The organism is Mycobacterium sp. NGS58 (assembly GCF_059812385.1).
Genome location: NZ_JCALCO010000016.1, coordinates 57172 through 113785, shown reverse-complemented (window position 1 = coordinate 113785; position 56614 = coordinate 57172). Strand labels below are relative to the sequence as shown.

The following is a 56614-nucleotide window of genomic DNA, read 5'->3' as shown; positions in this document are numbered from 1 at the left end:
ACGACCTGCGCTCGGGGTAGTCCGCACCCACCAGTGCCGTCGCGGCGGTCTGCGAGCCGGTGAAGAATTCGTCCGGCTCGTCGGGGACCGCGCTGTACGCGAGTCCCTCGGCGCCGACCTCGCCCGGGGTTTCGAAGTAGCCCGGCGCAATGGCGAGCGGGTTGATCGCACCGGTGCCGGGATCCTGCGCGTAGGCCAGCGCCGCGGTCGACGACGAGAAAAGCGGAGCATGGGCCGACGCGAGGGCCGCGCCGCGTGCCAGCGCGGTGTCGGGCTCCTCGGGCGCGGTCAGCGGCAAAGTGGTCGCCGCCTCGAGCGCGGGCTTGATCAGCGGGATGTCGATCCCGGAGCCGACGACGAACACCGCATCCGGGCGCGTCTCCAGGTTCTCCGCGTTGGACACCATCGCGGCCAGCTGGGCGACCGCCGCCTCGTCGTCCTCGGGCAACACCTGCCGCGACACGTTGGCGATGGATCCGTCGGCGCTATTGACGACGGCCAGCGTCGCGGTGTCGGGCTCGATGTAAAGCAGCGCCGTCTGCGCGTAGTTGGTCTGATGGCCCACCGCCTGGGCCAGCGCCGCCGCGGCCAGGAAGGCCGAGACGAGCATCACATTTTCGACCTTGTGAGCGGCCAGCTTGTCGCGCAGTGCGGCGGCCTCGACTGGATCGGTGAACGTGACCCCGGTCGACGCCAGCTGATAACCGCCTTCTGCTGCGCCCTGGCGCGTTCCCAGGATGGCCGAGACTACCTGGTCCGAGGCGGCTACCGTTGCTGCATCATCGGCCACGGCGACGTCGAAATTGTCTTCATCGACGGTCGCACCGTCGCCGTTTTCCCCCTCGACCAGCACCATCCGGACCGCGGTCGGCGCCATCGACACACCAAGTACGGTGTCCAAAGCTCCTCCAATAGTCGGTTGCTAGCCATTCACGGCGGGGGCGAGTTCGTCGCGCAATGCTGTGGCACGAGACCTCACCGAGATCCCACCGGTATTCCCCTAAAAACTCAATTTTACGCGCGTTCGGCACCCAGGCGGTGGCCCGGGGGCCGGGCTACGGGGACGGAATTTGTGTGCCGAGGTGGCGGTGCAGCCAGTCCTCCCAATGTTGATGGTCACCGGAATGCGGCGAGGGCTGCGGTGACGGCGGGGGCGCTTGGGGCGGTGCCGCGGGAGCATCCGACGGCGGGGGCGGCCCCTGTGGACCGGCGTCGGGGTTCTGCGGGGCGACAACGTTCGTGCCGACGTCGGGTCGCTGGTCTGCGTGCGGCCGGATACCGAAGGCGAGCGCCACTGCCAGCGCCACGATGCCGGCGATGAAGACCATCGTCACGGCGGCGATCGTCAACGCCGACTTGCGGCCGCGCCGCTGGCGCGGCGCAGCGGCGGCAAGCCGGTGGGCGTCGGACTCCGGGTCGTCTTCGGCGCTATAGGCAAGTTCGACCGCAGCGGCCGGGGAGGTCTGCGCGGCAGGCATCGAGACCGTTCGCGGCGCTCCCAATTTCGCGTTCGCCGCGGCCAACGAGGCTCCCCGCGCCAGGGCCATCTCGGGCTCCTCGGGTGTGGTCACCACCAGTGCGGTCGCCGCCTCGAGCGTCGGCTTGATCGACGGGATGTCAACGTCCGAGCCGACCAGGAACACCCCGTCGGGCCGCGCCCGCATCGACTCGGCGCCCGAGACCATCGCGGTCAGCTTCGCCAGCGCCGCGTCGTCACTGTCGGGCAGCGGGTGCCGGTGCAAGTCGGTGACCGTTCCGTCGGAAGTGTCGACGACCGCCAGGGTCGCGCTGGCAGGCTCGACGAGCAGCAGCGCGGTGCGGGCCCAATTGGTTGCGCTGCCCATGGCTTGCGCCAGCGCCGCGGCGGCCATGACCGCCGAGACCAGCATCACGTTCTCAACCTTGCGTGCCGCCAACGCGTCTCGCAGCGCAGCCGCCTTGATGGGGTCGGTCCAGCTCACTCCGCTGGATTTGAGTTGATACCCGCCCTGAGCAGCGCTGTCCCGGGTGCCGAGAATGGCTGCAACGACGTGATTTGCTGCGGCAATGGGCGTTTCGTCGCCGGCGACCGTGAAACCTTCCTGATCGATCGTCACCCCGCCGGCAGCTTCACCTTCGATGAGCACCATGCGGACTGTCTCAGGTGCCATCGACACGCCAAGTACGACGTCCACCGCTCCTCCAAATCATCCAAATTGGTTGCTGCGCCATGCCAGTACAGCTGCGTTGCCACCGCCTTGGGGCCTCGCGATTCGCGAGTCAGCCGGACTTGCTGAAAGCTCCGGCCGCGGCCACACCCTAGTCCGCCACCCTAGCCCGACCGGTCAGACACGCGAGCCAACCGCCGACCGCGCTAGCGACGGCCGAAGCCGTGACCACCACCGAAGCCGTGGCCGCCGAAACCGTGACCCCCGCCGAAACCATGACCGCCGCCGAACGGACCGTGAAAACCGAACGGACCGCGACCGCCGAACGGACCGTGAAAGCCGAACGGTCCATGACCACCCAACGGCCCGCGGCCCCCACCGCCACCTCCCAACCCGGGCACCGGCAGCCGCGGTGCCGGGACAAAAACGGGTGGCGGCAGGACGGGGACGGGCGGGGCCGCGGCCGGCGGCGGCGCGACTGGGTGCGGCGCGGCCAAAGGCCGCGGCGGTGCGATCTTCGGTTGAGCCTGCACGGGTGGCCCCGGATTGGGCGGGGCTGGCGTCGGGGCTGGGGCGACGATGTTCTGATTGGGGCTGGGCCGCAGCGCGACGGTCGGACGGATGCTGATGGCCAGCGCGATTTCCAGCGCCACCACCGCGGCGATGAAAATCACCGCCAGCGAGCTGCTGACGAGTAACAAAGACTTGCGCCGGCGCGCGCGTTCATCGAGGGCGATCAGCGTTTTCGCGTCGGCGTCATCGTCGGGCACGGCGCTGTAGGCGACGTTGGTCTTGCCCTTGTCGGCGTCAGCGGCCAGGGTCGCGATGTGGCTGCGGTATTCGGGCTGATAGCCGGGCAGCAGGCCGGGATGCTGTCCGGCGAGCGCGAGCGGGTCGACCTCGCCGGTGCCCGGATCAAGTGCGTACGCCAGCGCGGCTGTCGATGACGCGAACAGCGGTGCATTCGCCGAAGCCAGCGCGGCGCCTCGCGCCAGAGCCATCTCCGGCTCGTCGGGCACGGACAACTCGAGCGAGGTCGCGGCCTCCAAAACCGGCTTGATCAAAGGGATGTCGACCCCGGAACCGACGAGAACCAGCCCCTCCGGGTGGGTTTCGAGCGTCTCGGCGCTGGAGACCATGTCGACGAGTTCGGCTACCGCTTGGTCCTCGTCGTCCGCGAGTGTCCTGCGCCGCACCTCCGAGACCGAGCCGTCAGCGGTGTCGACCACGGCCAGGGTTGCGCTGTAGGGCTCCACGAAGAGCAGCGCGGTGCGCTCGTAGTTGGTGGCGTCACCGACCGCCTGCGTCAGCGCGGCCGCGGCCATGAAGGCCGAGACCAGCATGACGTTTTCGACCTTGTGCGAAATTAGCGCGTCGCGCAGCATCGCCGCTTCGACGTGATCGGTCCACGTCACACCCGTCGAGAGCAGTTGATAGCCGCCGTCGGCGGCACCCTCCCGGGTGCCGAGGATGGCCGAGATGACTTCGTTGGGCGCGGTGCCGGGCAGGGCGGTGCGCTGGGTGTCGACGTCGAAGTCGTCCTCGTCGACGGTGACCCCGTCGGCGCTCTCGCCTTCGACGAGCACCATGCGCACCTTCGTCGGCGTCATCGAGACGCCAAGGACGATGCCCACCACCGCTTACGCTCCTCCTGCCCGATTTGCTGTGTGCTCCATCGGCAACACCACTATTCATCGATCACCAGAAATCTCGTGCCGATAGCAGAGCCGGGCCGCAAGCCCGTATATGTTGCTGGGCTGATGAAATTCTGGCGGGTGAGGCGGCATCTTTTGGCCAGCCTCAATACCCCGACCCTACTCGCGTGACCTCGGCCGGGAGCGCCGATTGCTGTGGGTTGGTTGGCAATCCGGACTAGTGGTGGCCGCCGCCACCGCCGCCGAAGCCGCCACCGCCACCGCTGTGGCCACCGCCGAAGCCACCGCCACCACCGAAGCCGCCACCGCTGTGGCCACCGCCAAAGCCGCCACCGCCACCGCCGAATCCGCCAAGACCACCGCCGCCGCCAGGAGCGGGCGCGTGACCGCCACCCAACCCGGGGAAGCCGCCAAAGCCACCCCCGCCGGGAGCCGGCGCGTGACCACCACCGAACCCGGGGAAGCCGCCGCCGGGGGCCGGCGCGTGATCACCGCCGAGGCCGGGAAATCCACCGCCGCCTGGGCCACCTGCGGGCGGCGTGGGAACGTGCCCGCCACCGAGGCCGCCTGGGCCACCTGCGGGCGGCGTGGGAACGTGGCCGCCACCGAGGCCGCCAGGGCCGCTACCGGGTGCCGGAACATGCCCGCCGCCCAAACCGCCCGGGCCACCGGATCCCGGCGTAGGAACGTGCCCGCCACCCAAACCGCCCGGACCGTTCTCACCCGGCGTCGGATTGTGGCCGCCTCCGTAGTTACCGGGGCCGTTGGGTTTGGGCGGGGTGCCTTCGCCCGGGGGCGTCTGATGCGGCGGTGACTGCGGAATGGTCACCTGTGGGGGTTGGGGAACGTGCACCGGCGGCTGGGGCTGCACCGGCTGCGGGATGGACAGGCGCGGAGCCTCCAGCATCGGCGGGCTCTCGACGGGATTGGGAAGCGGGATGCGGACGGGCACCGGAACCGGCACCGGGGGAACCACGACGGGAACCGGGGCAGCCGGGGCCGCGGGCAGCGGAGGCGCCGCCGGTGGTGGAACCGCGGGCAGCGGCGCGGCGGCCGGCGGACTCAACGGCTGGGGCGCGGCCGCCGGGGCGGGCGGGTTGATCTTCGCCAGGGGTTCGGACGCCTGCACCGGCGCAGGGGCCGGTGCCTGCTCGGGGACGATCAGGTGCTGACCCGGTGTGGGCTGCAAGGCAACGGTTCCTGTCGTGCGGATGCCGATCGCCAGCGCGATCTCGAGCGCCAGCACCGCACTGATCCCCACCACCGCCAGACCGCTGCCGACCAGCAGGGCCGGCCGTCGCTTCGGCTGGCTCGCTTCGGGAGCGAAAAGCTTCTCGATGACGACCGTCGGTGATTCGGCGTCGTCGTCCCCCACCGCGCTGTAGGCGAGCTCCTCGTCGCCGGGTTCCTGGCCGAACGGGACATAGAAATATTCGGGGAGGGAGTATTGGTCGACGGCCCCCGTGCCGGGGTCTTGCGCGTAGGCCAGCGCGGCGGTCGAGGAGGCGAACAGCGGCGCGTTCGCCGACGCCAACGCAGCCCCGCGGGCCAGCGCGGTTTCCGGATCTTCGGCCACACTCACGTCGAGGAACGTCGTCGCCTGCAACACCGGCCTCAGTGGAGTGACGTCGACGCCCGCGCCGACCAGGAACAGGCCGCCCGGCAGGAGTTCCAGCTTCTCCATCCCGGCGACCATCGCGCCGAGCTGCTCGCCGGCATCGCCGTAGGATTCGGCGTTGATCTGTTGTTTGTAGACATCCGGGATGGAGCCGTCGGAGGTCTCGACGACCGCCAGGGTCGCGGTGTCGGGCTCCACCAGTAGTACTGCGGTGCGCTCGTAACCCATTGCGGAGCCGACGTTTTGCGCCAGCGCCGCGGCGGCCAAAAAGGCCGAAACCAGCATCACGTTGTCGATCCGGTGCGCGGTCAGCGCGTCGCGCAGCGCCGCCGCTTCGAGTTGATCCGTCCATGTCACGCCGATGGACGACAGCTCCAGGCCGGCATCGACCGCACCCTCGCGGGTGCCCAGGATGGCGGAGATCACTTGATCGGGCCCGGTCGTCGCGGCCGCATCCTCGACGTCGGTGACGTCGAACGTGTCCTCTTCAACCGTGACGCCGTCGGCGTATTCGCCTTCCAGGACGACCATTTGGATCGATGACGGTGCCATCGACACCCCGAGAACGATATCCAATACAAACCCCTCCAAAGGTATTGCACGATGAACCATGGCCAGGCGGAGGAAAAAACCACGGCTAACTAAGTATCGCGCACATGCGGAGCGTGAGAGCCCCGTAGAACCTATGTAGTCCTTATGAAGTTCTGATAGGAGCGCGACGGGGTAGGCCCTCGCTGGCCCTGATACTTCGAACCTACTTGCGTACTGCCGTAAGGATGTTCGGCCGGACTGGTCAACCGCAGAATGCACAGCTGACCGATCTTCATGCCCGGCCACAGGGTGATCGGCAGGTTGGCGACGTTGGACAGCTCCAACGTGATGTGGCCACTAAAGCCGGGGTCGATGAACCCCGCGGTCGAGTGCGTCAGCAGACCGAGACGACCCAGCGACGACTTACCCTCCAGCCGACCGGCAAGGTCGTCGGGCAAGGTGATGAGTTCCAGCGTCGAGCCGAGCACGAACTCGCCGGGATGCAGCACGAAGGGCTCCCCGGCGGCGGGTTCGACCAAGGTGGTCAGCTCATCCTGCTGCTTGGCCGGGTCGATGTGGGTGTAGCGGGTGTTGTTGAACACCCGAAACATGGTGTCCAGCCGCACGTCGATGCTGGACGGCTGCACCAGGCTGCCTTCGAACGGGTCGATGCCCAACCGCCCGGCGGTGATTTCGGCCCTGAGATCGCGATCGGAGAGCAGCACGCGACGAGCCTAGCTTCTCCCCGATTGCGTTCAGCGGAGATAGACCTCGCTGCCGTTGGGATATCCGCCGCCGGTCGTCGTGACGTGCACGTGGTCGTAGTGGCCCAGCCGGCTCGCCTGGGCTCCGTTGGGCGTGTAGTAGACGCCCCGCCAGATCGCGTCCTGGATGCCGAACCGGTTGGCGTTCTGCAGCACGTAGGCGACGATCGCATTGCCCAGCGCGATGCCCTCGTCGGACCCCGGGTTGGGAATCATCACGTCGACCGCCAGGCCGAGCGGGTGCCAGGGCAACGGATCCGGGCGCACTCCCCCCATTTCGTGGATCTGCGGGAAGTCCGCGGTGATGCTGCGCGCGACCAGGATCGTCCGCACTTGCATGCCCCGTTCCGGGGCGACGTCGGCCGTCAGGAAACGGGCCCGGGTGTGATACCGCGACGCCGCGGTGGGCTCGCCGTCCGCGACTCCTTTAATGAGCCGATGCGACGCCGCGGTCACGATTTGAACGCAGCACGGAGCGGTGTCGCTGATAACGGGTTTGGCCTCGGTGCGGGGCGCCGAAGGGTGGACGTCCGCGGACACCGCGAAGAAGGCCGCCACGGGGGCGAGCACCGCTGCCAGGGCCACCGACGGGTTGCGCCGCTTCCTGGCTAATTCGTGTCGACCCATCCCGTGCACATTACGGTGCAATAACGAAATAATAAATATGAGTAAGTGAATTTGTGAAAGGAATAACTTTTGTGCTGCGCGACGGCGGACGGCGGCCGCGGCGCCCCGGTCGATGAGCCGTCCTGACCTCTACGGTCGCCGCCGGGTGCTAGCCTTCCTTGGCGACAGTGCCGATGTAGTTCAATGGCAGAACATCAGCTTCCCAAGCTGAATACGCGGGTTCGATTCCCGTCATCGGCTCCACGTCTAGCTGGGCAGATCACTATGCGGCGTATGCGCCGCCACCGCTCGGTCCGGTAACGGTCCCCTTAGCTCGGGAATGACATACCGCGGGCATCGGCGCCTTGCCTCATGCAGCCGGGAATAGCAGAGATCTGCGCCACCGGGCGATAACGTAAGCCAAAAGAATCGGCGTGCGTGGCGCGTCGAACAGCATGGCTGAGGGTGCGCAAACATGACCAGTGAAGAGGCCACACAGCGGGTGGCAACCGATGCGCTGACGCGACCGCCTGGCCAAACGGAGGCACGGTGGCAGATTCTCAGGACATCGTGTTGGGTCTTGCTCGTCCTCACGCTGCTCGCCGCGGTGGTCATGGCGGTTCGTCCGTCGCTGGCTGCGCAAGCCGGGGCCGCCCAAATGGGCTTCCTCATTCTGTTTGTCGTCGTCCATGCCTGGCTGGGCTACTCCGCACGAGGCATGGCCGCATTCGTCGCCATCGCCGGCGTTGTTGCGTTCGCGTTGGAGGCAATCGGTGTCGCGACCGGATTCCCATTCGGCTCCTACACCCATCACCTGCCCGGTCCGAAACCCCTGGGCGTTCCCCCGGTCGCCGTCGTCAGCTGGATCATGTTCGGCTGGCTGGCCTGGGCGCTGGCCCGAGTGATCATGCGACCCGCTCCCGATGCGGCTGTTGGTGGCGCCGAACGCTTTACGACGCCCATCGTGGCGACATTCATCCTTGGGGGTTATGACCTGGTAAACGACCCCATCGGGGCGACGGCGCACGACTGGTACTCCTATCACCACCCGACCGGCGCGCTGGGAGTCCCGCTGACCAACTTTCTCGGCTGGCTGCTGACGGGCTGGCTGATCTTTCAGCTCGTCGCGCTCGTCGAGGTGCGATTCCCCGGAGGCCCCGCCACCCGAACCCGCACGTACTGGCTGCTGCCGTGCCTGTTCTGGCTTTCCACCGCCACCCAGGTCTTCACCAGCCTGATCCATCCGGCCGACGGCGTCGCGGTCCGCGGCGGCAAAACCATCCAGATTGCCGACGTGTACGAATCAGGGGCATCGGCAGCGTTATTCACCATTCTTCTCACTGGGATCATGGCGCTGGTCCGCCTCTACAGTCGTCAGCCGTCGAAGATCCTTCGTTTTTCCACAGACGAGGCTTGATCGGCGCGCCGTGGGGCCGCAAACCGGCCTGACCCACAAGCGGCACAACATTTCCGGTGTAGGTCGGGTTCGGCGCGGCTAGTGCGCCCAACGCGCCATCCTGCCGGCGTGGTCGTCGGTGTTGATTGGGCGTAGACGGTAAGCGTCGTCTTCACGTCCCGGTGGCCCATAAGCTGCGCGAGGTCGATGGCCCGGATGCCACCAGTGCCGTGGAGCTGCCGGTGCCCCGCGCACATGGCTACGGACCAGCTAGGTCGATGAGCGGCACTCCCTAATCGGTCGCCGGGGCGGGTTGGGTCGCGGTTATCGCTCTTCGAGTCGCCGAACGGCTCGGTTTGACGGGCGGCGCCGATCGAGGTGGACCCGTCCCGTGCGTCATACCCCTTAACGCTGGCAATCCAGGGGCCGAAAGCGGCCGTGCTCGGTGACGACAGCGGTGATGAGCTCGGCCGGCGTCACGTCGAAGGCCGGGTTGAAAACATCGGCGTCCGCCGGGGTGATTGTGGTGCCGCCGAACGTCCTGAGTTCGTCGGGCGCACGTTCCTCGATTGCGATCTCGGCGCCGGTGGCGAGCGACGTGTCGACCGTGGACGACGGCGCGACCACGACGAGCGGCACATTGTGATGATGCGCGGCGATGGCCAGGCCGTAGGTGCCGATCTTGTTGGCGACGTCGCCATTGGCCGCGATCCGATCGGCGCCGACGAGCACGCAGTCGACGAGACCGCGTGCCATCGCCGCCGCGGCGGCGCCGTCCGGCTGCACCCGGTAGGGCACGCCGGCCTGCGCCAACTCCCACGCGGTGAGCCGGGCCCCCTGCAACAGTGGACGTGTCTCGTCCACCAGCACCGACTCGACCAGTCCGCGCTCGTGCAGGTGCCAGACGACGCCGAGCGCGCTGCCCCACGCCACGGTCGCAAGGTGACCGGCGTTGCAGTGGCTGAGCAGCCGCAGCGGTCGGCGAACGCATGATGCGAGAACGATGTCGGCGGCATGGCCCGATGCGGCGCGATTGAGGCGTTCGTCCTCGTCGAGGATTTCCAGCGCTTCGGCGAGCACAACGTCGGGGCCACCGTCCAGCTTTTCGAGCGCGCGTGCCACCCCCCAGCTGAGATTGACGGCGGTCGGTCGAGCCCTGGCGATTCGTTCGGCCGAGGCGTGGACGTCGCCGCCTTCGCGGGCCGCCAGCACAACCCCAAGCGCGCCCGCCGCACCGAGCGCCGGGGCGCCGCGCACGGCGAGGCGGCGGATCGCGTCGATGAGCTCGTCGACGCTGTGCAGGCTGAGCACGCGGTATTCGCCCGGCAGCGCGGTCTGGTCGATGATGGTGATCGCGCCGCCGTCCCAGTCGATGGTCCTGCGCACGAGCCGACCCTAGCTCTGGTGGTGCACCTGCGGTAAGCCGTATACCGGCGTAGGGATTCCTTCGCAGCGGGCCTTCAGCTGCAGGGCAAGGAATAGCGAGTAATGCCGCGATTGGTGCAGGTTGCCGCCGTGGAACCACAGATTCTGCTGCTGGGTCGGCTTCCACATATTGCGCAGCTCGCCTTCCCAGGGCCCCGGGTCTTGCGTGGTGCCCGAGCCGAGACCCCACACCTTGCCGACTGTGTCGGCCACGTCTTGGCCGATGAGGTCCGCCACAAAACTGTTCATCGATCGAAAGCCGGTGGCGTACACAACCAGATCGGCGGGCAGTTCCGTACCGTCGTCCAGAATCACCGACTCTCCGGTCAGCCGCTCGACTGCGCCGTGACATAGCTTGATGCTGCCGTCGCAGATCAGATCGGAGGCACCCACATCAATGTAGAAGCCGCCGCCGCGTCGTAGGTACTTCATGAACTGGCCGGAATCGTCGTCACCGAAGTCCAGCCTGAAGCCCGCACTTTCCAATCGTTCGTATAAGTCCTTGTCCCGCAATCGCATTGCGTCCGAGATCGGTTTCTGGAAGTCCGCAATGATTCGGTACGGCAGCGATGCGACCGTAAGGTCGGCCTTCTCGGTGCTGATACCGGCGGCCGCCGCCTGCTCGGAGTACAGGGCACCGAGCGCGATTTCCAACACCGCCGCCGACGTGACGACGAGGGTGGACGCCCGCTGCACCATCGTGACGTCAACCCCGTTCTCGTACAGTGCCTTACAGATGTCATGGGCGGACGTACCGGAGCCGATCACGACGGCGCGTTTACCGACATAGCGGTCCGGCCCGGGGTGCTGGCTCGAATGATGCTGCTCTCCGCGAAAATCGTTCTGGCCGGGCAATTCCGGCACGTTGGGCTTGCCCGCCATTCCTGTCGCGAGCACCAGGTGGGTAGGCCGTAGGGTGAGCCGTTCGCCGTCGCGGTCGACCTCGACCATCCACTGCTTCCCTTGGGCATCGAACGACGCCGACAGGCACGTTGTCGAGGTCCAGTACGAGATCTCCATCACCCGGGCGTAGAACTCCAGCCAGTCGGCGATCTTGTCCTTCGGCGAGAACACCGGCCAGTTCGCCGGGAACGGCAAGTACGGAAAGTGGTCGTACCACACCGGATCATGAAGGCACAGCGTCTTGTACCGCTCGCGCCAATTGTCGCCGGGGCGGGCGTGCTTGTCGATCACGATGGCCGGCACCCCCAGCTGGCGCAGCCGGGCACCCAACGCGATTCCGCCTTGGCCGCCGCCAACGACCAGGACGTAGGGTTGCCGCGAATAGCCCAGCGATGCCTCCTGTTCCGCCCGTTTCTCCGCCCAGGACCGGGTGTCCGGATCGCGGCCATGCACGGCGCCGAGTATGCGGCGAGAACCAGCCGGCTCCTCGTACCCCTTCAGCTCATCCAGTGCGGTCAGCAGTGTCCAACCGAGATCGCCCTTGAGCCGCAGATGGCCGACAGCACGGCCGACCGACGTTTCGAATTCGATGAACGCCGACGCCACGCCATCTCCATCGTCGGCCGGCGTCTCCCGGATGCGAAATCCCGACGGGTCGGTGTCGACGAGTCGTGCCCGCAACATGTCGGCAATGCCATCGCGGCCCTCGACCGTCTTGATGTTCCACGTGAACGCCACCAGATCACGCCAGATACTGTCCGGGACGAACTTGGCCACCACGCGGTCGATTTCCCGCGCCGCCAGGGCCGACTCGAAGTCGCTCAGCCACGACTGAACGCGGGCTTCTGGTGACTGCGTGATCGCCGCATCCGACCGTTGAGTCATGTTGGGCACGCTACACACTCCAGGCGTCTACCAGGCGTTTCTTCTCACCGGTTCCGCCTGCGAAAGCCCGTCACCGGCTACAAGCGGGTACGCGCCCGGGTGAAGTTCGCGGTGGCTCCGCATGAACACGGGGTTGAAAACCGGTACCGCGGGTAATGCATAGCCCGGGGCGCGTCGGCTCGCGCCCGTTTGCCGTACGCCGAGGGGGTAGCCGCAAGAATGGATGGTCAGTCCACCACACCGGTCAAAGCCGCACGCCCGCCTCACGACGAGTTGCGTCGCGGCGAACGTCCGATTTCACCCGACGACGACCCCTTCTACCGGGCGCCACTGGGATACGAACACACAGACCCCGGGACGGTGTTGCGCTCGCGCGACGTGGAGATCGGGTTTCTGGGTCTGATCAGCCAACGTGTGAAAGCCACCCAGTTGCTGTACCGCACCACGAATCTGCACGAACAACCGGAAGTCGCCGTGACGACCGTGTTCGTCCCGGCGCAGCGCGAGTCAGACGTTGCCTATCCGGTGCTCTCTTACCAATGCGCGATCGACGCCGTGGCGTCGCGCTGTTTTCCCTCATTTGCCATGCGCCGCGGGGCGGGACCGATCGGGGCGTTCGTCCAAGCCGAGTACTTGTTGGTGACCGCCGCGCTGGCCGAAGGCTGGGCTGTGTGCGTACCGGATCACGAAGGTTGCCATGGCATGTGGGGTTCTCCGGTTGAGCCCGGCTACCGGATTCTGGACGGGCTGCGGGCGGCGATGCGGTGCGAGCGCTTGGAATTGTCGCCGGCTGCACCGGTCGGTCTGTGGGGATATTCAGGCGGAGGGCTGGCGTCGGCATGGGCGGCCGAACTGTGTGAGCAATATGCACCGGAGCTCAAAGTCGTTGGTGCCGTTCTCGGTTCGCCCGTTGGCGACCCGGGCAGTGTGGCGCGCCGCCTCAACGGCAGCTTCTTCGCCGGCCTCGCCGCGCTGATGGTCTCCGCACTGACGCAAGTCTTTCCCGGCGCGCAGAAAGTCGTCGACGAGCACGCGACCGACGAGGGCAAGGCGTTGCTCGACGAGTTGCAGACAATGACGACGGCCGAGGCTGTATGGCGCTTCCGCAAGGTCGACATCGGGTCCTACATCGACATGACCGCCGACGAGTTGTGGGACCTACCCGAAGTGCGCCACATCTTCGACGAGACCAAGCTCGGCAAGTCCACGCCCAAGCCTTCCGTGCTGGTCATACAGGCGGTGCACGACGGAATCATCAGCGTGGACGACATCGACGCACTGGTGGACGAGTACGAACGCATCGGTGCGTCGGTCACCTATCACCGCGACCGATTCTGTGGTCATCTGCTGTTGCATCCACTGTCGGCGCCCATGACGCTGAGGTGGCTGCGCGATCGATTCACCGACCGGCCCGTCGACGAACACAAGACTCGCACGGTGTGGCCGACGTTGTTCAACCCGTCGACGTACTTGGGCATGGCCAAGTTGGGCGTCATCACGGCGAAGGTGGTCCTCGGGCGCTCCGTCGAACGCCAACCGCTGTCGGCGACGGATGCCCGGTAGCCCTCAGCTCGGGCAACAAGTAGTTCCGGGGGTACCGGTACCGAAACCTAGCCTGAGGCAACCGATTTCACCGCGACACCCAGTTGCCGGTAAACGCCTTATCGGCTGGTAGCTTTACCCCCATGGGTGCCTTGGATGGACGCGTGGCTTTTATCACCGGCGGAGCTCGAGGGCAGGGCCGCGCGCATGCGTTGGCGCTGGCGGGTGAGGGAGCCGACATCGTGGTCGCCGACGTTCCCGCCGCGATGACGGACCTGACCTATCCGCTGGGCACCGAGGACGACCTACGGGAAACGACCAAGCTGGTCGAAGAGCTGGGCCGGCGGTGCCTGCCGCTCACCCTGGACGTGCGCGATTCGGCCGCCGTCGGTGCTGCGATCAAGCAGACGGTTGCCGACATGGGCAGCCTCGACATCGTCGTGGCCAACGCCGGAATCGTCAGCACCGGGCTGCTGGAAGACGTCAGCGACGTGGTGTGGCAGCAGCTGATCGACACGAACCTGACCGGCGCGTTTCATGTCCTGCGGGCAGCCATCCCGGTGATGCGGGAGCAGCGGTTCGGCAGGATCGTGGTCACCTCCTCCATGGGCGGCCGCATGGGCATCCCGGAGCTGGCCGCGTACAACGCCACCAAGTGGGGCGTCATCGGCCTGGCGAAGTCTGCCGCCCTCGAGGTTGCCAAGGAGGGCATCACGATCAACGTCGTCTGCCCGACCACAACCCAGACACCGATGGTGCAGCCCACCGGAAGTGATGACGTCCCCGACGACTTGGTGCGCCGGATGACCAAAGCCAACCCGATACCGCAGCCCTGGCTGCAGCCCGAGGACGTCAGTCGCGGGGTGGTGTACCTGGTCACCGACCCCGGGGTCATCACCGGAAGCGTGCTCGAGATCGGCCTCGGCGGCAGCGCGCGCATCCACTGACCAACGCCTGAAAACGAGCCCCCGCGGTTCGGCGGGCGCCACCTCACGCCTTCCGATGATCGTCGCCTGAACCGCACGGACGACGGGCGGATGTTCGCTACGCTTGACCCGATTCGTACATCCCTGGGAAGTTGAGGCCAGGTAATGGCTGAAAGACCCAAGACTCGCGCCCCGGCGTCGGGACGGCGCGAGGTCGTGGCGGAGTTAGCCGCTGCCGGATTCGACAACGCGCGCCAGATCGCCCGAGGCGCCGCCGGAGTGGTGTATTGCTGTCGCGAGACCGCGCTGGGGCGAAACGTTGCGATCAAGGTGCTACCGCCGTTCAGCGACGACGCGGGTCGCGAACGTTTTCTCCGCGAGGGCTACGCGATGGGCGGACTGTCCGGGCATCCGAACATCGTCAACATCCTGCGGGTGGGCGTCACCCCGGAGGGCCGTCCCTACATCGTCATGTCGTACTGCCCCGCGGGTTCGCTGGGTCTGCGGGTGCAGCGCGAGGGGCCGATCGCCTGGCCGGAAGCCGTGCGGATCGGCGTGAAGTTGTGCGGGGCGCTGGAAACCGCACACTTGAGCGGCACCTTGCACCGCGATATCAAGCCGGCGAACGTACTCGTCAACGACTACGGCGAACCGCAATTGACCGATTTCGGGACCGCCCACGTCCCCGGCGGCTACGAGACGGCGGCCGGATTGTTCTCCGGCACAATCGATTACCTGGCGCCCGAGATAATGACGGGCGAGCCCGCGACGGTCGGCAGCGACGTCTACTCACTCGGCGCCACGATTTATGCGCTCATCGCCGGCAACCCCGCATATGAGCGCCGCGGCAACGAAGACCTGCTCGCCCACTACACGCGGATCAACAACACGCGGATCCCGGACTTGCGTCACAACGGAATCCCGGACACGGTGTGCTCGGCGATCGAGATGGCGATGTCGCCCGACTTGGATGAACGTCCCGCGTCAGCGGCGGATTTCGGCCGCGGGTTGCAGGAGAGTCAGCGCCGCAACGGCCTCAAACCCGATGCGATGGCCATCACCGCCGCCGCCGGCTCGGGACGCACCGTGGGAACCTCGGCGGGTCTGTCGGAGACGCGGACCGTGTCGCCGACCGGACGAGGCGGTAAACCCGGCGCGTCGACCCAACGGCCGCCCCGGATCGCCAAACCCGGCCCACGCAGTGCCGACTCGGAAAGCGCCACCTCGCTGATCAATCCGCCGAAGACTCGCGGCAATACGGCGACGCCGTCACGGCCCGCCGGCCCACCACGCTCCGGTCCTCGCAGTCCGTTCGCAGACGCGCGCGGACCGACTCCGGCCACACCAAACACATCTGAGCCGACCCAGGCGATTGCCGAATCCACGAGCATGACCGAGGCGATCCCCCCGTCGACCTCTCCGGACCCGCGCGCGGTCGCGCGTCGCGGGCTGGCCGCCGGAGCCGTGGCGTGGATGGGCTCGTCGAAAAAGAAGCGCAACCGCGTGACGGCGCCACTGATCGCCGTGGGAATCGTGGTGGCCGTGCTGGTGCTGGGCATCGGTGTGTACGTACTGCTTTCGCAGGGCAGCAAGCATCACAGCGCCGCCGCGAACCAACCGAGCGGCCAACCGGTGAAATGGCAGCCGATCACGAATGCCCGCATCGCGCGCCAAGCGGCGGCGACCACGCAAGCCGACGGCACCATCTGGATCTTCGGCGGAATGGGAAGCAACCGCGCACTCGTCCCAAACCACGAGGGCTATGACCCGGTCATCGACAGCTGGAAAAGCGGTGACGATCTACCCGTTCCGGTTCAACACGCGATGGCGGTGACGTGGCAGGGCAACCCGATCGTGCTCGGGGGCTGGCGCGCCGCCGGTGCGCAAAAGGTTGCGAGCGACCAGGTTTGGCGCGTGGTCAACAGTCACTGGGTCGAACTCCCCCACCTGTTGCAGCCCCGGGCGGCAGCTGCGGCGGCGGTGGTGGGCGACCGCATCGTCGTCACCGGCGGCGTCGACTCGAACGGCGCGCTGCTGAACACCGTCGAGATCTTCGACGGCAATTCCTGGACGCTGGGCACCCCCATACCGACGCCCCGGCAGCTGCTGGCCGCGGCGTCGGACGGGAAGGTGGTGTACGCGGTGGGCGGCACCACCGGAACCACCGAGCTGGCAACGGTCGAGGCGTATGACCCTGCCGCCAAAACCTGGTCGCGCTTGCCCGACCTTCCCCAGCCGCGTGGCGATCTGGGCGTGGCGATCGCCGACCGGCGCCTGGTCGCGGTCGGGGGGCAGTCGGCGGGGCAAGTCCTCAAGAGCGTGTCGGCGCTCGATCTGACGACGAACACGTGGGCCGGCCTGCCGGACATGGCGACGGCGCGGCACGGCATGGCTGTCGCCGCGGTGGGGCAGGCCGTGTACTCGATCGGCGGGTCGAGCGAGGTCGGCGACGGCCAGGCGACCTCGTCGGCGGAGGCGTTGCAACTACCGGCGCGCCGAATGCAACCGGCCGCGCAGTGGCGTTCCCTGCCCGACGCACCAACGGCGAGATTGATGACGGCGTGGACCGTGCTCGACGACAAGATCTGGATCGTGGGCGGCTTGCGCGATGGAGTCGCGCTGCAGACGGTCGAGAGCTACGACCCGCGCACCGGAGCCTGGCAACCGCAACCCGCATTGCCCGTCCCGCTGCATCACGCCGCGGCGGCAACGTATCGCGGTGAGGTGGTGGTGCTCGGGGGCACCAGCGGCGACCTGACCCAGGCATCCGCCAAGGTGTTTGCGCTGCGCGGCGGCAAGTGGGTCGAACTGCCCAGCCTCACCCACGCTCGCGCGGCGCTGGCAGCGACGGCGGTCGGCGACAAACTCGTAGTCGTCGGCGGCCAGAACGCCAAGCAGTTGGTTCCACAAACGGAGGTCTTCGACGGCGGCGCGTGGCACGACGCAGCCAACATGCCGACCCCGCGCGAACATCTGGCTGCCGTGTCTGACGGCACTTACGCGTACGCGGTCGGCGGGCGATTCCTGTCGGCCGACAAGAACTCCGCGGCGTTCGAACGATTCGACCCGCAAACGGGGACGTGGACCAAGCTGGTCGACATGCCGACCCCTCGTGGCAGCTACGGCGCCACATTCATCGACGGCCGGATCCTGGCGGTCGGCGGCGAGCAACCGACACAGGTGGTGGGGGTGGCCGAGATGTACGACATCGCTAACGGAACGTGGTCGACCCTGCCGCCCATGCCGACTCCGCGCCACGCCGAGGTGGTCGCAACGGTGGGCAACACCGTCTACTGCATCGGCGGCGCGAACCGGCCCACCCACGAAGGCCCGGTCGCCACCGTTGAGGCGTTGGACTTCATCTAGCCGCGAGACGGGCGTGGGTCAGGGCCGCCTGAGCCGGCTGCGCCAACCCACGAAACTTGCGTACACGACCGTCAACAGCGCCAGCATGCCCACGTCGAACAGCCAAGTTTGCGCCGTGTGCTTGAAGTGGCTGTCTTTCGGCGCGAGCGGTCCAGGCTCGATCGCCCACAAGTCGACGGTCGAGGCCTGCGCCGCGAACCCCCAGCGCGAGGGCACCACCCAAGACAATTGGTCGAGACCGATCCGGTCGGTGACGGGCACCATCCCACCGCAGAGCACCAACTGCAGCATCAGAGAAACCACCAGCAGCGGCATGATCTGCTCGTTGGAGCGGGCGAGGGAGGACAGGACCATGCCGATCATCGCCGCGGTGACGCACATCGCGGCGGTGGCGACGTACAGCTCGAGGGTGGCGCTGCCGAGAAGCAGGGCCGGCCGCGTCGGCGCTCCCTTGCCCAGAATCGTGATGGTCGTCGCGATCGCCGACTGAACCACGGCGAACACGGAGAACACCGCCATCTTCGCGAGCAGATACGCCTTGGTGGACAGGCCGACCGCCTGTTCTCGACGAAAGATGGGGCGCTCGCCGATCAGGTCGCGAATCGTCAGCGCCGTACCCATGAAGACGGCGGCCATGGTGAGCAACATCAACACCGAGCCGGGTTCATCGGACCCATCACCATTCGGATCGGCGACGCGGAAACCCGTCGAACCCGGGACGGTCAGCGCCAGTGCACCCATCACGAACGGCAACAGCGCCAGAAATATGAAGTAGGCACGGTCGGCAAAGATCAACCGAATCTGGCGGCGCGCGATCGTGGCGAACTGGCGACGCGTGCTGGAGCGGGCCGGCGCGCCCAGATCCGCCGGCTTCTCCGCCTCGGCTCCGGCCGGGGGTGGTTTGAGTTGGGCCAGGAAACGACGGTTGGCGGCGTCGGGATCCGCGCCCACCATGCCAAAGATCTTGGCCCAGTTGGCGGTTCCCATGGTCGCTTCGATTTCGGCGGGCGGACCGCAATACGCCGTCTTGCCGCCGGGCGCCATCAGCAGCACCTGGTCGCAGAGATCGAGGTAGCTCAGCGAGTGCGTCACCACGAGCACCACGCGACCGGCGTCGGCCAGCTGCCGCAACATGGTCATGACCTGTAGGTCCAACGCCGGATCCAGGCCGGAAGTCGGCTCGTCGAGGATCAGCAGCGACGGTCCGGTGAGCAGCTCCAGTGCCACCGAGGCCCGCTTGCGCTGTCCGCCGGAGAGCTTGTCCACCCGGGTGTCGGCGTGCTTGGTCAACCCGAGTTCCTCGATGACCTGCGCGACGACCTGCGCGCGATCTTGTTTGCTGGTGTCGGGCGGCAGCCGCAACTCAGCGGCGTAATTCAGCGCCTGGGTCACCGTCAGCTGGCGGTGCACGACATCGTCTTGAGGCACCATCCCGATCCGGCTGCGCAATGACGCGAAACTGGCGTGAATGTCATGACCCTCGAAGGTGATTGAGCCAGCGGTGGGACATGTGGCCCCGGCGATGAGCCGGGACAGCGTGCTCTTCCCGGCTCCGGACCCACCGATGAGGGCGGTCAGCGTGCCGGGTCTGGCCGTCATCGAGACCTTCTGGATCAGCCGCTTGCTGTCGACTTCGAAGTCGACCTCGCGCACCTCCAGCCCGCCGGTGCGGGTGGCCGCTTCGGCACGACGAAGCAGGATCTCACCGTTGAACACCAGGTCGACGTTGCCGATCGTGACAACGTCGCCCTCGGTCAGCGGGGCCGACAAGATCCGGGTGCCGTTGACGAAAGTGCCATTGATGCTGTGCGCGTCGTGGATCTCCACGCCGGTTGCGCTCGTGACCAAGTAGGCGTGATGGCGCGACGCCAAGACATCCGAGATGACGACGTCGCTGTCTTCTGCGCGACCGATCACGGTGGCGCCCGTGGGTGGCGCGGCGAGCGTCGTTCGCGACCGCTGGACAGCGCGCCGCAGGTTGGTGCTGTCGAACTGTGCGGCTTCGAGGGCTTCCGCCCCGATCTCGGTCAGCGGCTGGCCTTTTGCCGCCGGCTGAGCGGGTCGCTCCGGTGCCGGTGCCGGTTGGGGACCGCGGGGCGGCACCGATTGACCCGGATAACCGACGGCGCGGCGTGGGCCGCTCGCCTGCTGTGATGCCGGTGGCGGGCCGCCCGGGGCGTATCGGAGCGGGGCAGGTTGCGGTCGCGCGATGCGCGGCGACGAGCCACCGGGCTGCTGCGGAGCCTCCGGACGATGCGGCCTCGGGGCGCCGGGGCGCGCGAGCGCCTGCATCCCCTCGACCGTTGGCGGCAGCTGCCCCACCGTCCTCTCGTGGCTTTCGATCACGAAGCTCAACCGCGGCCCGTCGGGGCTGCCCACGTTGATGCTCTGGCCGTCACGGATGTCGACGACGGGAACCCGACCGCCGTTGACGAACATTCCGGTCGCGGACCCGTTGTCGATCGCAATCCATTTGCCGCGATCGAAACGCAATAGCAGGTGTGCCCGGGCGATCAGCGGATGTGCCACGCGCATGTCGGCGCGCAGGTCGCTCCCCACGACGACATCGTTTCCGGCGGCAAAACTGCGCCGTGACCAGTTCGATTGAACGGTCAGCACGGGCGGTACGGGCCTACTCATCCACTCAGTATTCGACCCGCCATCCGCGAGCGCCAGCGTTTCGCCATATTGGCCTGCAGTTCACTGATTGTCTTTGCTGACTGCACCGGTTGGGTGTCATTGGTGTCAAGTCGGGAACCCCGCATCCGGGCCACGGGCGGGTCACAACACCATCGCAATTCACTACCCGCCGCCGGACTGAACACCCTTGGCCAAACCGTGACCGTTGCGTGGCTAAATATCAACGCGCCCTTACACTTTCGCAGATCAGCGCACATTTATCATCCCTATTACAACTAGGCCATCAAAAGGAATTGGAGCCATGCGGGCGGGTGTTCGGTGTGTTCTTGCGGTGATCGGAGCCGCTGCGAGTGTTGTCGTGACCCCGGCCGACGTGAGCCTGGCGGCGTCGAACCCGTCGCACGGCTTCGCGATCGCGTCGGTTCTGCCGGCGCGCGACGATGTGGTCGGCGTGGCACACCCCGTGTTGGTGAGATTCACCGCGCCCGTAGCCAATCGGCAGGCGGCCGAGCGGTCTGTCGAAGTCACATCAACGCCCCCGATGAGCGGCAGGTTCGAATGGCTCGACGACAATGTCGTCCGCTGGGTTCCGGACAGATATTGGCCGGCGCACAGCACTATTGCGTTGACAGTGGGCGGGGTGTCCACCGAGATCAAGACGGGTCCGGCCGTGGTCGGCGTCGCCAACATCTCCGACCACACCTTCACCGTGAGCATCGACGGGATCCAGACGGGACCACCTACCTCGCTGCCGGCGCCGCACCATCGTCCACACTTCGGCGAGCCGGGCGTGATGCCCGCCTCGATGGGTAGGCCCGAGTACCCGACGCCGGTCGGCACGTATACCGTCTTGTCCAAAGACCGTGCGGTGACCATGGATTCGAGCAGCGTCGGCATCCCCGTCGACGATCCCAACGGTTACCTGCTCACCGTGAACTACGCCGTCCGCATCACGAACCGCGGGCTGTTCGTGCATTCCGCTCCGTGGGCCGTTTCGTCGCTGGGGCTGGAGAACGTCAGCCACGGCTGCATCAGTCTGAGTCCGGATGACGCCGAGTGGTACTACGACCATGTCAACGTCGGCGACCCGGTGATCGTCGTGGACTCGACTTACAACTAGGGGCCCTCCGCGCCAGGAGCAAGTCCGGTGCGGGGCTTCAATCTCTCTGATGTACAAGGCTTTTCAAGCGCGCACCAGCAACTGCCGCGCATTGACCCGGCGCCTTGGGGCCGTACGCCGCCGCCAGACAACGGGACGGGCGCGCTGGTACCAAACCAGCGGGCCCGTCCCGTCCGAAATAGGCCTCAGCTCGCGCCGGAGGGACCGGCCGGAACCGGCTGACCGGGCACCGGTCCGCCGCTCGGCGCCGGGCCGGTTGGCGCATCCTTCACTCCGGACATGTCAATGAGCGGAGCGGCCGCGTCCAGGGGAGCACCGGCAGCCGGCCCGCCGAGCGCAATCAGCGGCGCACCGGCCGGCACCACCGGCACCGGCGGCACTATCGGCACCGGCGGCGCCAGGGGTAGCGGCGGCACGATCGGCAGCGGCGCACCGACCGGTACCGGACCTGGCACAGCCATCGGCACGCCGGACATATCGATCATGGGCGCCGCGCACATGCCCCCGGCGGCCGGCGCGCCCGCAGCCACGGGGCCAGCGGCTAGGGCCGGGCCACCGGCGGCCGGCGCCACCTCGCCCGCCTGCCCCTCGATGCACGCGTTGCCACCCGTGATCAGCGGGGCGGCCGCCGCGCCGGGGCTCAACGCGATAGCAGCTCCGAACAACCCAACGCCGGCAACTACTTTGATGTTGAACCGATCGACGATCGCCATCAGCGTCAACTCTCCTCTATTCACGCTCAGCTATTTCCGCAGTGGTGCAGCAGGCCCGCCTGGCCGTACCGAGGTCACTTTCGCGACCGCGCCAATTGTCGGCAGGACGCGCGCGACACGCGCCACGCCGCACCGCGCCGTTTCCAAATAGTGACGTCACAACGCTGTCACGAACCAAAACACAAGCGGCAGACAGCAATCGACCTGCACGAATGGGGTTGCGCCCCAGGCTCGCTGAACGATTTCCGGCCGAATCTCGGCTCGCCCGATCATGGCCAGGCTCGATGCCGCTCGCCGCGCCGGGCGCCGAATGGCTCCAAACATCGCTGAGGACGCCATCACGGGCCGAAGGTCAGTGGTCACCCGGACCGGACTTCGGATCTCACGGAAATTAACTTTCCGCAGGTCCCTCACAGGAAACTGTTGGTGAACAGTTATCGCGTTAAAGGTTACATAAAGGTTAACATCGAGATTATAACGGTTGACAGAACGAGGAGCGGAGACTATGCCACCACGTCGTCTCACCACCGGGTTCATTGGTTCGGCCCTGCTCGGCTGCCCACTTCTCGCCAGCCTCATCTGGGCCGGCCCAGCGCACGCCGATGCGGCCGCGTTCATCAATGACATGCACAGAGACGGAGTCCACGCCGTCAGCGGTGGCGACGCCGCCCTGCTGCAGGCGGGCCTGAACGTATGCCAGCAGCTGTCGTGGGGCGCTCCCGAATCGCAGCTCGAAGGTTTGGCGCTGCAACGCTCCGACGACCGGCAAGGGGCAGGCGGGCTCAGTCCCCAGCAGGCCAACGACATCGTCGGCTACGCCGAGCGTGATCTTTGCCCGAACGCCTAGGGGTGATCTGAGCTTTCGCACTTGGCCCGCACAGGAGCGTGGCGCCAATGTCGTGGCCGGCCGTTCTTGGCCGACTGTTCACTCTGTCGATTTGTTTGTGCCACGGGTCTTCGCACTTTTGTGTAAAAGTGCATCATCCGCATCGGGCGCAGACAAGGAGATGGATGATGGCGGCACGCAGGCGTTGTGTCAGGTTGGTGGGTGCGGCGCTGGCGAGTGGCCCGCTCGTGCTCGCCGCGGTCCTCTGCGCAGGCCCGGCGCGGGCCGACCAGGCCGCCTTTCTCAACGACCTGCACAATGCCGGTATCCACGCCGTCAACGGTGGCGACCCGGAGCTGTTGCAGATGGGTGCGGACCTCTGCCAGCAGCTTTCGTGGGGCGCTTCTCCGCAACAACTGGAGGGTCTGGCGCTGCAACGCTCGGACGCCGACCAGGGCACGGGTGGAATCAACGGTCGACAGGCCGCGGACGTAGTGATCTTCGCCCTGCGCGATTTGTGCCCTAACGCCTGAGGCGGATTAGCCCCCACGCGCACCGGTCCGCGCTAGGGTCACCTCGAGTGAAGCTCAACGCAGCGAACCTGACCGGCCTCAAGATCCCGGTCCCGACGTATGACCGCAGCCAAATCGGCGTCGGCATCGCGCATTTCGGCGTCGGTGGTTTTCACCGTTCCCACCAAGCCATGTACATCGACCGGTTGCTCAGCGACGGGCTCGCCCGGGACTTCGGGATCTGCGGAATCGGTGTGCTGCCGGGTGACCGGCGCATGCGCGACGCGCTGCGTGGCCAGGACCATCTCTACACGCTGATCCTCGAACACCCCGATGGCACGCGGCAACCGCGGGTGATCGGCTCCATCGTCGATTACCGTTATGCGCCCGACGATCCCGGATCGGTCGTCGATCTGCTCGCCGATCCGGCCACCCGCATCATCTCCCTCACCATCACCGAGGGCGGCTATCAACCACCACTGAGCGCGGTGTTCGGGTTGGTGGCCGAGGCCTGCGATCGGCGGCGCGAGCGCGACCTGCCCTCCCCCACGATCGTTTCCTGCGACAACATCGCCGGGAACGGCGACATGGCGCGGCACGTCTTCACGTCGTGGGCCGAACAGATCAATCCCGCACTCGCGCAGTGGATGCGCGAGAAGACCACCTTTCCGAACTCGATGGTTGACCGGATCACGCCGGTGACCACGCCCGATGTGCTCGAGCGGCTGGACTCCGAATTCGGTGTGGCCGACGCCTGGCCCGTCACCGCGGAGCCCTTCGCCATGTGGGTAGTCGAGGACCACTTCGCCGCCGGGCGGCCACCGTTGGATCGAGCCGGGGTACGGCTCGTCGACGACGTGGCCCCGTACGAGGCGATGAAGTTGCGGCTGCTCAACGCCTCGCACCAAGGCCTGTGCTATTTCGCATACCTTGCCGGATACCGGCTGGTGCATGACGCAGCCCAGGACCCACTGATCGCCGAGTTCCTTGCCCGCTATATGAATTCCGAGGCCATGCCGACGCTGCAGCCCATCCCGGGGCTGGACGAGTTCCGGGCCGGACTCCTGCCGCGCTTCGCCAACGCCTACATCCGCGACACCGTGGCCAGGTTGTGCGCCGAGTCCTCGGATCGCATCCCCAAGTGGTTGTTGCCCGTGGTGCGCGACAATCTGCGCTCCGGCGGCGCGGTGCGGCTGTCCGCGGCGATCGTCGCGAGCTGGGCACGCTACGCCGAGGGCGTCGACGAACAGGGCCAACCGATCGAGGTGGTTGACCGGCTTGCCGACTCCCTCGTCCCGATCGCCCGCTCGCAACGCGACAACCCGGTCGCATTCCTGGCCAACCGGCCGGTCTTCGGTGATCTCGCCGACCACGACCGCTTTCGCGAGGCCTACCTGTGGGCGCTTGATTCGCTGCACCGCAACGGCGCGCAGGCAACGCTGCGGGCGCTGATCGGCGCGGGCGGATCATGACCCTGGTCGCCGGCATCGACTCGTCGACGCAGTCCTGCAAGGTGCTGGTGTGCGACGGCGCCACCGGCCGGGTGCTGCGCCAGGGACACGCCAGTCATCCGCTCGGCACCGAAATCGACCCGGCGGCATGGGAAATCGCCGCCCGAGCGGCCATCGCCGACGCGGGTGGCCTGGGCGGCGTCGAGGCGGTCTCCGTCGGTGCGCAGCAGCACGGCATGGTGTGCCTGGACGGGACGGGGCGGGTGGTGCGTCCCGCGCTGCTATGGAATGACGTGCGATCAGCCGACGCCGCGCGGGCACTCGTCGGCGAGCTCGGTGGCGCGCGAGCCTGGGCCCGGGCGGTCGGCGTCGTGCCGCTGGCCGCGATCACGGTGGCGAAACTGCGCTGGCTGGCCGACCACGAGCCACAGCACGCCGACCGCACCGCGGCGGTCTGCCTGCCGCATGACTGGCTGACCTGGCGGTTGCGCGGCGAGCCGGAAATCGCGGCGCTGACCACCGACCGTAGCGATGCCAGCGGCACCGGCTACTACGACGCCGCAACGGGCGCTTACCGATTCGACCTACTGGAACTGGCGATGCGCGGCCGTCGTCCCGAACTGCCGACCGTGCTCGGCCCGTCGGGGCGAACCGACGGCGGCGCAAGCGCATTCGGCGCGGGACTCGGGGACAACGCCGCCGCGGCGCTGGGCCTGGGGGCCGAGGAGGGCGACGTGATCGTCTCCATCGGGACCTCGGGGGTGGTAGCCGCCGTCACCGCGGATCCGGTCCGCGACGACGCGGGATTCGTCGCAGGATTCGCCGACGGCGCCGGGCGCTACCTTCCGCTCGTGTGCACCCTCAACGGGGCGCGGGTGCTTCAGGCCGCCGCCGCGATGCTGCAGGTCGGCCAGGACGAGCTGTCCCAGCTCGCGCTGTCGGCGCCTCCCGGCAGCGCCGGGCTGGTATTGGTTCCTTACCTGGAAGGTGAACGAACCCCTAATCGCCCCAACGCAACTGGAGCACTGCATGGCCTGCGGGTCGCCAACGCGACGCCGGCCAATCTGGCCCGGGCCGCGGTGGAGGGGCTGCTGTGCTCGCTCGCCGACGGTGTTGCCCATCTGACCGCTAACGGCGTCGTCGTGCGCCGCATCCTGCTGGTCGGCGGCGGCGCGCAATCGCGGGCGCTGCGCGAGATCGCCCCCACGGTGTTCGGCATGCCGGTGCTCGCACCCACCCCGGCGCAGTACGTCGCGCTGGGCGCGGCGCGGCAGGCGGCCTGGGCGCTGAGCGGATCGACCCGTCCGCCCGTGTGGCGGCCGCCGCCCACCGACGAATACACCGCCGACCCCGCGCCCGAGGTGCTGGCGCACTACGCGCGGGTGCGCGACCTCACCGAGGGAGTCACTGGTCGTCGCGAAGCGGACGAAACACCGGAAGGACTCGGTACTTCGCGCTGAAGCTGGCCTTGTCGTACTGGTCGCCGACCTCGCCGTCGCAGGCGATGACCGTAGGACCGTCGACGGCGCTGAAGCTGAATTCCGGCACCTGCAACTCGTGGTAGAGCGGGCTGCGCTCGAGGCGCCCCAGGACGAGCGCGGTCAGGATCCTGGTCCTTGCCCAGGGCCGGCCGGTCTCGAGGATGCGGACATCGATCAGGCCGTCGTCCATGCGGGTCCGCCGCGACGGCGCGAACCCGGTCGGCAGGTACAGCGAATTGCCCAGGAAGAACAGCGATGTCAGCAGGGTCTTGTTGTCATAGCGGACGCGCACGGGCTGATCGGTGCGCAGCGTGCGCAGCATGGCGTAGAGACCGGCCAGCGGCTTGCCGATGCGCCTCTCGAGTTTTTCGCGTCGCCGCACGAAGGCCGGATACGCGCCGATGCTGGCGGTGTTGAGGACCATCTGAGTTTCGTTCATGCAGACCAGGTCCACGCACGCCACGTGGCCGCGCCGGATCGCGTCGACCGTCTTGGCCACGGTGTCACAGCCGATGTCCTTGGCGAAGTGGTTGAACGTCCCGGCGGGAAAGACCGCGAGGGGAAGTCCCGCGTCGATGGCCACCCCCGCCGCGGCCGCGACGGTGCCGTCACCGCCGCCCACAGCCAGCACCTCCGCGCGTTCGGCCGCATCCCGCAGAACCTGCACCGGGTCGTCGTCGGGGCCCAGTTCGCGGATGTCGACCCTGGGCAGCTCGGCGCGCACCTCGTCGACGACCCGGGCGCCGGTGCCGCTGCCCGACTTTGGGTTGATGACCAGGACCACGCCGGCGCCGTCGGGTCGCTGTGGCGCGGCGACGCGGAGCGGCTCGGTTCGCGGACGGGCGGTTTCGGCGATCGGCGGGACGAGCCGCCCGCCAAGTACGGCCAAGCCGGAGCCGATGCCGAATCCCGCGATGACGTCGCCGGGGTAGTGCGCGCCGGTCGCCACCCGCGACAGTCCCACCAGGCCGGCCAGCAGCGCCAGCCCGAAGCCCAGTGGCGGGTTCTCCAGCCCCACCCCGATGGCGAACGCGGCGGCGCTGGCGGAGTGTCCGGACGGGAGCGAGTTCGACGTCGGGCGCCGGCGGACCTGCCTGATCAGCGGCACCAAGTCATAGCCGGGGCGCGGCCGCCGGCGGATGCGCTTGGCGACCTGGTTGGTGACCAGGCTGGTTGCGGCGAGCGTCACCAATCCGCGGGTGGCGCCGCGCTGCGCGCTTTGCCTGCCGGTGGCGAGCAGCGCCGCGCCGATGCCGACCCAGAGCTTGGAATGGTCCGCCGCGCGGGTCAGCGGGGGCATGACCGTGTCCAGCAGCGGGGTGTGCGTCTCGGCGATGGCATCGAACAGTTCGCGGTCCAGCGTGCCCAGTCCCCGGGTGATCTGTTTGATACCGCGTGCGCGCCGTCGAGGCCCCCTGATCATTCGCTACACCCTAAATTGGTCCGAAGACATGGACGCACAGGGCTATTGCATGAGGTGGCGGGACAACGCCGAACGCCGGGGCGTCGCCGCGCACGTCGTCGCCGAGATCACCCGCCAGCACGACGTCACGGCCACACGCTTCGGCGTTCTCGAGAACATGGCCGAGCTCACGGACCCGCACGGCAAGTCGTTTTTCCTGATACCGCCCTACGCCGACGGCGCCCGGGCCCGCGATGCCGCGCTGATGACCTACATCTTCAACGCCGATACCGGCTACGGTAAGCCGGGCGGGCAGCCGACCGACTTTCCGGCCACCCCCTACAGTGCCGCCGAGGTTGGGCGAATCATGTTCCGGCAGAACGCAAACCGCTGGAGCTACGGCCGCGACGTGCCCTTCGTGCACCGCAACGGGGGACGCCTGGTCGCCACCCCCAACGGCATGCTCATGGGCCTGGGCGGCAACCGGATCCAACGGCTGTTCAGCCAGCGGGGCGGCACCACGTGGGGTGACATCTTCATGATGAACACGGGCAGGCCCGCCGACCCCGGCGGGCAGCTTCGCCGAGTCGTCTCATCCGGGTACGCCTGGTATCTCGACGGCAGCGGCACGCCCCGCCAGAGCCGCCTCGACCTGGACCGGGTGTTGCATCACGAAGAGCGGCACGCCGCCCAATGGGCAGACAATGGCTACCTGGGCATGCTCGCCGCATACGGCCGGGAGTTGTGCCGAGAGTTGGTCTTTGGCGCGGTGAATAGGTTCGAAGAGGACGCGGGCCTGTCCGACGGTGGCTACAGGGCGTGAATCCCGTGGTAGAGCACCATCGCACCGATCACCACGAAGACCGCCGCGAGCAGGGCGCCGTTGTTGCGGTCCATCCAGTCCTTGAGCCGCGTCAGCGTGTCGTCGAGGCGGCTGCCGGCCGCCACGTAGGCCAATATCGGGATAGCGACGCTGGAGGCGGCGATGGCCACGAAGAACGCCGCGGCCGCCCAGTCGCCGGCAAGACCCAATCCGCTGGTGCCGATGCCCAATCCCGCGGGCACACAGATGAGCGCCACATCCGGACGCACCACGGCCAGCACCGCCCCGATGATCCCCGCGCGCGCCGGGGTGATGCTTTCGAACGAGCGCATCCAGGCTGGGGATTCGGCCTGCCCGTGCCGCTTGAGCCATCGGTAGATGCCGTAGACGATCAGCGCCGACCCCAGCACCACGCGCAGCCACGATGACCACCGCGGTGGCGCCTTGTCGAGGCCGCCGAGCAGACCCGAGGCCGCGACGGAGAGCGCGGTCAGCGCGGACAGGCTCAGCAGCCAGCCGCCCAGGAACGCAAGGCTGCTCGGCCGCGGCCGCGGCGCCTGTAGCACCAAGACCGCCGGAATGACCGTCAGCGGTGAGAGCGAGATGACCAGTCCAAGCGGAACGAGCCCGGTCAGCACCGTCCCCCAGCTTCCTGCCATGGGCGGCATCCTTCCATTGCCGTGCCCGCGCGGCGCCGAAACGCGCCATACTCGACCCGAACCGGGTCAGGCCAGCGTGTGAATCCCGTTGTAGAGCACTATCAACCCGATCAGGAACAGGATGACGGCCATCATCGCGTCGTGGTTCGCCTCCATCCATGCTTTGAGACGTTCCAGGGCGTCGTCGAGGCGGTCACCGGCGGCGACGTAAGCCAATATCGGGATGGCGACCGTCGATGCGGCGAGCACGACGAAGATCGCGGCCGCGTTCACCTGAGCGCCCGCGCTGAGGCTGCTGTTGCCGACGGCCAGGCCGGCGGCCGCGCACAGGATCAGCACCTCGGGCCGCACCGGCACCAGTACCGCGCCCATCACTCCGGCGCGTACCGGCGAGAGCGTGGAGAACGAACGCATCCAGCGCGGCATGTTGCGCTGGCGATGCCTGGTGAACCAGTGATAAGCGGCCAGGGCGATCAGCGCCACGCCGAAGGCCAGCCGCACCCAGGCCGCCCATTTGGGTGGGGTCGCGTGGAAGCCGCTGAGCAGCTCCGAGCCGCTGACGAACGCGGCGGTCAGGGCGACCAGGCCCAGCAGCCAGCCGCCCAGGAAGGAGAGGCTGGCCGGGCGCGGGCGCGGCGCGTGCAGCACCAGCACCGCGGGAATGACCGTGATTGGCGACAGCGCGATGACCGCCGCCAACGCGACGAGTTTGCTCAGCACCGAGGCCCAACTTGCGTCCACGGGCAGCAATCATCGCATTGGCGTGGCGCCCACGCAGCCGTTGACAGCGCCGGTCAGCCTTTGCGGCGCAGCGTCCACGCGGGCACCCAGTGGGTCACGGTTCTGCGCTTGGATCCGTAGGCGACGGGATAGGTGACCAGGCCCCACCAGTCGCCCTGCTCGCACAGGGCCCAGCAGCTCAGCCACCCCTCGACGACCTTGTGCAGCTGCAGACCGTTGGGCTGATACCGCCCCGAGCGGTGCGGCTCGCGCGGGAACAGGACCGTCAGGTCGACTAGAACCGCGATCGCCGGACGGACCACCCGGAACGGGCTGCGGACCGGCTGTCCGTTGTACCCGATCGACGCGAGCGGACCCATCGATCGATCATACGTTCGAATGGGCGCCCGGTTGAGCCTCCTGATCGGCCCGGTTGGCTTCTGGCAACATAGCGGTGTGTTCAGCCAAACCGCGACGTCCCGGGCGGTTCGGTGAGCATCGGAGCTACCGAAGCAGCACGGGCTCGCCGGGGTGCGCTGGACGGTCGCCGATTGGCGACACCGGCCGCGCTGGACCCGTTGGTCGTGGCGATCGTGGCGGCCGCGGTGAGCATGGCCGGCGCCGCCCGGCCCTCATTCTGGTACGACGAGGCCGCGACCATCTCCGCCGCCTACAGCCGGTCGCTGGCCCAGCTGTGGCACATGCTGGGCAATGTCGACGCCGTCCACGGTTTGTACTACGTCCTCATGCACGGCTGGTTCCAGGTCTTCCCGCCGACCGAGTTCTGGTCGCGCGCGCCCAGCGCCCTGGCGGTGGGCGGCGCGGCCGCCGGCGTCGTGGTGTTGGGGAAGCAGTTCTCCTCCCGCACCGTCGCGGTGGCGTCCGGCGCGTTCTGCGCGATCCTCCCCCGGACCACGTGGGCGGGCATCGAGGCCCGCCCTTACGCGATGTCGATGATGGCCGCGGTGTGGCTGACCGTCCTGCTGGTCTATGCCACGCGCCGCGACACCGCGTGGCTGTGGCTGTCGTATGCCGTCGCGTTGGGGTGCTCGATCGTGCTCGACGCGTACCTTGCGCTATTGCTGATGGCGTATGTCGTGTTCGTGGGCGTCTTCCACCGGAGCCGAAAAACGTTGCTGAGCTTCGTGATTGCATCGGTTGCGACGGTGGCCGCGCTGTTGCCGTTCCTAATGACGGTCGCCGGCCAGGCGCACCAGATCAGTTGGGTCGCACCCATCGGTCACCGCACCATCGAAGACGCGCTGATGCAGCAGTACTTCGAGCGATGCCCCCCGTTCGCAGTGCTGTCTACGCTGCTGATCGGCGCGGCAATCGCGTTGTGGCTCAGCGGGTCCGCGCGTCTGACAGGGTCGCAGCGCCAACTGCTGGTGCTCGCGACGGGGTGGCTCGCGGCACCGACGGCCGCGATCGTGACGTATTCGGCGCTGGTTCACCCGATCTATACGCCGCGCTACTTGTGCTTCACCGCGCCCGCGGTGGCGTTGATACTGGGCGTCTGCAGTGGCGCGGTGACCGCCAAACCGTGGGTGGCCACGGCGCTCGTCGGCCTGTTCGCAGTGGCCGCCGCGCCGAATTATGTTCGGGTGCAGCGCAACCCGTATGCCAAATACGGCATGGACTACAGCCAGGTCGCCGACCTGATCAGCGCGAAAGCGGCGCCGGGCGATTGCCTGTTGGTGAACGACACCGTGACGTTCATGCCGGCTCCCATGCGCCCACTGCTGGCGGCGCGCCCCGATGCCTACCGCAAGCTGATCGATCTCACGCTCTGGCAGCGGGCGACCGACCGCAACGACGTGTTCGACACCAATCTGATCCCCGAGGTGGTGGCCAGACCGTTGAGCCAGTGCGGCGTCGTCTGGATCATCACTCAGGCCGACCCGTCCCGGCCGGCGCACGAGCAGGGCCCGGCCTTGCCGCCGGGCCCGGTCTATTGGGCATCGACCGCCTTCGCGGTGCCGCATGACCTGGGCTTCCGACTGGTCGAACGCTGGCAGTTCAACCTGGTTCAGGTGCTCAAAGCGGAGCGATAGTCACCAGATGTGGATCCAGTCGACGAGCATGTCGGCAGGGTAGGTCGCCGCGGCGGGATCGCCGGCGCCGACCCCACCGACGGCGAGGGTGAACATGGGCGTCATCCAGTAGCCGGGGTTGTTGAACGGCCACCGGAAGTCGTCGGGAGCGCCGCCGTGGACGTGGATGGGTTTGTTCGGAACGCTGAAGTACTGCGCCCCGTCCCGGGCGAATTCAAACCCTTCCTCGCCCCAGTGCATTCGCCAGGTGTGCCAGTTGCCGTCGACCATTCCGGGGATCGACTTGCCTTCCCAGGTCTTGCCGTTCGACGCGGCGTGCACCGTCGTTCCCGGAGGCCACGAACCATTGCCGTACCACTCGAAGAGGTCAACCTCGCCGTCGGGCAGCGGATCCTCGTTGACACCCCAGAATGCGGACCACAGGCCCGGGTCCAAGCAGTTCAGCTTTATCCGAGCTTCCCAGGTCTGGTTGATCATGCTGCGGAAGTTGCCCCGCAGTTTGGCGCCGTAGTAGGTGTCCCCCTCCTGGGTGGCGCGCAAGACCAGGTTGGAGTTGCCGTCTTGGAACACGTTTCGTCGGTCGTCGCGGTATATGCCCGCGACCGGCGGGAAGACGTCGTCCTGCCAGGTCTGGATGGTCCATTTGCCCGGGTCGGGAGCCGAACCGGCCGGGCCGTCGAACTCGTCGGCGAAGATGAACGGCCCACCCCCGGCTGACGGCGGCGCTGCGGGCGCCGACGGAGTGGCCCAGGCACCCGGCAAGCGCATCGCAGCCCCGATCATGCCGAGGCCCGACATCAACATCATGCTGCGACGATCCATCTAAACCACCAATCGTTCAAAGCCGGCTCGTCAAGCTCGGCGAGATCTCCCCAGGCAACTCTCGCAAACGGTGTTATGAAACCACGCGGTGGGGTGGCCCGCATCCCGCGATCGGGATCCGCGCGCGGCATTCCCGGTCACGACCCGCGCGCCGGTCCGTCGCTGCCATGCCGCTGGCACAAGCAAGCGACGATAGCAGCCGCGACCGCGATTTCCTGGGATTTCCCGCGCTAACCATCAACCACGTTGACATACTCCAGAGCGCTGGTATCAAGGAGGTTGATGGCTTGGGAAAGGAAAACGACCATGTCTCATGGATTCTTCGGCGGCTTCGGTGGACCCGGTTTCGGCGCTCCGGGCTTTGGTGGACCCGGTTTCGGCGCTCCGGGCTTCGGTGGACCCGGTTTCGTCGGCCCGGGCTTTGGTGGCCCGGGTGCGGGTGGTCCCGGCTTCGGACCCTTCGGCAAGAGGGGTCGTCACGGCCTCAAGCGCGCGGCATTCGTCACCGCGGCATTGCTGTTGGACGGGCCGGCCGACGCCGCTCAGGTGGTGCAGCGGGTGTCCGACGCGACCGGCGGCGCGTTCACTCCGCCGCAGGACGTGGCCGAGCTGGCGATCGGCATTCTCGCCGGCCGCGGCGTGGTCACCGTCGACGGCGGCGTGGCGACGCTGACCGAGCTGGGACGAAACCTGTTGGCCTGGCGCGGAATCAGCAGCGAGACCGCGCACGCCTTCCTGGGCCGCGCTGCCAAGTTCGGCGATGTCGTGAAGATCCGCAAGGAGTTCTTCGAGATCGCCGGGTTGGCGCGCACCATCGCGTGGACGGGCACCGACGAGCAGAAGCGGCAGCTCGCCGAGACCCGGACCAAGGTGCTGGAGGCGCTAACCGAGGCGCGCAAGGCGCTGCACCGGACGCTCGGCGCGGCGTAGACCGCCGGCAGCAGGCTGCGTCGAAAGAGCAGCCCGCACAACGGTTATGAGTGCGAGCCGGCCATCATAGGCGCGCTGTTCTGATCGCACCTTTGCGACGGTTACGCGGCGCGGCCGAGCGGGGTGGCCGGCCACGCATGTGGTCGCGGATACGAGCCATGAGGTCGCCCAGGGTGTTCACGTCCTGGTCGGAAAGCGAGCCGTACAACAGCTCGCGCACGATCTGAATGTGACCGGGAAGGACTTTGTCGACGCGGGCTCGGCCCGCCTTGGTGATCTCGACTACCGTGGCGCGCTTGTCACGGGTACTGCCTTCGCGGGTGATCAGGCCTGCATTTTCCAAAAGTCCGGCCTGATGGGTAAGGCCGCTGCGGCTGTAGACCACACCGTCGGCCAGTTCGGTCATCGTCAGCGGCCGGTCGGCGTCGACCAGTTTGGCCAAGACCTCGAACTGGACGTAGCTGAGGTCACCCTCGGCCTGCAACTGCTCTCGTACGGCGTACTGCAGCAGGCTGGCCGCCTCCGTCAGGGCGAAGTACGTGCGCATTTGCGCAGGCTTGGGGCCTTTGGCCATGCGGCCATCCTAATGCTTCGACATCGCAGCGAGTTCCCGGTTCGGCCCCGATTGCTTCGCAGTGGAAGCGCGCGACGACCGAGCCAGAGCGGCCGCGACAACGCCCGCGCGGATGATGCCGAGCACTCGAAACGATATGCGAGACTTCGTCATTGGTAGATACGATGCCTAACGGGAGCGACACTTCCGCCTCGAGAACATCGGTCTAGCGGCCGGTTCGTCGGGTGCCGGTGAACTCGTCGACGAGCAGTTGGAGTCGGTCCGAGTCGTGCGAGGCGCGCAGCCGGCCGGTACGGCCGAGCGTGACCAGCCCGTGCAGGGCGGCCCAGAACACCTCGGTGAGCGTGTCGGCGTCCTGTTCGCCAGCGACCATGCCGACCCCTTGCTGCAACGCGGCGAAGGCCGCCGAGAGCTGAGAAGGCGTGTCCTGCGCCGCGAATTGCAGACTGGTCGCGCGGGCGAACATTGCGTCGTAGACCGCAGGGTTGTCGCGGGCAAAGTCCAAATAGGCGCGGCCGATCCGGGTCAGGGTGTCGCCGGCGGCGCCGGCGTCGGAGTGGGCGGCCCGGATCACTTCGGCGAGTTCGGCGAACCCGTCGAGCGCCACGGCGTCCGCGATTTGTTCCATGCCGGCGAAGTGCTTGTACAAGACGGGTTGGCTGTATTCGATTTCGGTGGACAGCCGACGGGTGGTGACGGCATCCCAGCCTTCGGTCTCGGCCAGCCGGCGGGCAGTCCCGATGATCAGCCGCCGGCGGGCGGCCCGATCGCGTTCGCGGCGATCCTCCATGGACATACCCCAACGTATCACAGCTAGGAAAAATAGCGCTGCTATTGACACCGCTACCAAAGGGGAGTTAGCGTTGCTAACACCTGCGAACGAGGGGAGTCACGACATGTTTTTGGACCTCATCACCCGCGCCGCCGCACTGGTCGCGGTCCTGGGCACCGCGGTGGTTTACGGCACCGACGTGTTCTGCGCAGTTGCCATGCGGCCGGCGCTGGCGTCGGTTGACAACGATGCTTTGGTCGCGGTCATGGGACGCGTGCACCGATACGGAGACCGGCGCATGCCGGTGCCCGGAGCGCTCGGGATAGCGGCTACCGCGGTGAGCGCGGCACTGGCCGCGCTAACCGCGCACTGGGCGCAGGCGATCGCGGCGGGCGTCGCGCTGGTTCTGCTGGTGATCTGGCTCGTGCTCTACACCCGGATAAGCGCGCCCATCAACAGGCAACTGACGACTGCCGCCGATGCGGGTCAAGCGCTCCCGAATGGACTTGCGCTGCAAGCGAAGTGGGACTCGGTCATCGACGCCCGCGCGACACTGCAGGGTCTGGCAGTGGTCGCCCTCTGCGCGGTGTTGATGATCTGACGCATCCGCACAGATTCCCCGGCCGAATTCAACTCGAAGGACTTTGATGCTTCAGCTCAGGATCTACACCCTCCGATCATCGGAAGCCCTCCGGCAGTATGCGACGGTTCACTGGGCCCGTCACCTGGACACCTTCCGGGCGTTCGGGGTCACCACCCACGGTGTGTGGACCGAGCAGGACGAGGGCGCCACCGCCACTCGGCTCGTCGCGCTGGTCGGCTATCCAGAAGGTGTCGACCCGGAACAACTGACGCGACGGGTGATGGCCAGCGCGGAATTCCGCGCCGACATGGCCGGCTTCGACGTCGACGACATCATCGACGTGGAATCGATACTCGTTGACCCGGCTCCGTTTTCACCGATTCGTTAACGACACCTAGAGAGCGCTCGACATGACGATCACCACCACCGTCGGCTACGTCCTCGCCGGATTGCTCGCCGCGGCCATCATTTTCATCGGCGCACGCTTCCTCGTCGCGCCGCGCGTCGCCGCCGCCGGCTACGGTGTGCCGGCCGATTTGAACGAGCCGGGCTCCGGCGCCTACCTGAGCGTCAAGGGCGTACGCGACATCGCCACGGGGTTTTGCGTCATCATCCTGATGATCGCGGGTGCGACCTACCTCGTCGGCTGGGTGATGTTGGCCGCCACCATCATTCCACTCGTCGACGCGAACATCGTGCTGCGCAATGGCGACTCCAAGTCGGTTGCTTGGGGAGTTCACGGCGGCACCGCGGCCGTCATGCTCGTCACGACCGCGCTCCTGCTTATCCCCTAAGACCTCTGCGCCCGATTTCCGCGGACGTCACCCGTGCCGCATCGGGCGTTGACGCCGGCGATCGTCCGGCGCTCAGCGGTATGACGACGATCACAGGACGCCCTGGAATTGCTTCGACATCAAAGCGGGTTGCAGGCCGTATAACTGCTTCGAAATTGAAGCAAATAACTGAGGAGGGACATCATGAGGGCTGTGCGATACCACGAATACGGCGGTAGCGACGTTCTACGGTACGAGGAGGCCCCACGACCTGTGCCAGGCCGGCACCAGGTGCTGGTAAAGGTCGCCGCCACCTCGTTCAATCCGGTCGATGCCGGCATCCGTGGCGGTTATTTGGCGCAGGTGTACGAGATCGGCTTCCCGCACATACCCGGTGTCGACGTCGCCGGAACCGTCGCTGAAATCGGCGAGGGCGTGCACGGCTGGAACGTGGGTGACGCCGTGGTGGCGTTCTTGCCGTTGGATGCCGATGGAGCGACCGCCCAGTACGCCATAGCGCCGGCCGAATCGCTGGCCACCGCACCGCGGTCGGTCGACCTGGCCGACGCGGCGGCGCTGCCGGAGGCCGCGCTGACGGCGTGGCAGGCGCTGTTCGAGATCGCGGATCTCACCGCCGGACAGACGATCCTGATCAACGGCGCCTCCGGGGCGGTCGGTGGCTACGCGGTTCAGCTGGCCAAGCGGGCCGGGGCGGTCGTCACCGCGACGGCCAAGGGACGCGACGCCGAGCGGCTGCGCGGCTTGGGTGCGGATCGAATCGTGGACTACATCGACTACACGCATTCGCCGATCGACGTGGAAGGTGCACCGTTCGATGTGGTGCTCAACCTCGTTACCACCACCGACCAGCAAACCGAAGCCCTGATTGGCGTGGTCGCCGACGGCGGTTTCCACGTCGGCACCATGGTTTTCGGGCCGCAGAACCCGGGCCGGGGGGTCCACAGCCAGCGGGTCTTCGTCCGGAGCGACGCCGCCCAGCTTGCCGAGCTGGTCACTCGCGTCGAACAGGGGCAGCTACGCATCGAGGTCGCCAACCGCCTCCCGCTGGACCAGGCCGCGGCCGTGCACGCCGATTCCGACAGCGGCCACCTGCACGGCAAGACCATCCTCATCCCCATCCACGCGCCTAGCGGCGACTGGGTTCGCTCAGCCTGACCAGGGTCTTGCCGACGTTGACGCCGGTGAACAGGCCGTTGAGGGCATCCACACACGACTCGATGCCCTCAAAAATGGTCTGCCGGTGGTGAAGTCGGCCCTCGGCCTCCCACTGGCGCAACGCGGCGAACGCCTCGTCGAAGCGCCCCCACTGATCGAGCGCGTTGAACCCCTGCATCAGGGCCGTCTTCGACAGCAGGTTCACGTAGTTGGCCGGCCCGGGGTGGTCGCCGGTCAGGTAGCTGGAGATGACGCCGCACAGGACGACGCGCGCGCGGGCGGCCAGCCGGCCCAGTACAGCGTTGAGGATGGGACCGCCCACATTGTCGAAGTAGACGTCGACGCGTTGCGGGCAATGCCTTTTCAGGGACGCCGCGATGTCGTCGTTCTTGTAGTCGATGCACGCGTCGAATCCGAAGTCCTCCACCACCGCCCGGCATTTCTCCGGCCCTCCCGCGATGCCCACCACCCGGGCGCCGGCGATCTTGGCGATCTGCCCGGCGACCGATCCGGTGGCGCCCCCGGCCGCCGACACCACCACCGTTTCCCCCGGCTGTGGCCGGCCGATGTCGGTCATCCCGAAATAGGCGGTGGCGCCCGTCGGCCCGTAGACCGACATGATCGCCAGCTGGTCGTCCTCGCCCGGGATCGGCGTGCTGAACAGGTCGTCGCGGATGATCGCGTACTCCTGGAAGCCGGTCAGTGTGGTGACGACGTCGCCGACCGCGTAGGCGTCGCACCGCGACGCCACCACCTCGCCGATGCCGGCCGCCCGGATGACCTCACCCAACTGCACCGGCGGAAGGTAGCTGGGCTGATCATCGAGCCAGGTGCGGGCCGCGGCGTCGATGCCGACGTAGGTGGTGCGCAACAGCGCCTCGCCCTCGGCGGGTTCGGGCGCGGGCGTGGTGACCATTTCCGTGTCATCCGGTTGGACAAGTCCGGAAGGACGGCGACGCAACAGGACCTGGCGATTCGGCAAATCGGGCACGATCGTAAAAACTACCGAACGGCCCGGAAACGCAGAAGCGAATGGCATATTCATTCCCATGGCAGCAAACGAAGACCCGGAAGACCGCATCCGGGAACTCGAGCGCCCGCTCGCCGAGACGGCCCGGGCGTCAGAGCAAGCTAGCGCGCAGTCCGCCGGGCAGAACTACCCACCCGGCGCGGCGGGCCCCACACCCCCGCCGCCGCCCACGTGGACCTACGGCGGCCCGATCCCCGGGCCACCCCAGCAACGCCCCTCGAGCAACCGTGTCTGGTGGATCCTCGGCACGGTCGCCGTCATCGGCGTGCTGGCCCTCGCGGGCGGCATCGCGGCCTTTGCCGCGCACCAGATTTCCGGCGTGAAGTCGATCATCGCCTCGCCGCCCACCGTTTCCCAAACATTCAGCCCGCCAAGCAATTCGACCAACCCCGTCCCGTCGCGTAGGAAATCAGCCTCGCCGTCGACCTCACCCACCGCACCGCCGGGCACCGAACTCAGCGTCGCCGGCATCAACGAGAACCGGACCATCGCTTGCAATGACAACATCGTCAGCGTCAGTGGGGTTTCCAACACGGTGACGATCACCGGCCATTGCACCAGCCTGTCGGTGTCGGGTGTCCAAAATTCGGTCACGGTCGAGGCCGTCGACAGCATTGAAGCGTCCGGCTTCAACAACAAGGTCACTTACCACACGGGCGCGCCGAAGATCAGCAACTCCGGCGGCTCCAACGTGGTTGCGCAGGGCTGAGCGAAAATGACTGTTACGCAGGCTCTTCCGCGTCGTCGCCGGCGTCGTCCGGGTCGTCGTCCAGGACGCTGACCGCAATGCCGTATGGCAGGAAACGCACTTTGCGCTTGGGATCGACGTTGTTCTTATTCGCCCGCAGCGCGTCGAGTTCGGTTGCATAGACCTGCTCGACACGCGCGCCGCCGTCGGCATCCACCGTGTAGATCGCCCACACACCCTCACCGGCCTCGCCCGCGGTTTCGGGGGCACTGCGCGGGCGCCGCGACAGGTCGTCGAAAACGGCGGACCACCCCGTGCGGACACCGGGTCCGGCCACGAACTTGCTCACCCGCTCGAACACGTCGCGCAGCCCCTCGCTGCCTTCCCGGATCATTCGGTCGAACTCTTCGGGGTCGAACCCGAATCCACTGTGCTCGCCCACGCGACCTCCTCAGCGCTCGATGTCGTAACTGCCAGTGTGCGCCCAGTCGCGACCGTATGCCACGCGCTTACGGGCCAGGCGGCGGCGGTGGGTTGATGGGGATCGGCACCGTGACGAAGGGGAAGTGCAGGTACATCGTCACCGGTGGTTGCTGGGGCCGCGGCGGCGCGGCGGGCGGCGGGGGCGGTGCTGCCGGCGGCGGCTCGGGCACCGCGGCCGGCGGGGGCGCGGCCTCTTGGACCGGTGGGGGCGCCTGCCGGACGGGTGGCGGAACGTACTGCGGCGCCTGCCGGGTCGGTGCGCGATAGACCGGGGCCGCGGGTGGTTGAGTGACCGGGGCCTGCGGCGCCGGCTGCTGCACCGGCGCCGGTGCGGGCGCCGGGGCGGCCACCTCCGACGGGCTGGGCGCGGGCGCGGGCGGCGAAGGCGCCGGGCTCGGGGCAGGCAGCTGCGCCTGCGGCGGACTGCTCGGCGGGTTGCTCGGAGGAGGCGCGGGCAGCTGAACGCCCGGCGTGGCGACACTGACGCCCGGATTGTGGCGGGACTCGGGGCGATCCGATGCCAACGTGACCAGCACCACCCCGCCTATCGCGGCGACGATGCCGACCAGGGCGCTACCTGTGAGCAGCATGGACCAGGGCCGGCGCCGGGGCTGCTCGTCGTCTTCCGCGACTGCACTGTAGGCGCGCGCGCCGGTGCCGACGTCGGCGTTGCCCCAGACGTCGAGGTAGGTCGGGCTGAGCGCCGGGGGACTCAGCTCTCCGGTGCCCGGATCCAGCGCGTAGGCCAAGGCAGCGGTGGACGACGCGAACAGCGGGGCGTTTGCCGAGGCCAGGGCTGCGCCGCGGGCCAAGGCCATGTCCGGCTCCTCGGGGGCGGTGACCGGAAGCGGGGTGGCCGCTTCCAGCGTGGACTTCAGCACCACGATGTCGGTTCCGCAGCCGATCAGGAACACCCCATCGGCTCGGGACCCGCGAGCGTCCAGTCCGGCGACCATCGTCGCCAGCTCTGCGGCCAAGCCTCCCGGGTGACCGCCGCCGGTCTGGCGCCGGTGCAGATCGACGATCGAGCCGTCGGCGACGTCGACGACTGCCAGCGTCGCGTTCGCCGGCTCGACGAACAGCATCGCAAGGCGTTCATAGCCCAGCGCGTACCCCACGGTTTGTGCCAGCGCTGCCGCCGCGAGCAACGGTGCGACCAACATCACGCCGCCCAGTTCGTGGGTGGCGATCGCCTCCCGCAGCGCGCCGACGCCGGTCGGGTCACTCCAGGTGACCCCGGTGGAGGTCAGCTGGTGACCGCCCTCGAATACCCCTTCGCGGCTGCCGATGATCGCGTCGATCACCTGATCGACGGCACCAGCCGCCGATTCAACCGAATTCCCTGCGGCCCCAACCTCGAACTCTTCCTGTTCGACGGTCACGCCGTCAGCATTTTGGCCTTCGATCGCTACCAGGCGGACTGTCCTGGGAGCCATCGACACCCCAAGCACGATGTCCACGTAACGCCTCCAAGATCCTTTTCAACGCCCTCCGCGAGGGCATGACGGGATGAACCCCGCCCGAACTTGGTGACATAAACGTTACGCGCGTGCGGCTAATCGCGCAGGCGGTATCCGTACGCAGGACTGACGCTAATAACCCGGCCCGAGGTACGGATTCTGCGCACTCCCCGGGTACTGCGGGTACTGCGGGTATTGGGGGTATTGGGGGTACTGCGGATATTGCGGGTACTGCGGAGTCGCAGGCGCCTGCTGCTGCGGAACCGGCACCGGGATCGGAACCGGCAATAGCGGAACGTGGATCCATTCCGTCGTCATCGGCACCGTCGTGGTGGTGGTTGTCGGCGGCGGGGGCGGCGGTGGCGTGGTGGTTTCCACCGGTGGCGGCGGCACCGTGGTGGTGACCGACGGTGGCGGCGGCACGGTCGTGGTGACCGGCGGCGCGGTGGTCGGTGGCGCAGTATGCCTCGGCGTGTAGACGGGTGCCGGCGGCACGGTGGTGACCACCACGGGAGGCGGCGGGGGCGGCGGAGCCGGCGGTGGTTCCGGGGGCGGTGGCGCCGGGCTCGGGATGGGTTGCGCGCTGGGCGGCGGCGGGGGCGGTGGTACCGCCGTGGGCGGCGGCGGCGCGGCCGGACGCGGTGCCACGGAGTTGGCCGGTGGCGCCGGGAGGGGCGCGACGGAGGGCGGCGCCGGTGGAGCAGGGCGGTTTTCTATCCCGGTCAGCGTGTAGGCGACGCCGCCGATCGCTGTCATGGCGACCACGGCCGACATGCCGATGATCAGCTGGGAGAACCGGAGGCGCAGCCAGGGCCGGCGTTCCCGTGGCGGTTGAATAACGTTGAGCCGCATCGACCAACCGGCCGGTCCGTCTTCGTCGTAGGTTTCCCCACCGAACCGCATCCGTAGGTCGCCCGGATATTCGGCTTGCGACCAAGCCAATTCGCGATCCGTAAGCGCCTCGTCGTCGATTACCAGGACATCGCCGGCGCCCAGGTCGACGACATCGCCGGCAGCATCGGCCGAGGCGAGCAGCCCTATCGATGTCCGCGTGCGCAGATCCAGCTCGCCGCCGCGCGAAGCGAGGATCAGCGCCCCGCTCGCCGCGGCCAGCACCGGCTGCGAGGGCGTCAATATCGGCGTGCGGCCGTGCATTGAAAGCCGTTCGGTGACAAGCGGAATGCGCGCGCCCCCACCGACCGTGACCACCGCGACCAGGTCCGACCAGCTCGTGCGGTAGCGCACCAGCATGTCATCCAAGGCGTAGATGAAGCCGGTCAGCCGGTCCGCGATCATCTCTTCGAGGTCGTCTTGCGTCAACGTCAAACTGCAACTGCGCCCGCCCAGCATCGCGGTGATCTCGGTGGTCATGTCGGTCGAGAGCCGCTCCTTGGCCACGCGGCATTGTTCCCTGAGTTCGACGAGCTGGCCGACACCGGCGGTGCTGCCCGGGTCGAGGCCGCTGCCATGTCCCAGCTCCTCGAACGCGCGCAGCTGCATTTCCTGATCGATCTCGTCACCGGACAACGCGGCGTAACGCATAGTGGCGCTGACGAGTTCGAAGTCGCCGGCGACATTGACCAATGTGGCCGACGTGCCGCTACCGCCGAAATCGAGCAGCCCCACCACGCCCTCATCGGGCAGGCCGAGCTCGGACTTCACCGCGGTAAGCGACGCGATCGCATCCGACACCAGCCGCGGCGCCATACCGCTTCGCACGAAGCCCAGATGGGTTCGCAGGGCGTCGCGCAACGCCTGCACCGTCGCGGGTTTCCAATGCGCCGGCACAGCGATGGAGATCTCCGAACACGCAGCATCCGCCCCGGCCGCGAGCACCATCGCGTCCAGTGCCTCCACCGTAAGCAGTTCCGGATCGTGCGCGGAACCGTCGGGTGACACCAGCGCAACGGAATCACCGATGCGCTCGATAAAGCCCTTCATCGGTACGCCGGGCTCGGTTAGGTACGGGTTCTCATCGGGTGCACCGATTTTCGGTGCACAGTGCGGGTAAAGGGTCAGCACAGACCGGCGGGTAACCGGTGGGCTTCCATTACGCGCAGCGACCAGGTTCGTGGTCCCGATCGACAACCCGAGTGGGTCGTACATAGAGCGAGTACCTTCGTCTAAAGGGGTCGGTGGCCAGCGTCAACGATAGCCGCGGACACGCGGAAAGCCGATGCTTCGCAATGTCATTGGTATCCGCTCGATGCGGTTGCGTCACCGAAGCGGTACCGAAAACCCCTTGACAAAAAGCTTTTCGTTACAGAACCGTCAGCGGCAGCGAACGTCTGGACTCGAACTGGAAGGTCGATCCTCCGCTGACCCTGACCACCGAAACCTCTGGCAGTTCCTCGGTGGGACTGTCGGTTTCAACCAGTTCGGCCGTCCAGTCCGTGGTCGTTCCGCTAACTCGAACCGAGATGTGCGAGCCCACCGCGGTGGCGATCGCCTGGAGCGGCTGCACGGATTCCGGGGAGCACAGCGAAATCCAAGCTCGGTCGTCATGTGCTGGCGACGGATGGACGTGCAGCCGGTTCGATTCCGTTTCGGCCACAACGTAGTCCGCGGGGTTCAGCAGCGGGTGCAGCTCGAGGACGCGCAGCGCACCTTCGATCCCGGCGGGAAGTTTGAGTGCGCGGTGAATGCGCTCGGCGGCCATCCCCGCGATGCCGATCAGGCCGCGGGTGCACACGCCGACGGCTTCGTCGTCGTTGGCGGCGCGTGCCCGCACCGCGATCGCGAATGACAGGTACAGCAGGTGCATCTGCAGACATACCTCGTCGGCCATTCGGACCAGCGCCGAATGCGAGAAGGCGGCGAAGTCGAAATCGGACAGCAACGGCCCCGAGTAATCCGCCCGCCCCTCGTCCGATGAATCGATGGCATCGAGTTCCCATGTCGCAGCGCGTGTTCGGCTGACGATGTCGAGGGCGGGGATGCTCTGCGCTTCGGGATAGGACTCGTCGATGATCACCGTCCACGCGCAGTGCGGATGCCGGTCCGCCGGCGTCCGCGGCGGGCGGTGGATGGGGCGCACCTGGGCGCGCGGGTTGGTCGCGATCGCGGTGGCGTCGAAGGTCGGGTCCTCGATGGTGTGGCACATGCCGAACACGTACTGCTCGCCCATCGGCTCGACGTCGAGCAGGGCGCCGCAGTGGTCGAGGTGGAACTCGCCGTGCCAGCGATCGTGAACGGTGTAGCGGAAATCCATGAATTGCGGTGGCGCACCGATGTCGAGTTGCAGGCCCTTGAAGATGGTCACCACGTCGTTGCCCTCGTAGTTCAGCGCCTTCTGCATGCGCCGGGTGTAGATCGGGCTGGATCCCGCCCACTCCTCGATCGCGATTTGAACCATCTCGTCGCGGCCGAACGAGGAAATGCACCACGCCATCCCGGATCGGTCGATCAGCTGCCCGATCAGCAGCAGTTCGGGAATCAAGACGACGAGCTCGTCGCGGGACAGTCGCGCGTATCGCGAGGGGCTGCTCACGCCCCAAAAATAGACTTGACTATGTTATAAAGTCAATAATGTCCATTGTCGCAGGCCAGTCCCCTGATCGCCCGGTTGGCCCAACCCGGCGAACCACGGCGCCACGCAAGCGCGGCGATGACACCCGGGCGAAGATCATCGATGAGACGGTCCGCTGCATCGTGGAGGAAGGGTTCTCCGCCGCCACCGCCAAGCACGTGGCCGAACGCGCGGGCGTCACCTGGGGGGTCATCCAGTACCACTTCGGGGACCGCAACGGCCTGCTGATGGCCGTGGTGGACGACGGGGTGGCCCGGCTGGTCGACAGCCTGTCGTCGGCCGACGTCAGCGAGCTCCCCCTGCGGCGGCGCATCGAGGTCGTCGTCGACACCGCCTGGAGCTGCTACAGCAGCCCGACGTCGATGGCCGCCTTCGAGATCCTGCGCGAGACCCGCGGCGGCGGTGACCCGTCGTCGCGGCACCACCTGCTCGACGTGAACGCCGCGGTCGGCCAGCTGGGCAGATTGATCACCACCGATCCGGCACATGCCGGTGTGGCCGAGGTCATTTGGGCCACGCTGCGCGGTGTGGTGCTGGCGCAGATGGTCACCGGCGCCGCCAGGGATTGGAGCCTGGAACGACGTGCCCTCGTCGACATGGTCACCCGTGTGCTGCAATGACCTGATGACCCTCGACGATCTCGCCGATATCGAAGCGATAAAGCAAGTCAAATACCGGTATCTGCGCGCGCTGGACACCAAGCATTGGGACGACTTCACCGACACCCTGGCCGAGGACATCAAGGCCGACTACGGGCCGTCGATCGGCAACGAACTGCACTTCACCAACCGGGCCGACCTGGTCGAGTACATGCGTAGTTCGCTGCCCTCGCACGTCATCACCGAGCACCGCGTGACCCATCCGGACATCACCGTCGACGGCGACACCGCAACGGGCAGTTGGTATCTGCAGGACCGAGTCATGGTCGCCGACTTCAACTTCATGCTGATCGGGGCTGCCTTCTACCGCGACACCTACCGGCGCACCGAGGCCGGCTGGAAGATCAGCGGCACCGGCTACGACCGAACCTATGACGCCACAATGTCTTTGGAGGGCCTGAACTTCACGCTCAAGCCCGGACGCGCCATCGCGTCGGACTGAGGAGCTACTTGGTGATCGCGATGACCGCGCCCGGCCGCAGCCATTTCATGATCGACACCAGCTGAGCGTCGTCCACCGCCACGCAGCCCTCGGTGGGCTTTCCATCGGTGGTGTGGAGGAAGAACGCGGCCCCGCCACCCGGCGTCTTGTTCTTATTGACGCCCATCACGACGGCGTGCTTGTACTGCGGGATCTGCAGGTTCTCGCTGTCACCGGTGTTGAACGGGCACTGCGCCTTCTGGCACACCTGCATGGAGTTGAACGTCGGACTGTGATCGTCGCCGCTCCACCAGTAGTTGGTGCCCGAAACCTGGGTGTAGGGCAACCCGGTGCCGGGATTCGGGGCGGTGCCGAACGCGGAGTCGAGGCTGTACACGCCCATCGGGGTGGCCGGCACCCCGCTCCTGGCCTGGGGCGCCATTCCCGCCGAACCGACGTGAGTGGGAATGCCGGACCGCAGCGACTGCCAGCCGGTGCCGGCGCGCTGGAAGATCTCCATGTTCGCGTTGGAGCCGCCGGTGCTCACCACCGAAACCACCTGGGTCGCATTGCCGACCGCGTTCGCGAACCAGGGTGTGCCCGCGGCCGCACCGATCGGCGCCAGCACCACGGATGCGAAGATTACGCACGCCGCGGCGCACAGCGAAGCGAGCAGTCGGTGCATGCACTCCATCGTCGAACGGCCACATCATCGGGGTCAAGTAAAGCTTTCGCTCCGGTTAGGTCACTGCGCCGTGACCAAATGCTCACCGGGACAGCGTCGTTAGCGCATGACCGCGGGTTCGGTTGCCCGCCGCGGGCCGGCGGATCGCGCGATGGAGGGCCGAAAAATCAGGAGACACAACAGGAAATACAGGTAGCCCAGCGTCCAGCCGGCAAGCACGTCTGACGGGTAGTGCACGTTCAGCGCGACCCGGGAGATGCCGACCGTCAGCAGCGACACCACCACCACCACGACCGCGATGCCACGAATCAACCGATTCAGCATCGGAAAGAAAAAGCACAGCACGGCGAGCAGCGCGGCCATCGCCTCCAGCGCGTGCCCGGACGGGAAGGAGGTGGACGGCGCGGGCACCAGCATGGTCGCCGGGCGAGGACGGTTGACCAGTGCCTTGGCCGCCGCGGTCGCGAACTGGTTGAGCGGCCCGCAAGCGAAAGCCAGCACCAGCGCAGCCCGAAGATTGCGCATGACCAGGGCGATCACCGTCATCGCTATGCCGAGCGCGGACATCGGGACCGGACCCAACGCATAGGACACGCTTTCCCAAAACCGCAGCCACAGTGGATGTTTGAGCGCGACGTCGCGCGCCGCGTTCAGCAACGACCAATCCATCCGGTACAGCCAGTTCCAGTGCTGGCAGTAGCCCACCCACAGCACCGCGTACACCGTCGCGGCCAACGCCGCGATCCAGGCGGCAACCGGCATCCTCGGGCGAGTCATAACCAACCGATACCAGCAGTGTCGCGGTGACATGCGGGCGACCCGCTGAGCGTCAGCGCCGCGCTTGCGATCGCCTGCCGTCACCGTGCGAGGAGCCCCTCGGCGGCGCTCCCGCGTCATACTGTCGATATGGCCGTCTTTGTCCGTAGGTTGTTCGGCATCGGCAAGCTGCCCGAGGAGCTGCATGCCCAGCTGGAGTCGGAAGGCCTCACCTACCACGCCGATTACGTGGCCGTGACCCGCCGATTCAGCGGCACGATTCCCGGCGTGCGGTTGCAGCACAGCGTCGCCAGCTACACGGGTTCGCTGGTCTTCACCTCGGAGCGGGTGCTGGCAACGCTTTCCATGCTGCCCCGGCTGGCGGGACCGACCGTCAATGTGCGCTGGGACGCGCCGCAGACGGGAGCGGCGCAGGTGGAGATCTCGGCGACCGGGCTGCAGGTCGACGCCGACGTCTCCCGAGTCGACGAGAAGTTCGCCGGCGAGCTGTCGCTGCACTACAAGGCGGCCATCCCCGACGAAGTCCTGGCCGGCCTGCCCCGGCGGTCGCTGGCGTTCGACATGCCGCCGGAATACGTGTTTCGAGCGGTCGGGGTTACCTATAGTCCCTGATCGTGATGCGCGGCCAGGGCGGCTGTCGCAGCACCGCGAGGGTGCCGATCACCGCCGCCAGCAGGCCGGTGATCACCCCGATCAGCGCGATCCGGCCGTTGTCGATGGCCGGCGTCCAGGAGGCCTGCCCGTCACGGATGGCGAACACCCCCAGCGGCTTGGTCGCCACGATGACGGTGGTGCCGTCCGGGGTCTGATAGGGCTCGCCGTAATTGCGGCCGGCGCCGTGTTCGGTCGCCAGCTGATCGAGCACATCGGAAGGCTTCACTGAAAACCACTTCCCTCCTGGGTTCGCCAGGTGCTTGGGTCCGGGCACGCTCAACGCTAACGCCGATTTCCTACGATGGCAGGCGTGACCGGTGAGGCATTCAGTCCGCAAGAGCGGCGGGCCGTCTATCGCGTCATCTACGAGCGCCGTGACATGCGCCGATTCGTTCCCGGTGCGGTGGTCGACGAGGCCGTGCTGGCGCGCCTGCTGCAGGCCGCGCACGCGGCGCCCAGCGTCGGGCTGATGCAGCCGTGGCGTTTCATCCGGATCACGGACGCCTCGCTGCGACGGCGCATTCACGCGCTGGTCGACGAGGAACGCCCGCGCACCGCGGAAGCCCTGGGTGAGCGTTCCGACGAGTTCCTGGCGCTCAAGGTGGAGGGCATCCTCGAGTGCGCCGAGTTGTTCGTGGTGGCGCTGGGCGACGGCCGCGACGCGCACGTGTTCGGCCGACGCACGCTGCCGCACATGGACCTGGCGTCGGTGTCGTGCGCGATCCAGAACCTGTGGCTGGCGGCCCGGTCCGAGGGCCTCGGCTTGGGCTGGGTGTCACTGTTCGATCCGCTCCGGCTGGCGGCGCTGCTGGGCATGCCGTCGGGCGCCGAGCCGGTGGCCATCCTGTGCCTGGGACCGGTGCCCGAATTCCCTGATCGCCCGGCGCTGGAACTGGACGGGTGGGCCGTAGGGCGTCCGTTGTCTGAGTTCGTCTGCGAAAACCGATGGGGCCAACTGCCGACGCCCTGATGCGCCGGCACTCAGGAATGACCAGGGAAAGTTGCGGTAACGTCGCCGGTCGGCGAGGCAATGCGAGAGGTGACGCCATTGGACACCGCGGACCAACAGCGAAATTCGGGCCATAAAGACAACGTGCTGATCGTGCACTGGCACGACCTGGGCCGCTATCTCGGTGTCTACGGCCACACCGACGTGTCGAGCCCACGGCTGGACCGCCTTGCCGCCGAGGGCATCCTGTTCACCCGGGCACATGCCACCGCGCCGCTGTGCTCACCGTCGCGCGGATCGCTGTTCACCGGGCGTTACCCGCATAACAACGGCCTCATCGGTTTGGCCCACCACGGCTGGGAATACCGTGACGGGATCCGGACCCTGCCCCAAATATTGGGCGAATCCGGCTGGTATTCTGCGCTTTTCGGCATGCAACACGAGACCTCCTACCCGAAACGATTGGGCTTCGACGAGTTCGACGTGTCGAACTCCTACTGCGACTACGTCGCCGATAAGGCCGACGAGTGGCTGCGGCAAGGTACCGAAGGCCTTGTCGGACAGCCATTTTTGTTGACCGCCGGCTTCTTCGAGACGCACCGGCCCTATCCGCACGACCGCTACACGCCCGCGGACAGCGCCGCGGTGAATCCGCCCGATTACCTGCCGGACACCCCCGAGGTGCGCGGCGACCTCGCCGACTTCTACGGGGCCATCAGCACCGCCGACGCGGCCGTCGGGCGGCTGCTGGACGCGCTGGCCGACACCGGTTTGGCCGCCAACACCTGGGTGGTGTTCTTCACCGATCACGGTCCGGCGTTTCCCCGGGCGAAGTCCACGCTGTACGACGCCGGTACCGGCATCGGCTTGATCATCCGCCCGCCGACCGACCGGGCCATTGGTCCACGCGTCTACGACGACCTGTTCAGCGCCGTCGACTTGGTCCCGACGTTGTTGGGGCTGTTGGGGATTGACACTCCGGCCGACGTCGACGGTGTCTCACACGCGCCGGTGCTGCTGAAGCCGGATCCGTCGACCAACCCGGTGCGCGATCACGTCTACACCATGAAGACCTACCACGACTCGTTCGATCCGATTCGCGCGATTCGCACCAAGGACTACAGCTACATCGAGAACTACGTGCCCCGCCCCCTGCTGGATCTACCGCTGGACATCGAGGAAAGCCCGTCCGGGCTGGCCGTCGCGCCGTTCGTCACGGCGCCGCGGCCGGAGCGCGAACTCTACGATTTACGCGACGACCCGACCGAGACCACCAACCTGCTGACCGACGGCGGGACCGATGCCGACGAGATCGCAGCTAACCTTTCTGTGAGACTGCATGATTGGCGGCAACGCACCGGTGACGTCATCCCGTCGGAGTTCGCCGGCACCCGCATCTCCGCGCGGTACACCGAAACGTATCTGCAGATTCACCGGTCGAAGCCGACTCCCCGCTCGGGCATCGCCGCCGACCGCGGCATCGAAGAAGGCAAGCCCGCGCAGCGCTGATTGCGCCGGATTGACGCAAAGTCGTTGCCGCGCCGGGATCGCCGGCAGGCGGGCGCTGGTTATCCGGCTGAGCGCTTCGAGCCGCCCACCTCTGCGATGACGAACACCCGCCGGAACGGGAAGATCGTCGCACCGTCGGATCGCGGCGGGTAGGCGTCCTGCAGCAGCGGGATCAGCTCCTCGCGGAACTGCTCCCACGTCTTTTCGTCGAGTCGCTCACGCACCGGAACCAGTGCGGTGCCGGTGATCCACTCCAGCACCGGGTGCTCGCCGGTGAGCTGATGCAGATAGGTCGTCTCCCAGACGTCGACCTTGCACCCCGCGTCGAGTAGCAGATTGGCGTAATGCGCAGGCGGCTGAACCACCGCGCCAACCCGAAATGGTATGTCGCGCAACAACTTCGCGTACGGCTCCCGGCGAGCCAGCGCCCGCACCGCGGCGTAGGACGGCGACTCGAAGTTCCCCGGCATCTGCACACCGATCCAGGATCCGGATGCCAGCTCCCCCGCCCAGCGCAGCAACAGGTCGGCGTGCTCGGGCACCCAGTGCAGGGCAGCGTTGCTGACTACCACGTCGGTGTCGGGTTTGGGTTTCCAGTCGCGCAGGTCACCGATGACGGCGTCGATGCCGCGTTCCTTGGCGGCGGCCACCATCTCGGGCGAGCTGTCCATCGCCTCGATCACCGCGTCGGGCCAACGCCGGGCCAGATACTTGGTGAGGTGACCGGGGCCGCAGCCCAGATCGACGACGCGACGCGCGCGCTCGGCACCCACCCGCGACAACAGGTCGTAGAAGGGGCGGCCGCGATGGTCGGCAAAGGCCAGGTAGACGTCCGGATCCCACATGTCGATCCTCCCGATCCTCGCGCCGCCGCTAGCCGGCCGCTAGCAAACCGTATAACTCCCATGGTGCGCCGCCGCGGCCCGGATGGTCGCGGGACAGCCGCGCGACGACCGAAGCCGATCGAAACGCCCAGGCAATGCGCGGCCGTCGGGCTACCATCGGCGTTCGTGGTGTCCGACTCAGATCCGATCGACCCGCCCATCCCCGTTCCCGACGTTTCCGGCGCCGATCTGCCGGCCGGCGCCGGCGGACTACCCCCCCGCTCGGCGTTGTCACCCCGCCAGCGAATGGTAGTCGAGGCATCGGCCCTCGGTGATCTGGCCCTGCGCACCTGGGTGGCCTCGCTGCTCTCCACCACGGTGGCGCCGTTCGTGGTCGCCAGCACGCTGCGGCAATCCGACTCCGCCACCGAGCGCGACAACCTCGAGTTCTACGCAGACTTGGGGGCGGCGCAGGACCCGACACGGTCCTTTCCGGCCCCCACCGAGGTGCCCCGCGTGGCATCGCGGCGGGCCAGCCCGCTGACCGAGTGGATCGCGCGCGGCACCGTCGACAACATCGCGTTCCCCAGCAGTTTCACCGCCATCAACCCCGCCATGCGCGCGCAGTGGGGCGCCTGGCGGGCCAACAACACCGTGCGCGCTCAGCATTGGCGCCACGACGACGGTCCGCGCCCCACCCTGTGCGTGATCCACGGCTTCCTGGGATCCTCGTATCTGGCCAACGGCCGGTTCTTTTCGTTGCCCTGGTACTACCAGGCCGGCTACGACGTGCTGATGTACACGTTGCCGTTTCACGGCAAGCGGGCCGAAAGGTATTCACCCTTCAGCGGTTTCGGCTATTTCGCCGGTGGGCTCAGCGGTTTTGCCGAGGCCATGGCACAGGCCGTGCACGACTTTCGTTCCATCATCGACTATCTGCACCACACCGGGGTCGACCGCATCGCGCTCACCGGCATCTCGCTGGGTGGTTACACCTCGGCGCTGGTGGCCTCGGCCGACGATCGGCTTGCGGCCGTGATCCCCAACTGTCCCGTCGTCACCCCGTCCACGCTGTTCGACGAGTGGTTCCCGGCCAACAAGCTGGTCCGGCTGGGCCTGCGCCTCTCCGACATCACCCACGACGACCTGTCGGCGGGGCTGGCGTACCACTGCCCGCTGAACTACCGGCCGCTGGTGCCGCGGGACCGCCGGATGATCATCACCGGGCTAGGCGACCGGATGGCGCCGCCCGACCATGCCGTCAAGCTGTGGCAGCACTGGGATCAATGTGCGCTGCACTGGTTTCCGGGCAGTCATGTGTTGCACATCAGCCAGCTGGATTACCTGCGCCGGATGACCACGTTCCTGCGCGATGTCATGTTTTGACCACCTCGACGGTGTCGGCGGCTTGGCCGAGCGAGGCGCGATGGGCTCCGCCGAGCGTGGTGGGCCAGTGCAGCTGTGCGAGCAGGTTTTCCGGCGCCGGGGCGTGCGCGTCCAGCCGGCGCGTCGACAACAGGTCCAACGCCGTCAATGCGGGCAGGTGGTTTCCGCGTTGCGGGGTCAGCCCGTTTACCGGCGCTTTGCCATCCGGGCCGGTCTCCGTGTGGAACGCACAGGCCACGGCGACGGTGAGCCGGTCATCGTCACCGGCGATCTCCAACGCGGTGCAGGCCCCGCGCGCGGAATACGACCGGATCGACTCCAAGGTCTCCGGAAGCGCGTGGTCCACCTGAACCTGGTATGCGGCAAGGTAATCCGAGGCACCGCGCTGCACTCCCCGCCACCTCTCGCGGGGGCTGGCCGTCAGCAGCCGCGGGACGTCGTCGGCCGCGACGGTAGTCGCTTCCCACCCGATCTCCCTCAGGTGGTCGGCGAGCCGGCGGGCGGCGACCTGGGTGGTCTCGTGCAGCGGGATCCGTGGTGAGCGAGCGCGCAGCGCGGCCAGATTATCCGGCGCCGATACGGTCAGCCCGATCCAAGTCTCGCGCCGCGATGAGTCGGGGGCGCTGTCGCGGCTGGTGATTCGGATCTTGTCCGCCCGGACGCCGTAACGGTCGAGATAGCTCGCAATCACCGGGAGAGGCAGCACATCGGAGTCATCCTCCGGCGCACCGAGGCGAATCAGGGCGGTTGCCGCCGTGCCGGAGGTGCTCGCGGGCACGGCGTTGCCGCGCCCGATCATCGCCAGGCGGCGGCGCAGGATCGTGGTGAAATGCAAACCGCCCCACCAGCCGAACAACACGATCACGACGGCGGCTGCGATGCCCAGCAACCAGTAGTCGCGGGGCGTTCGCCAGGGGTAGGCCATGACGGCGGGCACAACGGCCAGCAACGCCAACGTGATTCGACCGCTCCCGGGAGTCGGTATCCGATGCTTGCTCACGGGGTGGGATCCTTTCGTCGGCGTGCGGCGATGGCGGTGACTGCGCCGGCCACCGCGACCAGGACGGCCAGGGCGGCGGTGCCGGCCACCGCCACGGTCCGCGGTTTGGTGTCCTTGGGCGCCGGGGCCGGCGGCACGGGCACCGGCTTCACCGATGCCGCGCCGGGCTGATTACCGGCGGGCAGCTGCCAGGTCAGTGCCGCTACCGGATCCACGCTGCCGGTGCCGACGACGTTGGACGGGTCGCGGGCGCCGTTATGCGCCGTCGCGGTGATGCGATGCTGCACTGCGGTGGCGTTCAGGTCGGGATACTTACTGCGGACCAGCGCCGCCACACCGGCCACATAGCCGGCCGCGTAGTCGGTTCCGCTCACCGCCGCGAGTTGTTGGTGTCCGTCGGGAAGGCCGTTGGCCAGCCCGCCGCCGTCGGCGTTGCCGATCGACACGATGCGTTCGCCGGGTGCGGCAACACCCACCCACGGCCCCGCCACGGTGAATTTCGACGGCTGGCCGTCTGGGGTCAGCGATGCCACCGACAACACGTATGGCTGCCACACCGAGGGGATCGACACCGACGTGACGCCGGCCCAATTTCGCGAATCGTTGGGGCGGCTCAGATCGGTGAGCGGATTGGACTCACACGTGGCACCGCCGGCGCCCGCTCCGCTGTTGCCGGCGCCGGCCACGATCACCGCGTCCTTATCGACCGCCGCGTAGCGCACGGCCGCGCCGAGGGCGGCCTGGTCGACGGGACGTTCCACGGGCATGCAGGTGGCCGAGCCGATGTCGATCACCCGGGCACCAAGGTCGGCCGCGTGCACGATCGCCCGCGCGAGCGTCGACACCTCGGCCGACACCTGCGCCAGCAACGGATCCCCACCCGGTGTCCGCGGCGAGAACTTGGCCGATGTCGTCCGCAGCGACACCACCCGCGCCGCGGGCGCCACGCCGGCGAAGCCGTCGTCGGGCGAGGGCTGACCGGCGACGAGCCCCGCCACCAGCGTTCCGTGCCCGTCGCAGTCGGTCAGCCCGTCGGTCGCCTCGACGAAATCACCGCCCGGCTCCACGTTGGGAAGCCGCGGCCCCGGCCGCACCCCCGTGTCGAGCACCGCCACCAGCTGGCCCTCGCCGCGCGAGAATTGCCATGCCGCCGGCAGATTCAGCATCGACTGGCTGGGCGTGATGGCACCGGGGTCGCCGCCGGGAACGACCCCGGACGTGCTGCAGGGTCCGCGCTGCTCCATCGGCTGCCCGGGCCCCGGCGTCCCGCTCGGCGGTGTCGCTCCGGGATCGACCGTCGGCGGGGTGATCGCGGATGCCGACGGACTGGTCCACGTCGCGGCGGCGGGCAGCAAGGCCAATGTCGCTGCGACGCAGGCTGATGCCGGTCGGATCATCGATTGAGCACCAAGCCGAACAGACCGACCACGAAAGCCATCACGGGGAGCAGCGACGCGTCCAGTCCGGTCGCCACGAAGCCGACCAGCCGGCGCACCGGCAGCGAGTAGCTTTCCGGCGCAGCGATACCCGGGTTCAGCGCCACCACGATCCACACCGACACGAGTACCAGCAGGATCAGCACCGCGCCGAGGGCGGCGGCGTAGCGTCCGGTCGAGGTGTAGAGCACCAGCAGCACCCCGGCGGCCAGGAAGGGCTGCGCGAGCAGCCACGCCTTGCATGCGGCCGAGTCCCACACCCTGGCGCGCAGCACCGACGTCGCGGCGGTGGCCGCCACCACGTACCAACCCGCACCGCTGAGCGCCTCGGGCCGCAGCGCGATCGCCACCGAACCCAGGACGCTGAGTAGCACTGCGGCGGCTATGAATCCGCTCTGATGCGCGTCGCTGATGCGGACCCGGCGCGGCAGGTCCTCGAGCACCTGCAGCGACGGCGCCGACGGGGTGGGGTCGCCGGGGGCCGGGATGACGGGCAGCGGGAAGCGTGCCCACAGTGCGGATAATTGGGGCGCCTCGATAGTGACCAGCAGTGCCGCCACGATCAGCCCGCAGCCGAGGGCGATCGGCTGGAGATGCCAGAGCAAGCCGGCGCCGGCTGCCAGCAGCACCCCGGCGCCCACCACCGCGGTCGCGGTGAAAAAGCCGGCGACGCGTTCACGTTCGGCGCTGGGCGCCATCAGGGCGATCAGCGACCACGCGGTGACACCGGCCGCCGCCAGGGTCAGTTGGGCGGCACCGAATTTGCCTGGCACGGCCAGCGCGAGAGCCGCCGCGATGGGGACCAGTGCGGCGATTGACAGCGCCATGCCGGTGCGTGCCGAGCGCGCGGTGACCAGCAGGCCGACGATCGCGGTCACTGCCGCGACCGCGCTGACCGCCACCAGTCCCAGCAGCGCGCCGGTGGCCACGCGGTAGGTGACGGACAGCCCGGTTGCCAGGAACGCCACCGCGATCGCCGCGGCCAGGGCGCCGCGCCGAATATGCGTTGTGCCCCAAGGCTTGAGCCGGGAGGTCGAGAAGATCATGGCGGCATCGGCGATGTCTTCGACGATGCCGGGCGCGGCCGGACCGAGCGGCACCGCTTGCAGCGCCAGCAGGTCGCCGTCCACGACTCCGACCGTGTCCAGGCTGGCGTCCAGGCTGAACGGCGCACCACCGATGGGGGCCAGGCTCAATTGGGTCGCCGCGCCGATCTCGGCGGCACCGCGCGAGGCAGCGCCCTCGTCCGAGCCGCCGTTGACCGGAATCACCAAACGCTGCACGGCGGGCAGGATTTCGCGCAGTGGCAGCTCCGCGGGCAGGGCCACT

General features: G+C 67.7%; 51 protein-coding genes, 1 tRNA gene and 3 pseudogenes (2 of these 55 running past the window's edge). 24 read left to right on the top strand and 31 right to left on the bottom strand.

Annotated elements, in window-relative coordinates; translation table 11 throughout:
* The 6 genes from AC5Y4H_RS16530 to AC5Y4H_RS16505 form a co-directional block, all read right to left on the bottom strand.
* Positions 1-901 carry the 5' portion of a DUF7159 family protein gene (locus AC5Y4H_RS16530; RefSeq protein ID WP_499983247.1) on the bottom strand. 566 nt of this gene lie to the left of the window's left edge, so the window shows 901 of its 1467 coding nt (coding positions 1-901); it begins with the start codon at positions 899-901; its stop codon lies beyond the left edge, outside the window.
* 154 nt (positions 902-1055) lie between these two features.
* A complete protein-coding gene (locus tag AC5Y4H_RS16525) occupies positions 1056-2174 on the bottom strand; it encodes a DUF7159 family protein (protein WP_499983246.1) in 1119 nt (372 codons plus the stop codon).
* A gap of 179 nt (positions 2175-2353) precedes the next feature.
* Positions 2354-3784, bottom strand: coding sequence for a DUF7159 family protein (locus AC5Y4H_RS16520; RefSeq protein WP_499983245.1), 1431 nt, complete (start codon positions 3782-3784; stop codon positions 2354-2356).
* 235 nt (positions 3785-4019) lie between these two features.
* Positions 4020-5972: a DUF7159 family protein gene (locus AC5Y4H_RS16515; protein WP_499983271.1), complete on the bottom strand. Its 1953-nt coding sequence runs from the start codon at positions 5970-5972 to the stop codon at positions 4020-4022.
* Positions 5973-6103: 131 nt separating this feature from the next.
* Complete coding sequence (gene dcd / locus AC5Y4H_RS16510; RefSeq protein WP_499983244.1) at positions 6104-6676, bottom strand: dCTP deaminase; 573 nt, start codon at positions 6674-6676, stop codon at positions 6104-6106.
* Between the two features lie 30 nt (positions 6677-6706).
* Complete coding sequence (locus tag AC5Y4H_RS16505) at positions 6707-7342, bottom strand: VldE C-terminal domain-containing protein (protein ID WP_499983243.1); 636 nt, start codon at positions 7340-7342, stop codon at positions 6707-6709.
* Between the two features lie 169 nt (positions 7343-7511).
* Here AC5Y4H_RS16505 and AC5Y4H_RS16500 point away from each other — a divergent pair.
* A tRNA-Gly gene (locus tag AC5Y4H_RS16500) sits at positions 7512-7585 on the top strand.
* Positions 7586-7901: 316 nt separating this feature from the next.
* Positions 7902-8738 carry a carotenoid biosynthesis protein gene (locus AC5Y4H_RS16495; protein WP_499983270.1) on the top strand — a complete coding sequence of 279 codons (837 nt, stop codon included), beginning with the start codon at positions 7902-7904 and terminating at the stop codon, positions 8736-8738.
* A gap of 384 nt (positions 8739-9122) precedes the next feature.
* Here AC5Y4H_RS16495 and mtnA read toward each other — a convergent pair whose 3' ends face one another.
* Together mtnA and AC5Y4H_RS16485 are read right to left on the bottom strand one after the other, a co-directional pair.
* Entirely contained in the window at positions 9123-10103 is a 981-nt protein-coding gene (gene mtnA / locus AC5Y4H_RS16490) for an S-methyl-5-thioribose-1-phosphate isomerase (protein ID WP_499983242.1), read from the bottom strand.
* Positions 10104-10112: 9 nt separating this feature from the next.
* Entirely contained in the window at positions 10113-11930 is a 1818-nt protein-coding gene (locus AC5Y4H_RS16485) for an FAD-dependent oxidoreductase (RefSeq protein WP_499983241.1), read from the bottom strand.
* 219 nt (positions 11931-12149) lie between these two features.
* On the opposite strand from AC5Y4H_RS16485, the gene AC5Y4H_RS16480 reads away from it, so the two are divergent.
* From AC5Y4H_RS16480 to AC5Y4H_RS16470, 3 genes are all read left to right on the top strand, one after another.
* Positions 12150-13493, top strand: a complete 1344-nt coding sequence (locus AC5Y4H_RS16480; protein ID WP_499983240.1) for a lipase family protein — start codon at positions 12150-12152, stop codon at positions 13491-13493.
* 122 nt (positions 13494-13615) lie between these two features.
* Positions 13616-14419 (top strand): mycofactocin-coupled SDR family oxidoreductase, encoded by an 804-nt coding sequence (locus tag AC5Y4H_RS16475; RefSeq protein WP_499983239.1) that lies wholly within the window; start codon positions 13616-13618, stop codon positions 14417-14419.
* A gap of 144 nt (positions 14420-14563) precedes the next feature.
* Entirely contained in the window at positions 14564-17764 is a 3201-nt protein-coding gene (locus AC5Y4H_RS16470) for a Kelch repeat-containing protein (protein ID WP_499983238.1), read from the top strand.
* 18 nt (positions 17765-17782) lie between these two features.
* On the opposite strand, the pseudogene AC5Y4H_RS16465 reads toward AC5Y4H_RS16470, so the two are convergent.
* From AC5Y4H_RS16465 to AC5Y4H_RS16455, 3 pseudogenes are all read right to left on the bottom strand, one after another.
* Positions 17783-18583: pseudogene (locus AC5Y4H_RS16465) on the bottom strand (ABC transporter permease); the annotation flags it as partial.
* Between the two features lie 363 nt (positions 18584-18946).
* Positions 18947-19363: pseudogene (locus tag AC5Y4H_RS16460) on the bottom strand (ATP-binding cassette domain-containing protein); the annotation flags it as partial.
* A gap of 120 nt (positions 19364-19483) precedes the next feature.
* Positions 19484-20404: pseudogene (locus AC5Y4H_RS16455) on the bottom strand (FHA domain-containing protein); the annotation flags it as partial.
* A 301-nt stretch (positions 20405-20705) separates the two neighbouring features.
* Between AC5Y4H_RS16455 and AC5Y4H_RS16450 the strand changes: the two are divergent.
* Complete coding sequence (locus AC5Y4H_RS16450; RefSeq protein WP_499983237.1) at positions 20706-21524, top strand: L,D-transpeptidase; 819 nt, start codon at positions 20706-20708, stop codon at positions 21522-21524.
* Positions 21525-21709: 185 nt separating this feature from the next.
* Here AC5Y4H_RS16450 and AC5Y4H_RS16445 read toward each other — a convergent pair whose 3' ends face one another.
* Positions 21710-22246 (bottom strand): hypothetical protein, encoded by a 537-nt coding sequence (locus tag AC5Y4H_RS16445; RefSeq protein ID WP_499983269.1) that lies wholly within the window; start codon positions 22244-22246, stop codon positions 21710-21712.
* A 496-nt stretch (positions 22247-22742) separates the two neighbouring features.
* Here AC5Y4H_RS16445 and AC5Y4H_RS16440 point away from each other — a divergent pair, with 496 nt between their 5' ends.
* The 4 genes from AC5Y4H_RS16440 to AC5Y4H_RS16425 all read left to right on the top strand — a co-directional run bounded on the left by AC5Y4H_RS16440 (position 22743) and on the right by AC5Y4H_RS16425 (position 26486).
* Entirely contained in the window at positions 22743-23084 is a 342-nt protein-coding gene (locus AC5Y4H_RS16440) for a DUF732 domain-containing protein (protein WP_499983236.1), read from the top strand.
* 167 nt (positions 23085-23251) lie between these two features.
* Positions 23252-23596: a DUF732 domain-containing protein gene (locus tag AC5Y4H_RS16435; RefSeq protein WP_499983235.1), complete on the top strand. Its 345-nt coding sequence runs from the start codon at positions 23252-23254 to the stop codon at positions 23594-23596.
* Between the two features lie 47 nt (positions 23597-23643).
* A complete protein-coding gene (locus AC5Y4H_RS16430) occupies positions 23644-25047 on the top strand; it encodes a mannitol dehydrogenase family protein (RefSeq protein ID WP_499983234.1) in 1404 nt (467 codons plus the stop codon).
* Positions 25044-26486, top strand: coding sequence for an FGGY-family carbohydrate kinase (locus AC5Y4H_RS16425; protein ID WP_499983233.1), 1443 nt, complete (start codon positions 25044-25046; stop codon positions 26484-26486). Before AC5Y4H_RS16430 ends, AC5Y4H_RS16425 begins: the two co-directional genes overlap by 4 nt.
* Here AC5Y4H_RS16425 and AC5Y4H_RS16420 read toward each other — a convergent pair.
* On the bottom strand, positions 26431-27930 hold the full coding sequence (locus AC5Y4H_RS16420; RefSeq protein WP_499983232.1) for a bifunctional phosphatase PAP2/diacylglycerol kinase family protein: 1500 nt from the start codon (positions 27928-27930) through the stop codon (positions 26431-26433). The genes AC5Y4H_RS16425 and AC5Y4H_RS16420 overlap by 56 nt on opposite strands.
* A 28-nt stretch (positions 27931-27958) precedes the next feature.
* Between AC5Y4H_RS16420 and AC5Y4H_RS16415 the strand changes: the two genes are divergently transcribed.
* Positions 27959-28732, top strand: coding sequence for a hypothetical protein (locus AC5Y4H_RS16415; protein WP_499983231.1), 774 nt, complete (start codon positions 27959-27961; stop codon positions 28730-28732).
* Here AC5Y4H_RS16415 and AC5Y4H_RS16410 read toward each other — a convergent pair.
* The 3 genes from AC5Y4H_RS16410 to AC5Y4H_RS16400 form a co-directional block, all read right to left on the bottom strand.
* The gene (locus tag AC5Y4H_RS16410; protein WP_499983230.1) at positions 28720-29391 is read right to left on the bottom strand and encodes a GAP family protein; all 672 of its coding nucleotides are present in this window, start codon (positions 29389-29391) and stop codon (positions 28720-28722) included. The two genes, AC5Y4H_RS16415 and AC5Y4H_RS16410, sit on opposite strands and share 13 nt — an antisense overlap.
* Positions 29392-29457: 66 nt before the next feature.
* The gene (locus AC5Y4H_RS16405) at positions 29458-30111 is read right to left on the bottom strand and encodes a GAP family protein (protein WP_499983268.1); all 654 of its coding nucleotides are present in this window, start codon (positions 30109-30111) and stop codon (positions 29458-29460) included.
* Positions 30112-30185: 74 nt separating this feature from the next.
* Positions 30186-30491: a hypothetical protein gene (locus tag AC5Y4H_RS16400; RefSeq protein WP_067134226.1), complete on the bottom strand. Its 306-nt coding sequence runs from the start codon at positions 30489-30491 to the stop codon at positions 30186-30188.
* A 231-nt stretch (positions 30492-30722) separates the two neighbouring features.
* On the opposite strand from AC5Y4H_RS16400, the gene AC5Y4H_RS16395 reads away from it, so the two are divergent.
* Positions 30723-32165: a glycosyltransferase family 39 protein gene (locus AC5Y4H_RS16395; protein ID WP_499983267.1), complete on the top strand. Its 1443-nt coding sequence runs from the start codon at positions 30723-30725 to the stop codon at positions 32163-32165.
* Here AC5Y4H_RS16395 and AC5Y4H_RS16390 read toward each other — a convergent pair whose 3' ends face one another.
* Positions 32166-32987 (bottom strand): glycoside hydrolase family 16 protein, encoded by an 822-nt coding sequence (locus AC5Y4H_RS16390; RefSeq protein ID WP_067938239.1) that lies wholly within the window; start codon positions 32985-32987, stop codon positions 32166-32168. It lies immediately after the preceding gene.
* Positions 32988-33293: 306 nt separating this feature from the next.
* On the opposite strand from AC5Y4H_RS16390, the gene AC5Y4H_RS16385 reads away from it, so the two are divergent.
* Positions 33294-33917 (top strand): hypothetical protein, encoded by a 624-nt coding sequence (locus tag AC5Y4H_RS16385; protein WP_499983229.1) that lies wholly within the window; start codon positions 33294-33296, stop codon positions 33915-33917.
* A gap of 64 nt (positions 33918-33981) precedes the next feature.
* Here AC5Y4H_RS16385 and AC5Y4H_RS16380 read toward each other — a convergent pair whose 3' ends face one another.
* Both AC5Y4H_RS16380 and AC5Y4H_RS16375 read right to left on the bottom strand, forming a co-directional pair.
* Entirely contained in the window at positions 33982-34491 is a 510-nt protein-coding gene (locus tag AC5Y4H_RS16380) for a MarR family winged helix-turn-helix transcriptional regulator (protein ID WP_499983228.1), read from the bottom strand.
* A 205-nt stretch (positions 34492-34696) separates the two neighbouring features.
* A complete protein-coding gene (locus AC5Y4H_RS16375; protein WP_499983227.1) occupies positions 34697-35287 on the bottom strand; it encodes a TetR/AcrR family transcriptional regulator in 591 nt (196 codons plus the stop codon).
* Positions 35288-35387: 100 nt separating this feature from the next.
* On the opposite strand from AC5Y4H_RS16375, the gene AC5Y4H_RS16370 reads away from it, so the two are divergent.
* The 4 genes from AC5Y4H_RS16370 to AC5Y4H_RS16355 all read left to right on the top strand — a co-directional run bounded on the left by AC5Y4H_RS16370 (position 35388) and on the right by AC5Y4H_RS16355 (position 37795).
* Positions 35388-35864 (top strand): DUF1772 domain-containing protein, encoded by a 477-nt coding sequence (locus AC5Y4H_RS16370; protein ID WP_499983226.1) that lies wholly within the window; start codon positions 35388-35390, stop codon positions 35862-35864.
* A 46-nt stretch (positions 35865-35910) separates the two neighbouring features.
* A complete protein-coding gene (locus tag AC5Y4H_RS16365; protein WP_067938247.1) occupies positions 35911-36234 on the top strand; it encodes an NIPSNAP family protein in 324 nt (107 codons plus the stop codon).
* 22 nt (positions 36235-36256) lie between these two features.
* Positions 36257-36640, top strand: coding sequence for a DUF4267 domain-containing protein (locus AC5Y4H_RS16360; RefSeq protein WP_499983225.1), 384 nt, complete (start codon positions 36257-36259; stop codon positions 36638-36640).
* 183 nt (positions 36641-36823) lie between these two features.
* Positions 36824-37795: an NADP-dependent oxidoreductase gene (locus AC5Y4H_RS16355; protein WP_499983224.1), complete on the top strand. Its 972-nt coding sequence runs from the start codon at positions 36824-36826 to the stop codon at positions 37793-37795.
* Here the strand turns inward: AC5Y4H_RS16355 and AC5Y4H_RS16350 are convergent.
* On the bottom strand, positions 37767-38786 hold the full coding sequence (locus AC5Y4H_RS16350; protein ID WP_499983223.1) for an NADP-dependent oxidoreductase: 1020 nt from the start codon (positions 38784-38786) through the stop codon (positions 37767-37769). The genes AC5Y4H_RS16355 and AC5Y4H_RS16350 overlap by 29 nt on opposite strands.
* A gap of 58 nt (positions 38787-38844) precedes the next feature.
* Between AC5Y4H_RS16350 and AC5Y4H_RS16345 the strand changes: the two genes are divergently transcribed.
* Entirely contained in the window at positions 38845-39534 is a 690-nt protein-coding gene (locus AC5Y4H_RS16345) for a DUF3060 domain-containing protein (protein ID WP_499983222.1), read from the top strand.
* A gap of 13 nt (positions 39535-39547) precedes the next feature.
* On the opposite strand, the gene AC5Y4H_RS16340 is transcribed toward AC5Y4H_RS16345, so the two are convergent.
* From AC5Y4H_RS16340 to AC5Y4H_RS16325, 4 genes are all read right to left on the bottom strand, one after another.
* Positions 39548-39955: an Rv0313 family protein gene (locus AC5Y4H_RS16340; RefSeq protein ID WP_499983221.1), complete on the bottom strand. Its 408-nt coding sequence runs from the start codon at positions 39953-39955 to the stop codon at positions 39548-39550.
* 67 nt (positions 39956-40022) lie between these two features.
* Positions 40023-41456, bottom strand: coding sequence for a DUF7159 family protein (locus AC5Y4H_RS16335; protein ID WP_499983220.1), 1434 nt, complete (start codon positions 41454-41456; stop codon positions 40023-40025).
* A 132-nt stretch (positions 41457-41588) separates the two neighbouring features.
* Positions 41589-43562 carry an Hsp70 family protein gene (locus AC5Y4H_RS16330; protein WP_499983219.1) on the bottom strand — a complete coding sequence of 658 codons (1974 nt, stop codon included), beginning with the start codon at positions 43560-43562 and terminating at the stop codon, positions 41589-41591.
* Between the two features lie 154 nt (positions 43563-43716).
* Complete coding sequence (locus AC5Y4H_RS16325) at positions 43717-44946, bottom strand: hypothetical protein (protein ID WP_499983218.1); 1230 nt, start codon at positions 44944-44946, stop codon at positions 43717-43719.
* Between the two features lie 38 nt (positions 44947-44984).
* Between AC5Y4H_RS16325 and AC5Y4H_RS16320 the strand changes: the two genes are divergently transcribed.
* Entirely contained in the window at positions 44985-45605 is a 621-nt protein-coding gene (locus AC5Y4H_RS16320) for a TetR/AcrR family transcriptional regulator (protein WP_499983217.1), read from the top strand.
* Positions 45606-45609: 4 nt separating this feature from the next.
* Entirely contained in the window at positions 45610-46086 is a 477-nt protein-coding gene (locus AC5Y4H_RS16315) for a nuclear transport factor 2 family protein (protein WP_499983216.1), read from the top strand.
* Between the two features lie 4 nt (positions 46087-46090).
* Here AC5Y4H_RS16315 and AC5Y4H_RS16310 read toward each other — a convergent pair whose 3' ends face one another.
* Entirely contained in the window at positions 46091-46750 is a 660-nt protein-coding gene (locus AC5Y4H_RS16310) for a L,D-transpeptidase family protein (protein ID WP_499983215.1), read from the bottom strand.
* Positions 46751-46849: 99 nt separating this feature from the next.
* The gene (locus AC5Y4H_RS16305; RefSeq protein WP_499983214.1) at positions 46850-47527 is read right to left on the bottom strand and encodes a phosphatase PAP2 family protein; all 678 of its coding nucleotides are present in this window, start codon (positions 47525-47527) and stop codon (positions 46850-46852) included.
* Between the two features lie 129 nt (positions 47528-47656).
* Between AC5Y4H_RS16305 and AC5Y4H_RS16300 the strand changes: the two genes are divergently transcribed.
* Positions 47657-48139, top strand: coding sequence for a hypothetical protein (locus AC5Y4H_RS16300; RefSeq protein WP_499983213.1), 483 nt, complete (start codon positions 47657-47659; stop codon positions 48137-48139).
* Here the strand turns inward: AC5Y4H_RS16300 and AC5Y4H_RS16295 are convergent.
* On the bottom strand, positions 48123-48407 hold the full coding sequence (locus tag AC5Y4H_RS16295; protein WP_499983212.1) for a hypothetical protein: 285 nt from the start codon (positions 48405-48407) through the stop codon (positions 48123-48125). The genes AC5Y4H_RS16300 and AC5Y4H_RS16295 overlap by 17 nt on opposite strands.
* Positions 48408-48482: 75 nt before the next feature.
* Between AC5Y4H_RS16295 and bluB the strand changes: the two genes are divergently transcribed.
* Positions 48483-49151, top strand: a complete 669-nt coding sequence (gene bluB / locus AC5Y4H_RS16290; protein ID WP_499983211.1) for a 5,6-dimethylbenzimidazole synthase — start codon at positions 48483-48485, stop codon at positions 49149-49151.
* Positions 49152-49211: 60 nt separating this feature from the next.
* Positions 49212-50639: a sulfatase family protein gene (locus AC5Y4H_RS16285; RefSeq protein WP_499983210.1), complete on the top strand. Its 1428-nt coding sequence runs from the start codon at positions 49212-49214 to the stop codon at positions 50637-50639.
* Positions 50640-50698: 59 nt separating this feature from the next.
* On the opposite strand, the gene AC5Y4H_RS16280 is transcribed toward AC5Y4H_RS16285, so the two are convergent.
* The gene (locus AC5Y4H_RS16280) at positions 50699-51484 is read right to left on the bottom strand and encodes a trans-aconitate 2-methyltransferase (protein WP_499983209.1); all 786 of its coding nucleotides are present in this window, start codon (positions 51482-51484) and stop codon (positions 50699-50701) included.
* A gap of 165 nt (positions 51485-51649) precedes the next feature.
* Between AC5Y4H_RS16280 and AC5Y4H_RS16275 the strand changes: the two genes are divergently transcribed.
* Positions 51650-52849 carry an alpha/beta hydrolase family protein gene (locus tag AC5Y4H_RS16275; protein WP_499983208.1) on the top strand — a complete coding sequence of 400 codons (1200 nt, stop codon included), beginning with the start codon at positions 51650-51652 and terminating at the stop codon, positions 52847-52849.
* On the opposite strand, the gene eccE is transcribed toward AC5Y4H_RS16275, so the two are convergent.
* The 3 genes in view from eccE to eccD are tightly spaced (each overlapping or abutting the next) and all read right to left on the bottom strand, a layout consistent with a single transcriptional unit that may run on beyond the window.
* Positions 52839-53849: a type VII secretion protein EccE gene (gene eccE / locus AC5Y4H_RS16270; RefSeq protein ID WP_499983207.1), complete on the bottom strand. Its 1011-nt coding sequence runs from the start codon at positions 53847-53849 to the stop codon at positions 52839-52841. The two genes, AC5Y4H_RS16275 and eccE, sit on opposite strands and share 11 nt — an antisense overlap.
* Positions 53846-55246: a type VII secretion-associated serine protease mycosin gene (gene mycP, locus AC5Y4H_RS16265; RefSeq protein WP_499983206.1), complete on the bottom strand. Its 1401-nt coding sequence runs from the start codon at positions 55244-55246 to the stop codon at positions 53846-53848. The genes eccE and mycP overlap by 4 nt, the downstream gene beginning before the upstream one ends.
* Positions 55243-56614, bottom strand: the 3' portion of a protein-coding gene (eccD, locus tag AC5Y4H_RS16260) for a type VII secretion integral membrane protein EccD (protein ID WP_499983205.1). It continues 47 nt past the right edge of the window; 1372 of the gene's 1419 nt are visible here — the last part of the coding sequence; its start codon lies beyond the right edge, outside the window; its stop codon occupies positions 55243-55245. The genes mycP and eccD overlap by 4 nt, the downstream gene beginning before the upstream one ends.

Excerpts from the sequence above, each read along its gene's own strand:
- AC5Y4H_RS16515 (WP_499983271.1), bottom strand. The coding sequence starts at position 5,972 with ATGGCACCGTCATCGATCCAAATGGTCGTCCTGGAAGGCGAATACGCC.
- AC5Y4H_RS16505 (WP_499983243.1), bottom strand. The coding sequence starts at position 7,342 with ATGGGTCGACACGAATTAGCCAGGAAGCGGCGCAACCCGTCGGTGGCC.
- AC5Y4H_RS16485 (WP_499983241.1), bottom strand. The coding sequence starts at position 11,930 with ATGACTCAACGGTCGGATGCGGCGATCACGCAGTCACCAGAAGCCCGC.
- AC5Y4H_RS16480 (WP_499983240.1), top strand. The coding sequence starts at position 12,150 with ATGGATGGTCAGTCCACCACACCGGTCAAAGCCGCACGCCCGCCTCAC.
- AC5Y4H_RS16475 (WP_499983239.1), top strand. The coding sequence starts at position 13,616 with ATGGGTGCCTTGGATGGACGCGTGGCTTTTATCACCGGCGGAGCTCGA.
- AC5Y4H_RS16470 (WP_499983238.1), top strand. The coding sequence starts at position 14,564 with ATGGCTGAAAGACCCAAGACTCGCGCCCCGGCGTCGGGACGGCGCGAG.
- AC5Y4H_RS16450 (WP_499983237.1), top strand. The coding sequence starts at position 20,706 with ATGCGGGCGGGTGTTCGGTGTGTTCTTGCGGTGATCGGAGCCGCTGCG.
- AC5Y4H_RS16440 (WP_499983236.1), top strand. The coding sequence starts at position 22,743 with ATGCCACCACGTCGTCTCACCACCGGGTTCATTGGTTCGGCCCTGCTC.
- AC5Y4H_RS16435 (WP_499983235.1), top strand. The coding sequence starts at position 23,252 with ATGGCGGCACGCAGGCGTTGTGTCAGGTTGGTGGGTGCGGCGCTGGCG.
- AC5Y4H_RS16425 (WP_499983233.1), top strand. The coding sequence starts at position 25,044 with ATGACCCTGGTCGCCGGCATCGACTCGTCGACGCAGTCCTGCAAGGTG.
- AC5Y4H_RS16420 (WP_499983232.1), bottom strand. The coding sequence starts at position 27,930 with ATGATCAGGGGGCCTCGACGGCGCGCACGCGGTATCAAACAGATCACC.
- AC5Y4H_RS16415 (WP_499983231.1), top strand. The coding sequence starts at position 27,959 with ATGGACGCACAGGGCTATTGCATGAGGTGGCGGGACAACGCCGAACGC.
- AC5Y4H_RS16410 (WP_499983230.1), bottom strand. The coding sequence starts at position 29,391 with ATGGCAGGAAGCTGGGGGACGGTGCTGACCGGGCTCGTTCCGCTTGGA.
- AC5Y4H_RS16400 (WP_067134226.1), bottom strand. The coding sequence starts at position 30,491 with ATGGGTCCGCTCGCGTCGATCGGGTACAACGGACAGCCGGTCCGCAGC.
- AC5Y4H_RS16395 (WP_499983267.1), top strand. The coding sequence starts at position 30,723 with ATGGCCGGCGCCGCCCGGCCCTCATTCTGGTACGACGAGGCCGCGACC.
- AC5Y4H_RS16390 (WP_067938239.1), bottom strand. The coding sequence starts at position 32,987 with ATGGATCGTCGCAGCATGATGTTGATGTCGGGCCTCGGCATGATCGGG.
- AC5Y4H_RS16385 (WP_499983229.1), top strand. The coding sequence starts at position 33,294 with ATGTCTCATGGATTCTTCGGCGGCTTCGGTGGACCCGGTTTCGGCGCT.
- AC5Y4H_RS16380 (WP_499983228.1), bottom strand. The coding sequence starts at position 34,491 with ATGGCCAAAGGCCCCAAGCCTGCGCAAATGCGCACGTACTTCGCCCTG.
- AC5Y4H_RS16375 (WP_499983227.1), bottom strand. The coding sequence starts at position 35,287 with ATGTCCATGGAGGATCGCCGCGAACGCGATCGGGCCGCCCGCCGGCGG.
- AC5Y4H_RS16370 (WP_499983226.1), top strand. The coding sequence starts at position 35,388 with ATGTTTTTGGACCTCATCACCCGCGCCGCCGCACTGGTCGCGGTCCTG.
- AC5Y4H_RS16365 (WP_067938247.1), top strand. The coding sequence starts at position 35,911 with ATGCTTCAGCTCAGGATCTACACCCTCCGATCATCGGAAGCCCTCCGG.
- AC5Y4H_RS16360 (WP_499983225.1), top strand. The coding sequence starts at position 36,257 with ATGACGATCACCACCACCGTCGGCTACGTCCTCGCCGGATTGCTCGCC.
- AC5Y4H_RS16355 (WP_499983224.1), top strand. The coding sequence starts at position 36,824 with ATGAGGGCTGTGCGATACCACGAATACGGCGGTAGCGACGTTCTACGG.
- AC5Y4H_RS16345 (WP_499983222.1), top strand. The coding sequence starts at position 38,845 with ATGGCAGCAAACGAAGACCCGGAAGACCGCATCCGGGAACTCGAGCGC.
- AC5Y4H_RS16330 (WP_499983219.1), bottom strand. The coding sequence starts at position 43,562 with ATGTACGACCCACTCGGGTTGTCGATCGGGACCACGAACCTGGTCGCT.
- AC5Y4H_RS16320 (WP_499983217.1), top strand. The coding sequence starts at position 44,985 with ATGTCCATTGTCGCAGGCCAGTCCCCTGATCGCCCGGTTGGCCCAACC.
- AC5Y4H_RS16315 (WP_499983216.1), top strand. The coding sequence starts at position 45,610 with ATGACCCTCGACGATCTCGCCGATATCGAAGCGATAAAGCAAGTCAAA.
- AC5Y4H_RS16310 (WP_499983215.1), bottom strand. The coding sequence starts at position 46,750 with ATGCACCGACTGCTCGCTTCGCTGTGCGCCGCGGCGTGCGTAATCTTC.
- AC5Y4H_RS16305 (WP_499983214.1), bottom strand. The coding sequence starts at position 47,527 with ATGACTCGCCCGAGGATGCCGGTTGCCGCCTGGATCGCGGCGTTGGCC.
- AC5Y4H_RS16300 (WP_499983213.1), top strand. The coding sequence starts at position 47,657 with ATGGCCGTCTTTGTCCGTAGGTTGTTCGGCATCGGCAAGCTGCCCGAG.
- bluB (WP_499983211.1), top strand. The coding sequence starts at position 48,483 with ATGGCAGGCGTGACCGGTGAGGCATTCAGTCCGCAAGAGCGGCGGGCC.
- AC5Y4H_RS16285 (WP_499983210.1), top strand. The coding sequence starts at position 49,212 with ATGCGAGAGGTGACGCCATTGGACACCGCGGACCAACAGCGAAATTCG.
- AC5Y4H_RS16280 (WP_499983209.1), bottom strand. The coding sequence starts at position 51,484 with ATGTGGGATCCGGACGTCTACCTGGCCTTTGCCGACCATCGCGGCCGC.
- mycP (WP_499983206.1), bottom strand. The coding sequence starts at position 55,246 with ATGATCCGACCGGCATCAGCCTGCGTCGCAGCGACATTGGCCTTGCTG.